50 protein-coding genes and 3 pseudogenes (1 of these 53 running past the window's edge) are annotated in these 57671 nt (G+C 53.8%); 22 read left to right on the top strand and 31 right to left on the bottom strand.

The features are described 5' to 3' along the window. The 5 genes and pseudogenes from G7G_RS0122495 to G7G_RS24160 form a co-directional block, all read right to left on the bottom strand. Window positions 1–626 carry the 5' portion of an ABC transporter permease gene (locus G7G_RS0122495; protein WP_010443825.1) on the bottom strand. Its footprint begins 172 nt before the window's first position, so only the first 626 of its 798 coding nucleotides appear in the window; it begins with the start codon at window positions 624–626; the stop codon falls past the left edge of the window. Then, window positions 623–1471, bottom strand: coding sequence for an ABC transporter permease (locus G7G_RS0122490; RefSeq protein WP_010443824.1), 849 nt, complete (start codon window positions 1469–1471; stop codon window positions 623–625). Before G7G_RS0122490 ends, G7G_RS0122495 begins: the two co-directional genes overlap by 4 nt. Window positions 1472–1536: 65 nt before the next feature. Continuing rightward, window positions 1537–2643, bottom strand: a complete 1107-nt coding sequence (locus tag G7G_RS0122485) for an extracellular solute-binding protein (protein WP_010443823.1) — start codon at window positions 2641–2643, stop codon at window positions 1537–1539. A gap of 76 nt (window positions 2644–2719) precedes the next feature. Beyond that, complete coding sequence (locus tag G7G_RS24165) at window positions 2720–3721, bottom strand: ABC transporter ATP-binding protein (RefSeq protein WP_029622289.1); 1002 nt, start codon at window positions 3719–3721, stop codon at window positions 2720–2722. A gap of 3 nt (window positions 3722–3724) precedes the next feature. Further along, a pseudogene (locus G7G_RS24160) lies at window positions 3725–4603 on the bottom strand (beta-keto acid cleavage family enzyme); the annotation flags it as partial. A gap of 107 nt (window positions 4604–4710) precedes the next feature. Here G7G_RS24160 and G7G_RS0122470 point away from each other — a divergent pair. Continuing rightward, window positions 4711–5793 (top strand): GlxA family transcriptional regulator, encoded by a 1083-nt coding sequence (locus G7G_RS0122470; protein ID WP_238528861.1) that lies wholly within the window; start codon window positions 4711–4713, stop codon window positions 5791–5793. Here the strand turns inward: G7G_RS0122470 and G7G_RS0122465 are convergent. The 4 genes from G7G_RS0122465 to G7G_RS0122450 are packed head-to-tail and all read right to left on the bottom strand — an operon-like array spanning window position 5775 to window position 10063. Then, window positions 5775–6722 carry a 3-hydroxyacyl-CoA dehydrogenase NAD-binding domain-containing protein gene (locus G7G_RS0122465; protein WP_010443818.1) on the bottom strand — a complete coding sequence of 316 codons (948 nt, stop codon included), beginning with the start codon at window positions 6720–6722 and terminating at the stop codon, window positions 5775–5777. The genes G7G_RS0122470 and G7G_RS0122465 overlap by 19 nt on opposite strands. Then, window positions 6722–7525 (bottom strand): carnitinyl-CoA dehydratase, encoded by an 804-nt coding sequence (locus tag G7G_RS0122460; protein WP_010443816.1) that lies wholly within the window; start codon window positions 7523–7525, stop codon window positions 6722–6724. Before G7G_RS0122460 ends, G7G_RS0122465 begins: the two co-directional genes overlap by 1 nt. A gap of 4 nt (window positions 7526–7529) precedes the next feature. After that, complete coding sequence (locus G7G_RS0122455) at window positions 7530–8570, bottom strand: LLM class flavin-dependent oxidoreductase (RefSeq protein WP_010443814.1); 1041 nt, start codon at window positions 8568–8570, stop codon at window positions 7530–7532. An 11-nt stretch (window positions 8571–8581) separates the two neighbouring features. Further along, a complete protein-coding gene (locus G7G_RS0122450; RefSeq protein WP_010443812.1) occupies window positions 8582–10063 on the bottom strand; it encodes an aldehyde dehydrogenase in 1482 nt (493 codons plus the stop codon). A 143-nt stretch (window positions 10064–10206) separates the two neighbouring features. Between G7G_RS0122450 and G7G_RS0122445 the strand changes: the two genes are divergently transcribed. The 6 genes from G7G_RS0122445 to G7G_RS0122415 all read left to right on the top strand — a co-directional run bounded on the left by G7G_RS0122445 (window position 10207) and on the right by G7G_RS0122415 (window position 16281). Then, the gene (locus tag G7G_RS0122445) at window positions 10207–10608 is read left to right on the top strand and encodes a RidA family protein (RefSeq protein WP_010443810.1); all 402 of its coding nucleotides are present in this window, start codon (window positions 10207–10209) and stop codon (window positions 10606–10608) included. Continuing rightward, window positions 10608–11408 (top strand): alpha/beta fold hydrolase, encoded by an 801-nt coding sequence (locus G7G_RS0122440; RefSeq protein WP_010443808.1) that lies wholly within the window; start codon window positions 10608–10610, stop codon window positions 11406–11408. Before G7G_RS0122445 ends, G7G_RS0122440 begins: the two co-directional genes overlap by 1 nt. Further along, complete coding sequence (locus tag G7G_RS0122435) at window positions 11405–13513, top strand: CoA transferase (protein ID WP_010443806.1); 2109 nt, start codon at window positions 11405–11407, stop codon at window positions 13511–13513. The genes G7G_RS0122440 and G7G_RS0122435 overlap by 4 nt, the downstream gene beginning before the upstream one ends. 13 nt (window positions 13514–13526) lie before the next feature. Beyond that, window positions 13527–14129 (top strand): amino acid synthesis family protein, encoded by a 603-nt coding sequence (locus tag G7G_RS0122430; protein ID WP_010443804.1) that lies wholly within the window; start codon window positions 13527–13529, stop codon window positions 14127–14129. A 497-nt stretch (window positions 14130–14626) separates the two neighbouring features. Further along, window positions 14627–15775 (top strand): AAA family ATPase, encoded by a 1149-nt coding sequence (locus G7G_RS0122420; RefSeq protein WP_029622285.1) that lies wholly within the window; start codon window positions 14627–14629, stop codon window positions 15773–15775. 137 nt (window positions 15776–15912) lie between these two features. Continuing rightward, a complete protein-coding gene (locus tag G7G_RS0122415; RefSeq protein WP_139056640.1) occupies window positions 15913–16281 on the top strand; it encodes a hypothetical protein in 369 nt (122 codons plus the stop codon). An 801-nt stretch (window positions 16282–17082) separates the two neighbouring features. Here G7G_RS0122415 and G7G_RS24315 read toward each other — a convergent pair. From G7G_RS24315 to G7G_RS0122365, 9 genes are all read right to left on the bottom strand, one after another. Next, window positions 17083–17529 (bottom strand): hypothetical protein, encoded by a 447-nt coding sequence (locus tag G7G_RS24315; RefSeq protein WP_010443799.1) that lies wholly within the window; start codon window positions 17527–17529, stop codon window positions 17083–17085. Further along, window positions 17529–17756 (bottom strand): DUF3955 domain-containing protein, encoded by a 228-nt coding sequence (locus G7G_RS0122405; protein WP_010443797.1) that lies wholly within the window; start codon window positions 17754–17756, stop codon window positions 17529–17531. The genes G7G_RS24315 and G7G_RS0122405 overlap by 1 nt, the downstream gene beginning before the upstream one ends. After that, the gene (locus G7G_RS0122400; protein WP_010443795.1) at window positions 17740–18513 is read right to left on the bottom strand and encodes a hypothetical protein; all 774 of its coding nucleotides are present in this window, start codon (window positions 18511–18513) and stop codon (window positions 17740–17742) included. The genes G7G_RS0122405 and G7G_RS0122400 overlap by 17 nt, the downstream gene beginning before the upstream one ends. A gap of 159 nt (window positions 18514–18672) precedes the next feature. Further along, window positions 18673–18963: a hypothetical protein gene (locus G7G_RS0122395; RefSeq protein WP_010443792.1), complete on the bottom strand. Its 291-nt coding sequence runs from the start codon at window positions 18961–18963 to the stop codon at window positions 18673–18675. A 147-nt stretch (window positions 18964–19110) separates the two neighbouring features. Continuing rightward, window positions 19111–19626: a DUF805 domain-containing protein gene (locus tag G7G_RS0122390; protein ID WP_029622284.1), complete on the bottom strand. Its 516-nt coding sequence runs from the start codon at window positions 19624–19626 to the stop codon at window positions 19111–19113. A 321-nt stretch (window positions 19627–19947) separates the two neighbouring features. Beyond that, window positions 19948–20682 carry a hypothetical protein gene (locus G7G_RS0122385; RefSeq protein ID WP_010443788.1) on the bottom strand — a complete coding sequence of 245 codons (735 nt, stop codon included), beginning with the start codon at window positions 20680–20682 and terminating at the stop codon, window positions 19948–19950. A 114-nt stretch (window positions 20683–20796) separates the two neighbouring features. Continuing rightward, window positions 20797–21105 (bottom strand): hypothetical protein, encoded by a 309-nt coding sequence (locus G7G_RS23590; RefSeq protein ID WP_010443785.1) that lies wholly within the window; start codon window positions 21103–21105, stop codon window positions 20797–20799. Between the two features lie 23 nt (window positions 21106–21128). Next, window positions 21129–21650, bottom strand: coding sequence for a hypothetical protein (locus G7G_RS0122370; protein ID WP_010443783.1), 522 nt, complete (start codon window positions 21648–21650; stop codon window positions 21129–21131). Window positions 21651–21703: 53 nt separating this feature from the next. Then, on the bottom strand, window positions 21704–22261 hold the full coding sequence (locus G7G_RS0122365) for a hypothetical protein (protein WP_010443781.1): 558 nt from the start codon (window positions 22259–22261) through the stop codon (window positions 21704–21706). 211 nt (window positions 22262–22472) lie between these two features. Between G7G_RS0122365 and G7G_RS0122360 the strand changes: the two genes are divergently transcribed. Further along, window positions 22473–24851, top strand: coding sequence for an autotransporter family protein (locus G7G_RS0122360; RefSeq protein WP_238528860.1), 2379 nt, complete (start codon window positions 22473–22475; stop codon window positions 24849–24851). Window positions 24852–24939: 88 nt separating this feature from the next. Here G7G_RS0122360 and G7G_RS0122355 read toward each other — a convergent pair whose 3' ends face one another. Next, window positions 24940–25872: an SdiA-regulated domain-containing protein gene (locus G7G_RS0122355; protein ID WP_010443776.1), complete on the bottom strand. Its 933-nt coding sequence runs from the start codon at window positions 25870–25872 to the stop codon at window positions 24940–24942. Window positions 25873–26054: 182 nt separating this feature from the next. Here G7G_RS0122355 and G7G_RS0122350 point away from each other — a divergent pair, with 182 nt between their 5' ends. Further along, on the top strand, window positions 26055–26813 hold the full coding sequence (locus tag G7G_RS0122350) for a DUF4956 domain-containing protein (protein ID WP_010443773.1): 759 nt from the start codon (window positions 26055–26057) through the stop codon (window positions 26811–26813). On the opposite strand, the gene G7G_RS0122345 is transcribed toward G7G_RS0122350, so the two are convergent. From G7G_RS0122345 to G7G_RS0122325, 4 genes and pseudogenes are all read right to left on the bottom strand, one after another. Beyond that, entirely contained in the window at window positions 26814–27755 is a 942-nt protein-coding gene (locus G7G_RS0122345) for a metallophosphoesterase family protein (protein ID WP_010443771.1), read from the bottom strand. Then, window positions 27745–29178: a hypothetical protein gene (locus G7G_RS0122340; RefSeq protein ID WP_010443769.1), complete on the bottom strand. Its 1434-nt coding sequence runs from the start codon at window positions 29176–29178 to the stop codon at window positions 27745–27747. Before G7G_RS0122340 ends, G7G_RS0122345 begins: the two co-directional genes overlap by 11 nt. A 758-nt stretch (window positions 29179–29936) precedes the next feature. Then, a pseudogene (locus G7G_RS0122330) lies at window positions 29937–30152 on the bottom strand (type III glutamate--ammonia ligase); the annotation flags it as partial. A gap of 55 nt (window positions 30153–30207) precedes the next feature. Next, window positions 30208–30891, bottom strand: coding sequence for an IS6 family transposase (locus tag G7G_RS0122325; protein ID WP_010443762.1), 684 nt, complete (start codon window positions 30889–30891; stop codon window positions 30208–30210). Between the two features lie 440 nt (window positions 30892–31331). On the opposite strand from G7G_RS0122325, the gene G7G_RS0122320 reads away from it, so the two are divergent. The 5 genes from G7G_RS0122320 to G7G_RS0122300 all read left to right on the top strand — a co-directional run bounded on the left by G7G_RS0122320 (window position 31332) and on the right by G7G_RS0122300 (window position 37502). After that, window positions 31332–32486: a tyrosine-type recombinase/integrase gene (locus G7G_RS0122320; protein ID WP_238528859.1), complete on the top strand. Its 1155-nt coding sequence runs from the start codon at window positions 31332–31334 to the stop codon at window positions 32484–32486. A gap of 365 nt (window positions 32487–32851) precedes the next feature. Next, window positions 32852–34036, top strand: a complete 1185-nt coding sequence (repA, locus tag G7G_RS0122315) for a plasmid partitioning protein RepA (RefSeq protein WP_010443758.1) — start codon at window positions 32852–32854, stop codon at window positions 34034–34036. Then, window positions 34036–35004: a plasmid partitioning protein RepB gene (gene repB, locus G7G_RS0122310; protein WP_010443756.1), complete on the top strand. Its 969-nt coding sequence runs from the start codon at window positions 34036–34038 to the stop codon at window positions 35002–35004. Before repA ends, repB begins: the two co-directional genes overlap by 1 nt. Window positions 35005–35181: 177 nt before the next feature. Further along, window positions 35182–36237, top strand: a complete 1056-nt coding sequence (locus G7G_RS0122305) for a helix-turn-helix domain-containing protein (RefSeq protein WP_050806493.1) — start codon at window positions 35182–35184, stop codon at window positions 36235–36237. Between the two features lie 155 nt (window positions 36238–36392). Next, window positions 36393–37502 (top strand): Fic family protein, encoded by a 1110-nt coding sequence (locus tag G7G_RS0122300; protein ID WP_029622280.1) that lies wholly within the window; start codon window positions 36393–36395, stop codon window positions 37500–37502. Window positions 37503–39729: 2227 nt separating this feature from the next. Here G7G_RS0122300 and G7G_RS24570 read toward each other — a convergent pair. Together G7G_RS24570 and G7G_RS23575 are read right to left on the bottom strand one after the other, a co-directional pair. Then, window positions 39730–40275: pseudogene (locus G7G_RS24570) on the bottom strand (tyrosine-type recombinase/integrase); the annotation flags it as partial. Between the two features lie 143 nt (window positions 40276–40418). Further along, window positions 40419–40934, bottom strand: a complete 516-nt coding sequence (locus tag G7G_RS23575; RefSeq protein ID WP_050806492.1) for a GNAT family N-acetyltransferase — start codon at window positions 40932–40934, stop codon at window positions 40419–40421. 265 nt (window positions 40935–41199) lie between these two features. On the opposite strand from G7G_RS23575, the gene G7G_RS0122280 reads away from it, so the two are divergent. Continuing rightward, complete coding sequence (locus G7G_RS0122280) at window positions 41200–43068, top strand: adenylate/guanylate cyclase domain-containing protein (RefSeq protein ID WP_010443749.1); 1869 nt, start codon at window positions 41200–41202, stop codon at window positions 43066–43068. 360 nt (window positions 43069–43428) lie between these two features. Here G7G_RS0122280 and G7G_RS0122275 read toward each other — a convergent pair whose 3' ends face one another. Beyond that, window positions 43429–43974 carry a hypothetical protein gene (locus G7G_RS0122275; protein ID WP_010443748.1) on the bottom strand — a complete coding sequence of 182 codons (546 nt, stop codon included), beginning with the start codon at window positions 43972–43974 and terminating at the stop codon, window positions 43429–43431. A 516-nt stretch (window positions 43975–44490) separates the two neighbouring features. Between G7G_RS0122275 and G7G_RS0122270 the strand changes: the two genes are divergently transcribed. Next, complete coding sequence (locus G7G_RS0122270) at window positions 44491–44814, top strand: hypothetical protein (RefSeq protein ID WP_010443746.1); 324 nt, start codon at window positions 44491–44493, stop codon at window positions 44812–44814. Between the two features lie 190 nt (window positions 44815–45004). Here G7G_RS0122270 and G7G_RS0122265 read toward each other — a convergent pair whose 3' ends face one another. Next, entirely contained in the window at window positions 45005–46363 is a 1359-nt protein-coding gene (locus tag G7G_RS0122265) for a tetratricopeptide repeat protein (RefSeq protein WP_010443745.1), read from the bottom strand. A gap of 55 nt (window positions 46364–46418) precedes the next feature. On the opposite strand from G7G_RS0122265, the gene G7G_RS0122260 reads away from it, so the two are divergent. From G7G_RS0122260 to G7G_RS0122240, 5 genes are all read left to right on the top strand, one after another. Further along, on the top strand, window positions 46419–46724 hold the full coding sequence (locus G7G_RS0122260; RefSeq protein ID WP_010443744.1) for a hypothetical protein: 306 nt from the start codon (window positions 46419–46421) through the stop codon (window positions 46722–46724). Between the two features lie 21 nt (window positions 46725–46745). Continuing rightward, the gene (locus G7G_RS0122255) at window positions 46746–48386 is read left to right on the top strand and encodes a sulfatase-like hydrolase/transferase (protein WP_010443743.1); all 1641 of its coding nucleotides are present in this window, start codon (window positions 46746–46748) and stop codon (window positions 48384–48386) included. Window positions 48387–48453: 67 nt separating this feature from the next. Next, window positions 48454–49200 (top strand): hypothetical protein, encoded by a 747-nt coding sequence (locus G7G_RS0122250; RefSeq protein WP_010443742.1) that lies wholly within the window; start codon window positions 48454–48456, stop codon window positions 49198–49200. An 81-nt stretch (window positions 49201–49281) separates the two neighbouring features. Further along, window positions 49282–50043: a hypothetical protein gene (locus tag G7G_RS0122245; protein ID WP_010443741.1), complete on the top strand. Its 762-nt coding sequence runs from the start codon at window positions 49282–49284 to the stop codon at window positions 50041–50043. A gap of 349 nt (window positions 50044–50392) precedes the next feature. Then, window positions 50393–51283 (top strand): serine hydrolase domain-containing protein, encoded by an 891-nt coding sequence (locus G7G_RS0122240; protein ID WP_010443740.1) that lies wholly within the window; start codon window positions 50393–50395, stop codon window positions 51281–51283. A 144-nt stretch (window positions 51284–51427) separates the two neighbouring features. Here G7G_RS0122240 and G7G_RS0122235 read toward each other — a convergent pair whose 3' ends face one another. Then, window positions 51428–52060: a tyrosine-type recombinase/integrase gene (locus G7G_RS0122235; RefSeq protein ID WP_010443739.1), complete on the bottom strand. Its 633-nt coding sequence runs from the start codon at window positions 52058–52060 to the stop codon at window positions 51428–51430. 340 nt (window positions 52061–52400) lie between these two features. Between G7G_RS0122235 and G7G_RS23570 the strand changes: the two genes are divergently transcribed. Then, window positions 52401–54113 (top strand): adenylate/guanylate cyclase domain-containing protein, encoded by a 1713-nt coding sequence (locus tag G7G_RS23570; RefSeq protein WP_010443738.1) that lies wholly within the window; start codon window positions 52401–52403, stop codon window positions 54111–54113. Window positions 54114–54184: 71 nt separating this feature from the next. Here G7G_RS23570 and G7G_RS23565 read toward each other — a convergent pair whose 3' ends face one another. The 3 genes from G7G_RS23565 to G7G_RS0122215 form a co-directional block, all read right to left on the bottom strand. Next, window positions 54185–54598, bottom strand: coding sequence for a cupin domain-containing protein (locus tag G7G_RS23565; protein ID WP_010443737.1), 414 nt, complete (start codon window positions 54596–54598; stop codon window positions 54185–54187). Between the two features lie 420 nt (window positions 54599–55018). Continuing rightward, window positions 55019–56512 (bottom strand): DUF1254 domain-containing protein, encoded by a 1494-nt coding sequence (locus tag G7G_RS0122220; RefSeq protein ID WP_010443736.1) that lies wholly within the window; start codon window positions 56510–56512, stop codon window positions 55019–55021. Window positions 56513–56551: 39 nt separating this feature from the next. Further along, a partial coding sequence (locus tag G7G_RS0122215) for a DUF1214 domain-containing protein (RefSeq protein WP_010443734.1) occupies window positions 56552–57671 on the bottom strand: 1120 nt, incomplete at its 5' end.

The raw sequence follows: 57671 nt of genomic DNA, 5'->3' as shown, positions 1-57671 counted from the left end.
AACAAGGTCACCACGATTTCATCCCAGCTGAGGATAAAGGCAAAGAGCGCCCCGGCAAAAACCCCCGGCCTGATCGAAGGCAGGATCACCCGGCGCATGGTGGTCCAGTTGGAGGCCCCGAGATTCTTGGAGGCTTGTTCAAGCTTGGGATCAAACGTTGCCAAAGACGCGCTGACCGTGATCAGCACCATTGGGGCTGCCAGGATTGTATGCGCAAGGATCAAACCGGCGTAGCTGTCCAATAGACCCAGAGGGATCCACAACCGATAGAACGCCATGGCGGAAATAATCTGCGGTATGATCAAAGGCAGCAGCAGAAAGGCGCGAACCAATTCGCTGTACCGCGATGACACCCGCCATAGACCGATCGCACAAAGCGTGCCTAAAAGCGTCGCTAATGCGGAGCAGGACAGGGCAATCACGCCACTTTGGAAAAAACTCGACAGCCATTCCTCACTGGTGAACAGCTTTTGGAAATGACGCAAAGAATACTCGCGCTGCGGCATGGACAAAAAGCGTTTCGGCGTCAGTGAGACAGGGATGGCAATCAGGGCCGGGGTCACCAGAAACAACAGCAGCACCCAGGCCCCCACGCGGTTGAAAAATGAGAACAGGCCCGGCTTCATCGCGCTGCCCCCCCGAACACCGTGCTCAGCTTCATGAACCGCGACATGATCCAAAGCATCGCCAGAACGCCAAACAGCATGATGGCCGCCAGCATCGCCGCCGTGCCCCACTTCAAGGTTACCAGTAACTGAACCGAGATGTATTCCGCCACCATCAGCACCTTGCCGCCGCCCAATACGGCCGGTGTGACATAAAACCCGAGGCTGAGGATGAAGACCAACAGGGTCGAAGCCACAAGCCCCGGCATGGTCATCGGCAGGTAGACCCGCCAGAAGGTCTGGCTTCCGCTGGCCCCCAGGTTGCGCGAGGCGTCCATCACCCTCTGATCAATGGATTGCATTGAGACCAGCAATGGCAACACCGCATAGGGGATCATGTAGTGCACCATTCCAATCAGAACGCCCAACTCGTTGCGCATGAAGGCGATGGGTTCAGCAACCAGGCCGATGTCTTCCAATGTGACATTGACCAGCCCCTTGCGTCCCAGCAACATGAGCCAGGCGAAAGTGCGTACGAGAATGGAGATCCAGAACGACACCAATAGCAGGGTCAGCATGTAAGTCTTCTGGCGTTGATGGCAGTGTACCATCGCATAGGCGATGGAGTAGCCGAAAATGACGCTGAAGACCGTCGTGATGATGCAGATGCGTACCGTGGTCCAGACAATGCGGATCAGGGCGTCACCTTCCGTCAGCTTGGCATAGTTGCCGAACCCGGGCTCGGGGTCTGTCACGCTTAGCCAAAGGATATTCAGGATCGGCCCCAGATAGAGCGCGACCACCATCAGCAGCAAAGGCGCGATAATCAGCCATCCTGGGTGGATATGACGGTTTAAGGCTTGCATTCAGAGCTTTCGGAAAGGGTTTGGCAACCCGACCCTTAGGATCGGGTGACCATAAGCTAAAGCGATCAGCTGATCGCTTCGAGGAAGGCATTCACCGCGTCGCCGCCGTTGTTGCCCCACCATTCCGGATCGTTGTAGACGATCTTGTCGATGTTCATGGCCGAGGTTATCGCATAAGGCTGTTGGTCCTCGGGAATCTGGTCAAAGGCCTCGGGATTTGACGGGGTCATGCCAAGGCAATCCAATAGCGCCAACTGCGCTGGTATGTCCTGCGCCGTGGCGATGAAATCCATGACTGCGGCACCAGCCGGGTTGCCCTTGGGCACAATATAGGCCCCCGGCATCGCCATCGCCTGATTGTTCACCAACTTGTACTGGCCATCAGTGTCGTTTTCGATGTTGCGACCTCGGTTCTGCCAGATGATCGCCATCGAGACCTCGTTGTTGACCACCATCGAGTGAACTTCCGATCCCGAGCCCCAGTAAAGGCTGTCATCTTTGATCGACTGGATTTTGTTCAAAGCGCGGTCCATATCAAGCGGGTAGAGATCGCTGCCAGCGACGCCATCGGCCATCAATGCGGCCTCGAGCGACCCATTTGCCCATTTGTAAAGCGCACGGGTCCCGGGGAATTTCTCGGTATCAAAGAAATCGGCCCAGTTTTGCGGTGGATTATCGCCATAGGCTTCAGTGTCATACACAAAGGCATACCCGTAGAGGATGATCGACACCCCATATTCCAGCGCATAGCCGGGCAGCGTTTTATCCTTGGACACCACGGAATAGTCAATCGGCTCCAGATGCCCGGTTGGTCCAAGTGACACGGCGTTGAATAAGTCCGCATCCGCCACATCGGCAGTCACATTGCCACTGTCGACCATTTCCTTGATCTTGCCTTCCAGCGGACCAGAGGTATCAAACTTCAAACCTTTGCCGGTTTTAGCGGTAAAGGCCTCACCGATGGCCGAGCCATGGCATTCTTCGGATTGGCCGCCCCAGTTCCACATCACGACATGGTCTGCCGCCGCTTCGGCGTCGCCCGCCAGTACCGCATTCATTGCAACACCCGAGGCACCGCAAAGCGCAAGAAACGTGCGCCGGTCCATACGGCCAGCCCTAAACGCCTGGGCACTTTCGGCAAGCATTTCCTTTTTGAATTGTTTATCGTGCATTTTCTTCCTCCCATTTGATCCGAGATTTGACCCGGCTTTCGGTCATGACGCCTCTGGGCGTTCTGTGTTGGGGTGCCTAGCCCGTTTGTAGCTCCACTGCTGCTGAGTCCTTCCAAAGCAAATCCACCCGCACCCCCTCTGTCAGATCAGAGGCGTTGCGCCAGACGTCGATATCTACCTCAATCTCGGCCCCTTCGTCGGTGTCCACGATGATCCGCTGCATCGAGCCGAAATAGGTGATGCTGCGAATGGCGCCCCTCATCCGGGCCTCGGTGTTTTCGTTGCCAGGCATCAGATCAATTTTTTCCGGGCGCAGGGCAAAGACCTTTCCGTTTTGATGAATAAAGTTCGATTTCCCGAGGAAACTGGCGGTGAACTGATTGATCGGGCGCTCGTACAGCTCTTTTGGCGTTCCGACCTGCTCGATCGCGCCGTCGCGCATGATCACGATGCGGTCAGACATCGACAGTGCCTCTTCCTGATCATGGGTGACATAGATGAAGGTGGTGCCAACGCGGCGATGAATGTCCTTGAGCTGCTCCTGCACTTCGACACGCAGCTTTTTGTCCAGCGCTCCCAGCGGTTCGTCCAGCAACAACACAGGCGGCGCAAAACACAAGGCACGTGCAAGGGCCACACGTTGTTGCTGACCACCAGACAACTGCCCCGGTTTGCGATCTGCAAACTCCTGAAGCTGAACCAGCTCCAGCATCTCGTCGACACGGTTCCGAATTTCGTCGGCGGGGCGTTTACGCACGCTTAGCGCATAACCTACGTTGTCGCGAACAGTCATATGGGGGAACAAAGCATATCCTTGAAACACCATGCCGAAGTTGCGCTTTTCGGCGGGCACATTCGAGATGGACGCACCGTCCAGCGCAATCTCTCCTTTCGATATGTCGAGAAACCCGGCGATCATCATCAACAAGGTGGTTTTGCCCGATCCCGACGGGCCTAACAGCGTCAGGAACTCTCCATTTCGGATATCCAGGCAGATGTCGTTGACAGCACGGAACTGACCAAAAAACTTGGAGACATTGCGAATTTGCAAGCTACCGGTTTGGGTTGGATCAGCCATCCGCCCCCTCAGGTTCAGCTTGTTGCGCGACTCTTGCGGTGTCAGGATCCGCCCACCCATCCGTTCGATAATCTCTCGGGCGCGGGTGACAAGCTGGCCGTTTGTCGCCAGAACCCCGCGATCAAGGTAGATGTTGTCCTCAAGACCGACACGCACATTCCCGCCAAGCGCGACAGCTGCGGCTGCCATCGGCATCTGCCCCCGCCCAATCCCAAAACTGGCCCAGCTGGCGCCTACGGGCAGTTGCGCCTTCATGGCCGCCATGGTTTCCACCGTTTGATCGGCCCCCCATGGAATTCCAAGGCACAACTGGAACATCGGCGGAGCATCAATCAGCCCCTCCTCCACCATCGCCTTGGCAAATCGGATATGGCCGAGATCAAAGACCTCAAGCTCGGGCTTCACACCCCATTCCTGAACCAGTGCCGCCATCCGACGCAGTGTCGGTGGCGTGGAAATATAGATCATGTCCGTGTCGGAAAAATTCAGCGTGCCACAATCGAGAGAGCAGATTTCAGGCAGGCATTCCTTGATATGGGCCAGCCGTTCTTCTGGTCCGATCATGTCGGTGCCCGGACCGGGCATGGCGGGATTGGACGGGTCTGAAATCCAATCGCCCCCCATACCTGCCGTAACATTGATGACCACATCCGTATCGCTTTCGCGTATTCGATCCACGATTTCCTTGAAGAGCGCCGGATCGCGCGAGCCCTGCCCCGTTTCAGGATCACGCGCATGCACATGCGCGGCAGAGGCCCCTGCCCTGGCGGCTTCGATTGCCGCATCAGCAATTTCTTTCGGGGTCACCGGCACGTGAGAGCTCTTGCCGGTCGTATCTCCCGCACCGGTAACTGCGCAGGTCAGCACAACTTCGTAGGTCATATCCGAGCCCCCCTTTTTACCTAGATTGCCGCGCGATTGACGGATAAAGATGTCGATTATCCGCCACAGATTAGGTTAGAATGGCGAAAAATCTGACCTAAAGCTTCTTGGTAAAACCAATGCATGTCGACATCACAACGCATATGGCTCGGGCTAAACGGCATGCCGTATTTGTCGTTGTCCCGCGTTTCAACCTGACCACGCTGATCACCATGATCGAAACCATGCGGATCGCAAATTACCTGGCGCCAGAACCGATGTTTTCCTGGGACATCGTCTCGTTCGACGGTCCTGAGATTGTTGCCAGCAATGGCATGACGACCGCAGTTGACACCGACTACGGGAGCCTCACTCCGGCAGGTTTTGTGTTTGTGTTGGGCAGTTGGGGTACTGAACACTACGAAAACACCGCTTTACTCACCTGGTTGCGAAAACGCGCACGCGCAGGCGAAACTGTTTGCGGCGTTGAATTGGGCAGCTACATCGTCGCACGTGCAGGCCTGTTGGACGGCAAACCTGCGACTATTCACTGGTCGTGGTTGAGCGGGTTCCGGGAATCCTTTGATCGGGTCGATGTCCATGAGTGTCTGTTCACTATTGACGGCAAGGTAATGACGTGCGCGGGCGGGTTGGCTGGGGTCGATCTGATGCTAAGGCTGATTGAATCCATCAGCGACAGCGGCTTTTCGGGGGAGATTGCAGACCAGATGCTGCATCACCCCATTCGCGACGCCGCCTCACCCCAGCGCAGCACCATGGGCCGGAGCACGGAAACCATGCTTCCGTTGATCCGAGAAGCGATGACCCTGATCGAAGAAAACATAGAAGAGCCGCTCAAAGTGCCCCAAATCGCTGATGTTCTAGGTGTTTCTCAGCGTCAACTGGAACGCCAATTCAAGAAACACGTGGGCTGTACCGTGGTGCAATTCGGCTTATTGCGCCGATTGCAGAATGCTCGCCTACTGTTGATTTCGACCGACCTCAGTGTACGCGAGATTGCCACCGCATCAGGATTCAATACACTGTCACATTTTGCCTATTCATTCGGTAAATTCTTCGGCCGGCGCCCATCCGAATACCGTGAGGCATGGCCGAAAAGCGAGCCGGCACCCAGCTGGCCCGGCTCTCTCTCGGATTTCTTGTCCATTCTGAACAACGTGCCCGCTCAAGGTTATCCCCCGCGGGAGTGACGCAGAGCATTCAGCACTGCAACTATTTCGCGATCTCGTTGGGCTGCCATGTCCTCGAAATCTCGGTCGCCGGCGACAGCGTTGCAGCCATCGACCATGCGATCGCGCAATTCCTTCGTCAGCTCAGGTGCCTCCAAACGGGTCCAGGGCAGTTTAAGCGCCGGGCCGAACTGATCCAGGTTGGTGGCCATGCCTCCGGCACCACAGGCCACGTGAAAAGCCATACACTGACCCTGCGAGACCATACGAGGCGCCGGGCCGTTCATGAGTGCGATGTCGATGTCTTCCGGCGTTGCCTCTCCATTGGCGACCATATGCAGGGCCTCTCGCCAAAGCGCCTCTTGCAGTCGGGTCGCGACAAAGCCGGGGATCTCTTTTTTCATCATCAAGGGGGCCTTGCCCGCGATTTCGTAGAATTTCCCGGCCCAAGCCACCGCCTCTGGTGATGTCTGTTCGCCGCCCACGATTTCGACCAGTGGTAGCAAATAGGGTGGATTGAAGGGATGGCCGATCACACAGCGTTCCGGTGTCGCGCAAGTCGCTTGGATGTCGGTCATCATCAAGCCGGACGTGGAAGAGCCAATCACGACTTCTGTTGGCAAAATGAGCCCGAGTCGTTGATAAAGTGCCTGCTTGATCTCAAGACGCTCGGGCGCGCTTTCCTGCACAAATTCGGCGCCGTCCAGTGCAGCCTCCAAATCTGTAACGATGCGCAAGCGGTCAAGCGACGCACCGGCGGCAAGCCCCAAATCCGTCAAGCTCTTCCAAGCAGTTCGTAAGATTGCGTGAAAGGCATCGGATTCGCTCGCGTCATGCAAATAGGCGGTCACATCATAACCACGCGCAAGAAAATGCGCTGCCCAGCCGCCGCCGATGGGGCCGGCTCCAATGCTGGTGATGCGGGTGATCGATGAGGGGTCAGGATACATCACTCACCCTTGAATTTGGGTTCACGCTTTTCGACAAAAGCCGCGACACCTTCTGCCGCGTCGTCAGATTTCAGCATCTTGCGGTAGATCGGCATCGGATCGGTTCGCATCTTGTGAAAGGCCTGTTCCAGCGGCACGCACTCGATCTCACGCTGCACTTCTTTGACAGATTGCATCGCAAGAGGCGCTGACCAGGCAATCGAGGCCGCCCATTCCCGGGCCGCAGTCATCAAGTGATCCTTTGGGACCACCTTGTTGACCAACCCGTAATGCGCCGCCTCGGTCGCGGTCATGCGACGGCCTAACAGAAACATCTCCATGGCGATATTGTGCGGTATTCTCCGAGGCAGGCGTTGCAGTGCCCCCGCATCTGGAACGATGCCCAAAGGCATTTCAGGCAAGCCAAATTCCACATGTTCCGCCGCAATCAGCAGATCACAGGCCATGGCCATTTCAAACCCGCCGCCGATGGCCAGACCGTTGATGGCCGCGATAACCGGCTTGTTGAGCGCCCAATTCTCGGTCAGACCCGTGAACCCGCCGAACCCGTAGTCATCACTCTCCCACCAGTTGTCGAGCTGCATCTCACCCTCATTCAGGGCCTTCAAATCCCAACCGGCCGAGAAAATCCGATCTCCTCCCCCGGTCAGGATCGCGCAACGCAAGTCTTTGTTCTCGTGCAACTCCTGAAACGCCGCGGCCAAGGCCTGACTGGTGGGAACGTCGATGGCGTTTACTTTGCCCCGCTCTAGTGTGATTTCCAGAACGTGGCCGTCGCGGTGTGTTTTGACCCCTTCTGCCATTGCTTCAGTCCTCCTTGAATTCCGGCATGACCTCGTTGCAGAACATGCGCAAGGATCGCTGCTGCGCCGCGTGATCCAGCCCCATCGAGGCATAGTAGATGAACTCGTTTACACCGAGCCCCTGATATTTCTTGAGCTTTCCAATCACACGCTCAGGTGAACCGAACATTAGGTTTTCTTCCAGCATCAAGGGATCATACTGTTCCCGGCCCTCCAACTGATCCAGCGGAATGGAAGCAGGAAAACCATCTTTGACATCGCCCAAATTGCGATAGAGGTTTTCGAACTGGCTCAGCAATCGTCGCACCGCCTTCATCGCGTTTTCGCCATCGGCCGCATTGTCGTAAACGCAGGAATGGCGCATCAGCGCAAAACGTGGCACCCAGCCATTATCCGCTTTTTCAATCGCCTCATCGAGTTGCTTTTTGTACAGCTCGGCCTCAGCGAACGGGCGGGTGAAAGGCCAGCAATTCACGTGGCAGCGTTCACGCATGGCGTAGTCATAGGTGATCGGCGAGCGCGCCGCGACCCAAACCGGAACCTCGGCTTGCAATGGTTTGGGTACCGAGGTTGATGTCGGGAATTGCCAATATTCGCCTTCATGCGCATAATCGCCCTTCCACAACTCGCGCACCGTGGGCAGCATCTCTTGCATATAGCGCCACGCATCAGATTGCTTGAGGCCCGGCTTCATGCGATCGAACTCGCGCTGATAGGCACCTGACCCGATACCAAACTCCAACCGACCGCCGCTTAAAAGATCCAGCATCGCGGCTTCACCAGCCAGGTTAATCGGGTGCCAGTACGCAGCGGTCGCCACCGCCGTACCAAGCCGGATCCGGCTGGTCTCGGATGACCACCAAGTCAGCAGTTGGAACGGGTTGGGCGCAATCGTCATTTCCAGCGCGTGATGCTCAGCAGCCCAAACGATATCGAAACCGCCATCCTCGGCGATTTGCACCATCTCCAATGTGTGGCGCGCGACGTCTTTCATATCCAGACTGTTGTCGATCCGCTCCATGTTTACGGCAAGTTGGAATTTCATGCTCACCTCCCTCAGCGCATTACAAACGGGTTCGCCAACGGCTCATCCGATGTGTTCATCCAGACCGTCTTGGGCCGGGTGTAGTCGTAGATCGCCTGGAACCCGCTTTCGCGGCCATAGCCGGATCCTTTGACGCCACCAAACTCGGCTATCGGGGATACAACGCGGTAGGTGTTGACCCAGACGATCCCTGCACGCACCGCGTTCGCCATGCGCAAGGATCGGGCACCGTCGGCGGTAAAAATACCCGCCGCGAGCCCGTGTTCGGTATCATTGGCCAGTTCCAGCACCTCAGCCTCGGTCTTGAAGCGCTGAACGCACAGAACAGGGCCAAAAAGCTCTGTATCGACGATCCGCAGGTCCTGCCGTGGGCAGTCGATGATGGTTGGCTCGAAATAGAGCCCTGATTTGTCTTCCGGCTGCTTGCCCCCCACCAAAACCTTGCCGCCCTCTTCCTGAGCGAAGGCGACCTCGCGTTGGATGTGGTCCAACTGTCCGGCGGTGCAAAGCGGCCCCATCTGAGTTTCTTCGGCCAGTGGATCGCCAATGAGGATCTGCTGCGCCTGCGCCACCATCCTGTCGAGAAACTCATCCGCGATGTCCTCGTGCAAATAGAGGCGCGATCCGGCAACACAGCTTTGCCCTGTCGCACCAAAGATACCGGCAATTGAGGCATTGACTGCACTTTCGATATTGGCGTCATCAAAAACAATAAAGGGCGACTTGCCGCCCAGTTCCAATGAGACCTCGGCAAAGTTGCGTTTGACGTTTTCCAATACATGGCGCGCAGCGTTTGGACCTCCGGTAAATGAGACGCGCGCCACCAGTGGATGCCCGGTCAAAGCCCGTCCACAAGGTTCTCCATGACCCGTCACGATGTTGACAACACCAGGCGGGATACCGGCCATCTCGACAAGTCGCCCAAATTCCAACATCGCCGCGCTGGCATGTTCAGATGCTTTCAGAACAACCGTATTCCCGGCAGCCAATGCCGGACCGATCTTGACCGCCACAAGGAACAATTGCGAATTCCATGGCACCACAGCGGCAACCACACCGAGGGGTTCGCGCTTGGTGAAGACAAACATGTCAGGTTTGTCGATGGGCAGGGTCTCGCCGCTTACCTTGTCCGCACACCCAGCAAAAAAGTGGAAAAACTCGGCAATATATTTGGCTTGCCACCGCGTCTCCTTGAGCATCTTGCCAGTGTCGATGGATTCAGTTCGTCCCAGCTCTTCGGAATGATCCGCCAGAAGATCGCCCAGCTTGCGCAGGCATTTGCCGCGCTCGGTCGGTGTCATCCGCGCCCAGGGGCCGCCGACAAAAGCAGTGTGTGCTGCCGTGACCGCTCGGTTGATATCATCCTCGGTCGCCTCTGGAACACGGCTCCAGACCTCACCATTGGCGGGGTTGATACTGTCGAAAGTACCGCCATCCGCGGCGTCGACCCAGTCACCGTCAATCAGCATCTGATAGTTTTTGACATCAGCCATGGCGTGCCTCCCCCCTGATTGCTGTCTTCCTATTCATGTCTGCTTTCGCGTCTCAGGGTTATGAAAATACGACGCAGCCTGTCGAAAAATCCGAGTCTTGCGCCCGATCATGGGTGCAGGCTGTTCCAAAGGGAGGCTTGGAAATGGGTAACAAAAAGCAGGTTATCGGAGGTCCACTGGAAATTGGCGGGCGGGTTCTGTCGCTTTCCCGCGCCATCCGGGCAGGCGATTTCGTTTTTCTGACAGGGCAAATTCCGATGCGAGACGGCATTCCCATGACCGATGGCACCGTCGAAGAGCAGACCCGCGCAGTTTTGGACGACATCACCAAGACACTGGCCGAGGCAGGCTGCACCCGCGAAGATGTCATCAAGGCCATGGTCTGGCTGCGGGAGCGCGACGATTTCCCTGGATTTAACGCCGTCTACGCCGACTATTTTCCAGTTGAGCCTCCAACCCGGTCGGCTGTGGTCAGCGATCTTCTGGTGGATGCCCGCGTTGAGGTCGAAGTTGTGGCCTATCGTCCGCTTGAGGACCAATCCTGATGGGCATAACACCAGACGGAACCCATTTCAAAATGACAGGACCAGAAGATGCGCCTGTTGTGGTGATGATCCATGGGCTGGGCCTGAACCAGGATTGCTGGCAATGGACGATCCCTGCACTGCCTGATCGCTTTCGCGTTCTCACCTATGATTTATTTGGACATGGGCAAAGTGCCCCACCGCCCGAATGCCCCAGCCTTTCAATGTTTTCACGCCAGCTAGAGAGCTTGCTGGACCACTGCGCCATCCAAAACGCGGTTATCGCAGGGTTCTCATTGGGGGGCATGATCGCGCGTCGGTTTGCCCAGGATGTGCCGCAACGGGTTTCAGCTCTGGTGATCCTGCATTCCCCTCACAAACGAACCGACGCCGCACAAAAGGCAATCTTGAAACGGGTGGAACAGGCACGGCTGGACGGACCAAAGGCAACAGTCGAAGCCGCGCTGGACCGATGGTTCACCGATGCGTTCCGCCAATCCAACCCTCGTATGATGAACACGGTTCGTGACTGGGTCATGGCCAATGACAAAGCAATTTACCACACCATCTATCGCGTGCTGGTCGATGGTATCGACGAAATTGTTGCGCCAAGCCCGCCGATTTCTTGCCCTGCGCTGGTGATTACGGGTGATGAGGATTTCGGCAACGGGCCAGAGATGGCGAATGCCATCGCAAGCGAGATTGCGGGGGGCAGTGCACTTATCCTCCCGGGACTGCGGCATATGGCACTTGCCGAAGACCCGGACGCTGTGAACAAGCCACTCCGCAGCTTTCTCAACAATCTGGATCTGAAGCCATGAGCACCCAAATCCTCAAAGGCCTGCGTGTGTTGGATTTGAGCCGGATGCTTTCAGGTCCCTATTGTACAATGCATCTGGCGGATCACGGTGCCGAGGTGATCAAGATCGAAGGCAAACATGGCGACACCAGCCGCGGCAACGGACCGTTCCGTCAAGACGACCCGGATCATGCCTGGGCCGGCTACTTTGTAAGCCTGAACCGCGGCAAGAAAAGCGTGCAGCTTGATCTGAAATCGCCCGAGGGCTGTAGGGCTTTTCGAGATCTTGCGGCAACGGCGGATGTCATGGTCGAGAATTTCCGCCCGGGCGTGATGGATCGCCTTGGCCTGTCTTATGAAAGCCTTGCTGCCGACAACCCCCGGCTCGTCTATGCCGCGATCCGAGGCTTTGGCGACCCGCGCTCAGGCCAAAGCCCCTATGCCAACTGGCCTTCGTACGATGTGGTTGCGCAGGCCATGGGCGGTCTGATGTCCGTCACCGGTCCGAATTCTGACACACCCACCAAGACCGGACCCGGGGTAGGTGACATATTCACCGGCATGATGATGGCTTTCGGCATCATGGCTGCCCTGCGCGAGGCCGAAGCGACTGGCAAAGGGCAGTTTGTGGATGTGGCCATGTATGATGCCATGATCTCGCTTTGCGAACGAATGGTGTATTTGCATGACGTGACAGGAAAGGTGCCCGGACCTGAAGGCAACGGGCATCCCTTCCTTTCCCCGTTTGGCCTCTACCCGGCAGCCGATGGCCACATCGCGCTTGGAATTGTCGACGATGCGTTTTGGCAGCTTTTGACACGGCTGATGGGGCAACCGTCGCTTGGACAAGATGACCGCTTCTCCACAAGGGCGGCCCGGGCCAACCATGCGTCCGAAGTCAACAAAATCGTAAGCGATTGGACCCGACAACGGACTAAGGAGCAATTGACGGCAACACTGGGTGGCCAGGTCCCGTTCGGCCCGATGAACACTATCTCGGACATCACGGCCGACCCTCATGTAGCCAGCCGCGGCATGCTGGCGAAGGTTCCGCATCCGGATGCGGGACATGAACCTTGGACCGTGGCAGCAAACCCGTTGCGGTTCGGTCGGCACCGCCAAGGTGCACTGACGACCCCTCCTGCGCTAGGTGAGCACAATAGCATTCTGGAAGGATTGACCCCACCGGAGTCGACGGAACCCTTAATCGGGAAGGCGCTGCGCGACGCCTTCGGGCGCTTTGCCACCGGTGTGACAGTGGTCACTACCCGGCAGCCGGATGGGACCCCGCGCGGGTTCACGGCGAACTCATTTACCTCCGTTTCTCTCGACCCACCTCTACTCCTGGTTTGTGTCGGTAAGCAGGCCTTGTCCTTTGAAACCTTCCTGCAGGCGGATCATTTCACGGTCAACGTCCTGTCGGACGACCAAAAAGAAATCTCGGGCCTTTTCGCGTCTCAATCAGCCAAAAAATTCGACATTGCAGCCTGGCAACCTGACGCGCGGAACATGCCCACGATAGACGGTGCGCTCGCCCGGTTCAGCTGTGCCCGACACCGTTTGGTCGATGCTGGTGACCATCTGATCCTGATCGGCCGCGTGGAGGATTTCGAAACGCGCGAGGGACATCCGCTGGGCTACTTTCGCGGTGCCTATTTCGATTTGGGGCTCAACAGTGCCCTGACAGAGGCCGCCACTGCAGGTGGTGTGACCGTCGGAGCAGTACTGGCCAACGAAGATCGGGTCCTACTCTCCGTTGACAAAAGCGGGCACATTTCAGTGCCGGTTGCTCCTGCAAATAACAATTCTACAGATGGGCTGATCACTGATCTGTCAAACCGAGATTTGATTGTAGAGCTGGCGCATCCTTATGCGGTTTATCGAATATCCAAAAGCGGGACGCAGCGGATCATCTACCACGGAAGCGTTCATGGGCAGCCCCCTGACGGCATGCAATACTTTGATCTCGGCGACTTGCCGCTGGAACGCGTACGCGACGGGGCTGAAAATTCGATGTTGCGCCGTTACGCAAAGGAAAACAGCCACGGTACATTTGGTTTCTACCACGGAACTGAAGTCGAAGGCGTCGTACACACACCGACCGGGCACCACAGCTATCACGTTTGACAGGAGAAGCAATATGATCCCCGAATTGCGCAAGGTAGTCACCTTTGATGAGGATATTCACACAGAAGGAGGCCGACCTTCGGAACCCGTGTTGCGCATGATCGGCGTGGCAGCGGTGGTCAGAAACCCTTGGGCAGGACGTGGCTTTGTCGATGATCTTTCACCAGAGATTCAGCGCATGGCGCCAGTTCTGGGAGAGATGCTCACCAACAGACTGATCGCTCTGGCGGGATCAGGCGATGCGATAGAAGCCTACGGAAAAGCCTGTATCGCCGGGACAAGTTGTGAGATTGAACATGCCTCCGCGCTTATTCACACCCTGCAGTACGGAAATTATTATCGTGAGGCAGTGGGTGCAAAAAGCTATCTCGGTTTCACAAACACGCGAGGGCCCGCGAACACCCAAATTCAGATCCCGCTGATGGACAAACATGATACCGGGCGGCGGTCGCACTACCTGACCGTCCAGTTTTCAATCTACGACGCGCCGGATGTGGATGAACTTGTTGTGGCTCTGGGGGCATCAACCCGTGGTCGCCCGCACCACCGGATCGGCGACCGATACTCAGACCTCGCTGCCTTGGGAAGGGATGTGGAGAACCCGGCTGGGGTCTAGTTTGTTACGATGATGATGCGTATCAGGTAATTGGCTTGAGGCAAGTTGTTGTCTTCGATGCAGACCAACTCAGCACGAGAGCTGACAATCAACAAATAAGGATTGGGCGCAAAATAGCCAACGACCGCCGCCTCCTTGATGGGGTATTCTGGGTCGGCTAAACCGGAGTCACTTCGCGTTCAGCCGGAAGCGTTTAGAAATGCTCAGACACTCATCATCAGGCAGCGAGCGCCAAACATGGAGTTCGCTCAGGGACACCAACCTCATAAAAAGCGGCTTTACAACTACTACCCACCTCCCTTTTTCTAGTGCGTCTAGCTCATTTGGACAGAAACAACAGCAAGGAAGTTTGTTCCATGCAACTGTGTCAGCCACAGACAAAGCTCTCATTCGCAGCGGCTACATGAAAGCCTTAATCAAAACCTGTTGCGGACATCCTGTGTTTAGTCTGATAGGTCGTCTGTTGATGTGTGATCGCCGGAGCCGGAAAGACTGAAATGCTTGTTACAGTTGCTGTCGCCGGTTATCGATCTCTCCGAAATCTGGTTCTGCCACTTGCTCCCCTGACGGTAATTACCGGTGGCAATGGGGTCGGAAAGTCGTCGCTGTATCGCGCGCTTCGAATGTTGAGCGAGGTGTCACAAGGTAGTGTCATCTCTACACTCGCGTCTGAAGGAGGGTTGGGCTCCACAATGTGGGCGGGGCCTGAAGTGCTGTCTCGAGGGATGAAAACGGGTGAAGTACCCATCACCGGAACGACTCGGAGCAAACCAGTCGGCCTAAAGCTTGGCTTTGCGTCCGAAGACTACGGGTACGCAGTCGAGCTTGGATTGCCAGCAGAAACCTCAGCCTTTTCTAATGATCCTGAGATCAAGTCCGAAGCATTGTGGATCGGCGAGACATTGAGCCGACACAACGCGCTTGCAGAGCGCCGTGGCCCGTGTGTACGGGTACGGTCGGAGTACGGTTCTTGGAACCAGGCGGCCACTACCCTTCCACCGTTTGACAGTATGATGACCCACGCAGCCGATCCGAATAACGCATTAGAGCTGCTGCATTTACGAGACCGTATGCGGAATTGGCGGTTCTATGATCAACTTCGGACTGATCGTGAGGCCCCGGCCAGAAGGCAACAGGTCGGCACCCGAACTCCAATTCTTGCAAGTGACGGCTCGGACCTGGCGGCAGCTATTGAGACAATTCGGGAAATCGGCGATGTGGCAACACTTGAAAAGACCGTCATGGACGCATTTCCGGGAAGTTCAATTGAGGTTCATGCGAAAGATGGGTTATTCAGCCTCACAATGAAACAGCACGGGTTGCTGCGCCCGCTCAGCACTGCGGAATTGTCGGATGGGACCCTGCGATACCTGCTCCTCGTGGCGGCCTTACTGACGCCACGACCTCCTAGCCTGATGGTCCTAAATGAGCCCGAAACAAGCCTGCATCCTGACTTAATCCCACCTCTAGCTCGGTTGATCAAAGAAGCCTCCGCGCGAAGTCAGATCATCGTCGTTTCTCACAACCGAGCGTTAGCCAAAGCTTTGAGCAAGGGTAATGCGCTCACGCATCACCTCGGCAAAGCCACTGGGGAAACCTTTGTCGAAGCGGCGGAACCCATACCTTGGTCGTGGCCCAAACGATAGCCTTTAGGGAAGTGCTAACAACGCGCGCGATTGAGTTGTGCGTTACACGGAATCGCCTTGACCCACACTGACCTCGCGCGCGATATAACCGCATGGTTTCCAAATCTACGGTACAACTTGCCACTATCTTTTATGGCTTGAGTTCATCGATTGTAGTGGCCGAAAAGGTTCATTTTTCTGGACTCTATGTCCCGGAAGGTCTTTCGTGCGCGGAAGGCGCGCGGATTTCGGAGGAATATGGGGACCTTCGTGCCGGATACGTCATCTATGACGACGAGGGGCGCAAATCGGACGACGGGTCTTGTGCTTACGCTCAAGTTCAGGCTCTTCGCGGAACCGCGGTGCAAATCGTTGATCTGGCCTGCTCATTTGACGGTGCAACCTATTCTTACCGCCAGCTCTTAACCCCGCTTGAGAAAAATAGGCTGCTGGTTGTAAACTCACCAGACGAAGAAACCTCCACTTACCAGATCTACACTTTATGCGGATGGGTTCCTGAGAGCTGAATGCGGTAGCGCTCTCCCGGCGACTTCGTGAACTAGTCTTAAAGGAAACTCATCAGGCGGTTGGCCACACTAGATTTAGCAAAAGAATAACGACTGCAAAGGCGACCGCAAGTGTCAGCCGCTGTCTTCCCTTGCTCTTTCCGTCAAGGACACCGGTAAGCTGCATTTACCAATAGGTGGCGTAAAGTAAGGCACCAGAAGCAAGCGCGTGCGCGACATCATAGTTCATAGGTTTTCCGTCATTTGATGATTCCATAAATCTCAATGATGAGTGCAGATTCCCGTTATTTCCATGGCTAAGATGATCTCCGGGCCGTATTCTGCATAACCTAAATCGGTGCAAGGTTAGTTACATCTGGGTCGCCCGTTGAAAAGCCCCTCTATGGCCCACTTATATCCCTGCGGCGTCGCAATCAAAGAATAAGGGCAACGATACTAATAGGGCTCGAACGTAGTAGATGACGTATTCGCTAGGGTAGAACATAAAATGTCGTTTTCTACATTCGTCGTTGCGTTGGTTACAATCGGTTGCGTGCCTGTGAATTCGACAATCCACTAGTATGCTCGCCGACCATCGTTGAGCCGCTCGATATTGCTGGGCGGACCCTGATCCAAAACCACCGACAGGGTGTCCTGTCACGCGCCGCCTTCCCGGACGGAATCTGCACATCCCGCCAGAAGCAGAAAGCTGAAGATCAAGGCTGCGGCAGAGAGTGCTATCTAAGTTTTTCGACAATAGATTTTCCTCTAGCAGACCCGCACAATTGTTCTATTTCGATGCAGGAAGCTGCGCTAGCTGAGTCATTGGTATTCACGCACCGCGAGATCGGCGGCCTCCTTGGGAAGGATGAGGTTCCATCGCCTGTTCGCGATCTCCTCTCTGACCGTCACGGCGCTAACCATCCTGTTCCCAACTCGCAGCTCAAGGTCCTTTCCGATCTTCGCTCTTGTCAGGCCCGCCACGGCGAAAGCAGCGTCTTTGTTTAGCTCGAGCCGAAGGATCACTTGCTCATTGCCGGTCTCTTCGGTGCTCATTTCGCGGACAGCAGCAGGCATTAGAGCAATCGGGCCGATGGAAATCCAGTCAGGAAATCGCTCTACCACGCATACCGGGTAGTCCCCTGGATGTCTTCCACCGCCGAGGTCCAGGCAGTTGTCCTCCTGTACGGCCAGCTGTACACGCGCGCCCGCCCAGAACGCGGCAGTCACCAGCACTACCATCGCCGCGACTAAGGCGAAGAGCCGCATTAACGGTTCCAAAAATAGAGAAACAGCGACGTCAGAAGCATCGCCACTCCACCTAAGGTGAATATCCATCCAAGGCCGAGAAGGAAAAACGCTTCGCGCAGCACTCCGTCCTCGTCAATCTGCACACCTTGCACCCAATAGAGGACCCATAAAGCCGCACCAATGGTCAAAGAGAACAGCGCCGAGATCAGGGTCACTTTCGCGGCGCCCCTAGTTGCACTGATCATATCGATAGTCTCCGAATTCGATCCAACGCTCTGAACCATCTTCAAAAACGAGAAACTCGGAACGGTCCTGGCCCAAGAGAGCGACGATAAAGCCACGCGGCGGCTCTGCATTGCCGAAGTAGCTGTAGGACGTCATTGCGTCCATCGTTTCACCGTTGACTGTAACACGCGCGTCCCAGTCGCTGCCGGTGTCGACAATGGCATATTCGATCTGTCGCTGAGTGCCGCCCCCGCCGCAATAGACTACGCCTTCAGGTGCTTCCGGACGGGAACCTGAACCCGACGAGGCGAGGTTACTACAACTGCGTTTCAACGAACGGATGGCCGCCGAAGACCCCTTCAATTCGAGGATCGCATACGAAATGTCCTGATCGGTCATAGAGAGATTGAGCGTCGCGTTAGCGGCAATCTGATCCAGAACAAACACGTAGTCATTGGCGTCATTGAACTCAATTTCGACGGGGTAATTGTCCACAACCCGGAAGGAACTGTTGGCCCGCTCGGCCTGAAACGCACCGACTTCAGCTGTGCCGTTGCTCATGAAACAAAACGAAAGCCCCTGCTTGTTCACGATGTCTTGGCTGTCTTCATAGCCTGCTGGAGCAAACCGTATGCGGTCGCATTGCAGTTCTAAAGTGATATTGTTCGCCTGAATGAATGCATTAGGGCTTGGGCCTGAACTAAACTGCCAATCTGCCATTGCCGACAATGGAGCAGCGAGCAAAAAGGACGTAAATAATGTGGAAAGCCAGTTCATTTGTGACCTCATTATTGTAGAGAGCGAAACCGGCGGCTGCCGGTGTTCAAATTCGTGAGAGCCGGTTGACTCATCAACCTAGTGCCCAAAGCCACACCCGCTTCACATCTTTTTTCCTCTTGGAATAGGCGGCTCTTTAGACCGCCCGCTTCAAAGAGCTTATCCCTCACCCATGAAGAACACGGACGTGACAGCGCCGGACGGAGTCGTCTCGCAGACCCAGAAATTTTGCGCGCCGGGTACGTTCATGAGCAGGCTAAAGCCATCTTCAAGGCGAGTAACGTCGTTCACTGACGAACCGGTGACACCGACGGTAGAGTTGACATCTGCGACGCAATTGGCGCGCGCGACGGCCTCACCGTCACCAGAGCCGGGTTGCGTCGTCTCGACACAGCCTGCGACAGCCGTTGCAACGAAGACTGCAAGGCCAATTTTTGAATAGTTAGACACTTATTCCCCCCCAAATTTGATTCTGTTGGTTGTTGACAGTCGGAATAGCGAGACCCGTGCAGGCAAACCGTAGATTCTTCCTTAGTATTCTCCCAAACAACTTTACTACGTCCCCGCAAAACCTCTGACCAAGTCTGCGTCATAGCGTCAAACTGGAGCGGGACCGTATGCATTATCGCCTTCTTGTGACGGTCGACTCAGCCACCAGATCATGAGCACTGAGAGTATGAGTTGCAGAATACCGACAACCATCAACCCGGTGACACCGAGGAAAGCCGCTGGACCCCTCAGAGTTTCAGGATCATTCGCGCCTTGCTCGAGCGCAGAGAACACTGCGATGCCACTGAACAGCATGAGCACAGTCGCGATGCTTAGTGCTGCAGGCAAAAGCAAATACCAGCCCGGTCGTCCTGTGTCGTGCAGTCGACGCCATCCAGCAGCCAGCATGGGTATTAGAACGGCAAGCTGAAAAATTGGGGTCAGGACTTGGATGCCTTGTCCGGTTTCGGGATCCGTCCCAAAGATTGATGCGTCGACGATTGCAAAGACGAGGCTTACGAGAACAACAAACAGCACAAACCACCAGTACTCAGACCTCACTGCACGCCCGGAAAAAACAAAGTACTTTCCAAAGCACGTTTTGGTTGCTTGAACAAATCCCATATTTCCGAACTCCTTAGAGCGGCGGCCCGATCTCTCTGAAATCATGGACCCTACTCCACGGCTTAGTCAATCGCCTTGGCACTGCTCCCTCAAAACCGGTGAGTGTCCAAATTCGCCACCTTAGAATCTTCTCTGAAGCAGCGCTCGGTTTCCCTGCTGCGGTAGTACAAAATGCACCTGGTAATCCCGACCCATATCGTGGCCTCCGTGTCACCTCATCATGCTTTTTGAGTGAAGCACGCTTCTGGGGTAAACCAGACGCGAAGACGCACGCACTCTTTCTCGGGCGTCGATACTAAACTGTCAGGTGGGGTCGGCCGGTCAAAATGTGGGCGCGCGCCGCCATTCGGGATCGAGAGCCCGCAACTCTTGCAGGGTCCCCGCGCCATGCGCTGCGCCATAGAGGACAACGACGTTACCCGGAGCGGCATCGATCACGGCTGCCAAGTGCCTGTTACGTGCGTCAATTGTGATCTGCGTGACCCGCGCGGGGTCCGCAGTCGGCAGAACGAAGTCTCTCATGGGCGTCGACAGGTTCTCTTCGCTGATTTCGAGTGGTCCAATCAGCATTTCATAGGCGTCTGCGATTTGTGCTGGTGTCAGATCCACGTTCACATCCTGACCACCGGGGAAGCCAAGGAAAGCCTCGTTGTCCTGTGCAACAAGACCGTCCGACACGTTCTCGGCATAGAAGGCCGGCGAGGGAAGCATGCCCAGCATTGCGCGTATCCTTAGTTTGTCGGCGACGCTGGCCGTGTCGAAGTCGATAAACTCGTAATAGAGGTCCGCTCCATTTAGCTTGAGGCGTTCGACCTCAGCGGCAATACGATCATAGAAAGGCTGCTCGGCGATATGGATCATGGGGATGAAATACAGGCTTCGCTCGCCATTGGTGAAGGTAAAGCGTTTTGCGCCACCTGCAGATCCATCGACAATGAAGTCTTCCTCGGTCAAGGTGCCAATGTCGCCAGGTGGACCCTCGGGTATAGGATCCCCCGCAGCGTTGTTCCCGATCACAGCTGCAGCCAATAGTGAGATGGCAAACGATGTTGACAACTTTTCTCTGAAAGATTTCGTTGCACTCCTCGCAGTGGCCGTGATTCTTGTAATGGTTGCCATTGTTGTGGGGACGCAAGAAAAAATGAATTGGGACGCGGACATGGATGTTTCTTACCTTCGCGGTACGCTGAAAAATGTGTAGCTGTTCGTCTGGGTCAGGATTGGCACACCAGTCTGTGCCATGAGTTCATCCATATCCGTCGAACCGGTTGAACACGCTACAAGATCGGCAGCGTCGTCTAGGAAATCGAGGGTAAAAGCGCTTTCGCCAACGAGGCGGCAATCATCAGCAGCGCTTCTGTAGCCGCGGACGAAGATCAATTCCGGATCAGGTTCGCTTATGGCAACCTCAGGAGTAGTTTCAATGCACCCCGAAACAGCCAGCACCGATGCGATAGTGCCGATATTGAGCATAATCATTTCGAGGTGTCGTTTCAAATACGCTACTCCCACTCTGCGCGCGTGCTGCGCCACACCTTTTCTTCTGCATCCCATACGCTGGCTACGATGCAGGGCGTTGGGTTGATACCTTCACACTGCGAGCCATGCACATCCGCCAGAAGCACCCGGAACGGGCCGATGTTCGCCATCTCCCAACCCTGATTGAGAAGCGAAAACGCACGATCCTCGATCAGGAAATGGGACATGCAACCGCCTGTACCACAATAGAGTGATGCAGCGGTCGAACACGAGAATCCACTTTCGTCCAGCCCCCAGTCCCGCTGGAGGTCTCCGTCCAGATCCACGCGGCGAACCGCACCGAACTCCAGGGCGAACTGTCCGTTCTCGAATTCAGAACAAGCCCTTTGGGCGGCTTCGACCTTTTCGGCCAACCGCGCCGGCAGCGCAGACCAATCTTGTGCAATTGCTGGACCAGTGTTGAATGCCGTCAAGATTGCACAGAGAAAGAACGCCCATTTCCGGGCATCGTCGCGGTTGCTCTTTCTGGCTATCTTAGTCTCCATTTTCGATTCTCCATCATGTACCTAAGGTTCCGCTGCATGGTTCGCCGGTGTTGTCACCGAATTCGATTTAGTTTCGTCACCATCACTGAAGACAAGGAATTTCGACCGTTCTTCGCCAAACAGCCCGAACTGGAACCCTGTCGGCGGCTGTGATCGAAAAAGCTGTGCGACGTCATCGCGCGAATGGTATCGCCATCAAAAGCAACGCTTACACTCCAAGGGTCGTCTGGCTCTCTCACGAAAGCGTTGTCGATGACCTTCTCTGCGGCACCATTTCCGCAGCAGACTATGCCTTCAGACGCTTCCATGATCCGAGATTTCGACACGCCGGAGTTGCAGGCTAAGCGCTGGGAATTGACCGCCGTGGACGAGCCTTTGAGCGTGGCGAAACCGATATCCAGTCCAACTTTCCGCACTTCCACCTTGGGGCTCCTTTCCCTGCAGAAGAGTACATCTGCAGTTCGCCGCGACGCGTGACAGTTGGGAGCAAACATCATCCGCGCAATCCATAATTCGAACACTGGCATTCGACAACTCGCTGCACTTTGCTTGAACGGCCGCTTTAAGCGCTTCGTCGCAGCAGACGGACGTAACTGGTGTGCTTTCTGCATGCGCGAATACTCCGGGCAGAGTTCTTGCAGTTTCGTGAGTAAATTCTATCGCGAGGCGAATAATCTTCAAGCGGCACTGTTGCACCGCGGCCCCCCATCAAAAACCATTTGCCATAGCGGTCTTTCATTCGAATATTTTTTTGTGCTCAAATATTCTCCGGATGATCGCAAAAGGTTGTGGCCGCGTTTGTGAAGTTAGTGGGGAGAGCTTATGGAAACAAAGGATCGAGTTCAGGCAAGCGTAGCGCCGTACGTTGATCGCGCACTTTTCACTAAGCTCACACTCGGAGCCTTGGCGTACTTCTTACTGCCCGGCATTGCCCAGGCCCAAAGTTCGCAATCTTGCGCTGAAGTTGGTGCTCCGCGTCAAGAATACACTGCTGGAACAGAGACCATTCTTAGCGGGCAGACGATATCTTCTACTGTTAAAACCTGCCTGCCAATTCCAAACGGGCCCATCACGGCGCTTCTGATTGGTAATTCCACCATAACGCCTTCTGGGGAAATTGAGCTGTATGTCCCGGGGCAGAGTCAAAATCCAGACAGAGCATCGGTACTGACTTTGTTGAACGTCGATGTCGCGGCAGGGAGCGGCGACTTTGTTTCACGGGAGGCCCTGACGACGCAAATCAACGGCAGACTACGAGTCAATATTGTAGGGACTTCGATAGGATCAGGACGGTCCATGACATTTGCGCCCGCAAATGGGAGTGATGTTGACCCAACCGAGGTATTTTTCCAATCAGACACGCCGTTAACTTACGATAATTTGACAGTAACAAACGCGACGGAAATCGCGTTTGGTGTGATCAACATTCAGACAAGAAGCGCTCAAGCGTCTGATTTTACACTGACCAACAGTTCAATGTCGGCCACCAGCAATATGGTGATCGGTGCTGGTTCAACACTTCGGCTTGACGCGTCCAGCAGCTTAACCACGGTCGATTTTGATAACTTTGGTACTCTGGCCGGCAACGGCACCGTGAACGCATTCAATTTCAACGTGAGAAATGGCGCTGTTCTTTCACCGGGCTCCTCGATTGGGACGTTGAATATTAATAGTGCAATTTCCTTCGCTGCGGGGTCGACGATTTTGTCGGAAGTCGACCCCGCAGCGGCACAAAAAGCGGATCTGGTTTCGTCAACAGACGCAGTCACTGGTATCAACAACGCCACCATACAAGTCGAAGCCGCTCGTCCAGGCTTGACTGCGCAGGACTATGCTGCTGGCAACGACTACACGGTTTTTCAAGCCTCGAGTTTTGATGGAAACTCCCCAACTCTTGTTGCCGGAGGTTCTCTACCCGCTCTTTCTAGTCTGAGTATCTCAAATACGCCAACTGTGGACGGGAGAATTGATATTGCGTTTTCTACCCTCCCTGTCTCGAGCTTACCGCAGCATCCAGCAGTTGTAGGATCACCCAATGCAAGCAATCTCGCTGGTGCGGTGGCCAACACCACAAACACGTCGCCCGGAACCATTCTGACCAACGGCACAACCTTGGGCAATGCCGTTAACACGCTTACCAATTCAGGTTTGGCTGGGTTTAATCGTGTGCACGCAGAACCATATTCCTCCAATTTGACCGTTGGTCTGGAGCAACTTGACCTGATAACCAACACCGTGCTGAGCCACGCTGATTGCCGCAAGTATCAAGCGGTCGGCTTCAGCAATGAGGATCAACCTATTGCATCGGGAGACATCGACTCGGCCCAGAGCCCTAGTGGCGCAATAGACTGCTCTGATCGGCGCTGGTGGATCGACACGGCCTATGTGAGCGGGGACGTTGATGGAAGCAATGGCCTTGGGACATTCGACTATTCGCTGGGCACGATTTTGGTCGGAGCGGATGTCGCAAGCACCGATAGAGGTGTGGTCGGCGTGTACGCAGGTTTTGGGACATCCTCCATGGATGAACACGATCAAGTCGATCAGGACTTTTCGACCGACAGCTATCATGTGGGCGTCTATGGGCGCACAACAACCGGAACTTGGGAGTTCTCCGGGCTGGTCGGTTACATGTTCGGTGAAACCGACGCCAAGCGAAATAACCCTTCTGTTGATGGCTTTACGGGAGGCGAGGCAAAGTCTGATTTGGACCAAGAGGGCATCCATGCCGGTATCCAGGCACTGAAGCTGTTTAACCTGGACAGCGGTGCAAGGGTTTCTACGGTTTTTGGATTGAACTACGGGCGTATTCAACAAGGTTCAGGCACAGAGACGGGCGGTGGTGATTTCAACTACTCGATTGAGAAAGCGAACGCAGAGTCTCTGGTTGCTTCCATTGGAGTTGATTACCAACGCGACTTCTTGACAGAGAATGGATTGCTAACCCCAATCGCCTTTGCTCGTTACGAGTATGACTTCTTTGCCAACAAGGATAGTGAGCACGAAATCACTGTGACGAGCCCGATATTTGGCACGTTCACACAAGTCGGACAAAACCGAGGTGCAAATGGCTTCGTACTTGGTCTGGGGCTAGGGTATCAGATCTCTGATCTGGCCAGACTAACGGCAGGATATGGCTATTCTGTTCGCTCCAATGGCCAAGAACATGGCCTAGGTGCGAATTTAAGTGTTCGGTTCTGATTAGGGTGGACCAACGACGAGGAATGGTAAGCTAGCTGCAACAACTTGCGTCAGCTATTGTGGCGATGTGAACTTCATTCTCTAACGATCAAAATTTGGGGATATTAAAAACGTAAAGCCGTGATTTCTTGGCGTCGTCTGTCAGGATGTAGAGAAGCCCTTTGGTCTCATCGAGAGCGATTCCTTCGGGATGTTTAACTTCCTTTTGTTCGCCATCTTCTGTGAACGTCAAACTGATAGACTTTACTGACTTGGATTTTGGATTGTAGACGAAGATCTGACGGCTTTTGTCACTCACAATCCAAAGAGAACGCGAGGACCGGGACCAGGCCAGGCCACTCAAATCCAGTTCATCATCATCTACACGCTCGGAGATAAAACCTGCATCGCGGGCTAAAGGAATGATCTCAATAATTTCGTCCAGCTCTGGCGATAACACCATTAACAACCTTGGTTGTCCCTCAATGCCAACGAACACCCGCCCAGATTCCGGGTCAACGGCGATGCCTTCGGGTCCCTTGTTCAAAGGGTTGCCGACGAGTAATGCAGCGGCGGTCGGGTAACCTTTAAGAGATGCGAGAGGTATTGTCGTCAGTTGAATGGGGTCGGTTGGGTGAACGACTAGGATTGATCGGTCAGTTTCTTGAAGCACCAAAACAGACCCATCCTTTCGAGGTGCAACACCCTCCAAATCTGATCCTGCCAATGCTGGCAACTTGAAAGAGTTTCCCAATACCCCGTCGACTCCGAGTAGGTGCAGTTTAGGTTCGGCATCACTTACAGACCACAAGAAGCCTTCAGCGTTAGACATTGCCAAGCCGGAAGGCTCTGAAAATCCCTCTGATTTGTCTGCCACCTTGAATTTATCGACCAGAACCAAACCAGCACTTTCGGCGCAGGCAAAATCGGTCCAAGACAAGAAGGCTGCCGCAACCAAACTGGCCGCAAAAGCGAGTCGTCTAAGTTTGCAGAAACACCGTGAAATTTCAGCTTTTGACGAAAACACTCTGTTTTCTGTCATTGGATTCTCTCGCGCTTGGACCACATCCCTGTATCAGCGTTCGTATCACAGTCCGGATACGTTGTCCGAAGAATGCACTGTGATCTCTTTACCTGATCCCGCCTGTTGCGATTGAATTGAATAGGGCATGATGTGCCTTTGGTTAAGCGTAAGCCTTTGGCGTGAGCAGGAAGGAAGACAAGTTGAATACGACCCTCACATTTGTGACCGTGTTGTTGATGCTGCTGTTGCCAGGTGCTGCGGTGTCACAAGTCGACCCTGCGACGATGCTGGCCGGGGCTTCGGGGTCGGAAATCGTTATCGAACGCCGGTGGACGCAGTTTCGTGGCAAACAGGAACTGTATTTCTTCACGCTCGATGTGATCGTCACGATCATTCTGGCTGGCTTGATCGTCTATCATCCGGTGAGACGTAAAGCCCGTAGAAGCGTCCGCGACATAGTTATGCCAAGGCTTTTCTTCCTGTATGCGCTTATCGGTATGGCGGTTGGTTTTCTGGTGGTTCAGCACGGTTCAATGATCGGTTTCGTTATCTTTGGCATCGGCGCGTTGCTCAGGTTCCGCTCCAATCTCGATGATCCGGTGGACACTGTCGAAATGATAATCGTGACCGTTCTTGGTCTTGCGGTCGGTCTGGGCTTGCCGCTGATGGCCACACTGGTGGCGGTTGTATGTTGGTGTTTCATTTGGCTTGGTGGAAGAAACAAGGGTGTAGAGATTTCCCTCAAGGCCTCAGACGAAGAGCACTCGTTGAATGTCAGCGGCGCCATTGAAGCTATGGCCGCAGACGCTGGATGGAAGCTGGTCAGAAAACACCACGTCCCCGGAAAATCTCGCGTTTCATTACTGTTCATCACCTCGGGTGGACTTTCAGAAGCTCGGATAGAAGAGATGATAAACGATCTGGTTCCTGAAAAAGTTGAACTGAAACTCAACCTCTAGTCATTTAACAAGGTCTAAACGTTTCAACACCGCATTCGGGGATCTGATCTCTTTCGGGAGCGACTTGAAGTTTACCGACCTTTCGAAATCAGGCCCTCGATATACTGCTATCCCAAACTCTCCGTTCGGCTGGAACGTAACATGAGTGAAGCTGTGAGGTGATCTGGTGCTATCGCCAATAAGCCGCCGTGGACCACCTCCCAAACAAGCTTGAGAGACATAAGCCACACCGTCTTTCCAACCGGGGTAGAAGGCATGATGGTGGCCTGACAGATGCAGAACAACACCGCTTTCCAGATAGATTTTTTCAAGTGTTGGGTCACCGATGATTTCGCGTTCGCGTTGGATCGCGAACGGCCAAAGTGGGAGGTGACTGAAAGTGACAATCGGGTCTCCGTCTGCACCCAGTTCCTGTAGGCGGTCCTGCTGGTCACCGGATAGAGGTCCTAGTGTCGTTGCATCCAGAGACGCAAAAGTAATGCCCTGCATCTCAAATGCGTAGAAGAGTGGGTAGTCATCTGAAACCAGGAAATCGACGTCTGGTTTTCTCGGAACCCATTCCTCTGCGTATATTTTTCTTTCACGCTCGAACCCACGGTAGGCAGAGGCATCATGGTTTCCTGGCGTGACTGCAAATGGAATGCCGGCAGCCTCTAAAGGATCTGATACGGCCTCGTGAAACGCCTTCCACATCTCCCTGACCTGTTTGTCGGACAAGTTGGGAATGCGCTGTCCCGCAACCATATCTCCGGTCGAAATAACCAGATCTGGATCAATCTCGATTATGCGCTCAATCGCCTTGTCGACGCGGGTATCGTATCTTACCGAACCGTAGCTTCCGTTCAAATCCGATATGACGATGACATCCAATGCCGCCCCTTTGCTGGCGAGCAGATTGGTCCAAATGATCACCGCAACAAGGGCAGAACGCTTAAGGGTCATTACAATCCACAACCTCTACCTCGGTGTCGTTTCTCAAAAAGAATGCGACAGGATCCAAGTCGAACATCAAATCACCACTAGAACAATTGCTCTGGAGGATGGACGTTGCCAGCGCAGTGTTTTTGACAACTTGTGCAATCTGTCTGTCTGACAATCCAAAGCTTTGCGACAACCAGTCATAGACCGGGCCTTGGGACTGAAGGTCACTATTCAATGCAACCAAGCGCCGATACGTACTTGGAGAGAAGTGCCGCATTTTCTCCAGCATTTGAGTAGATTTCGCGAAGTTGGCATACTCGACACGCCCGCCAGCATCGTTGTCGTTTAGATTGCTGCGACGGATCAATAATGCGTCGGCGGGAATATCTCCATCGTTCGGCTGATGGTGCTTCGTTTTCTTATGTTTTAGCTTTCCGTCTTCGACCCAATACCAATAGGGTGTGAAGTCTATGTTTCCTACACGGTCCTGCTGGCTGAAGATGAAGTCGAGTAGAACAATCTCGGTAAGTTCTTGCATCCAAAATGCCATCTGTTGGTCACTGACATCGGGGCCGAGATCCTTGTTGATCATCCGGTCTCTTCGGCCTTCTTTAACGCCCTCTTCAATAGCCTCTGGCAGGGGTTTTGAGGAACGCAAAGCCAAGAAAGCAGGCGTTTCCTGGAAATCACGGTTTTGGCCTTTCCCCCAACCAGACTTGCGGGTGCCGTTGATTTCCGAGCCGTATCGATGCCCAGGACTATCAAGCAGTACACCGTATATTTGCGTTCGATCTGCGGTGAATAGATCATCGGTCGGTTGGTATGAGTTCGGGTCGGCGTCCGCAGCTGCAAAGACCCGCCAGCCTTCATGGTTCATGCGCCCGCCGCGAGAGCCACCAGAAATCGCAAGGCCAGGCTCTGCAACCTCGGAGAAATGCGCCTGGGCGTCCATGCTACGCCAAACGGCGACTGGAACTTTGACAGTCGCGTCGAAATATCTGGAGAAATGATAGTAAAGCAGTGAAGACGTGGAAAAGGTTCCACTGGTGCCCTTTTGGTTCATGGTGGACTTGAATTTAGCCACCCTGTCCTTGGCCAGATCATTCGCCGCCTTCCCCTCTTTGCAAGCGTTTCTCTCGAATTCAGAACGGTTCCCCGTGTAGGGTCCTTCCGAAATATCGTAGACGGCCATTCCTGGGCTGGTGCTCCAGGTTTTCGGGCAAATAGCAATTTCGGAGGCATAGAAATCGATCTCGCAATAGGCAGTTTCTTCCTCAAGATCGCTGTCCTTGTACTCGCCAGTCGGAACTTTTTCGATCCGAATACAGCGTTCAGTAATGCCGTTGGGACTATCAAATGTCGTGGCTTCACCCAGAACATCGTCGTTCGCCCACAAGGCAGTGGGTGCAATGAGAGCAAGTGACCCAAGAAGATTGAACTTCATTTAGATAGTCCTCCCGGTATCATTTAGGGCAAATCGCTGCCTGTTGTTCGGTGGAGATTTTCAACTTTGGGTCGACACTGAAGTTGGAGAACTTTGTGTCAATCCACTTGTCGCACCCGCCTGAACAAGGGGCCCCGTTTCGGGCACCATTCCAATAATCCTTGGCCCTTTCTTCCGTCCAACCGCAAAACTGAACGAGCGCCATTGCCGACAATGCCCCCGAGGAATGAACGCCCCACATGCAGTGCACCAGAACAGGGCCCTTTCCAGGGTTTTCAATCACCTCGTGTATGGACGACATGACAGCACTGGGACGGGAGGATCTGGCGCTTTGATAGTCGAAAGATCCGTTTCCGCAACTGGTGCGACCGTATTCAGTGTTTTTGCCGAAGTCCGCATAAAACCCGGTTGAAAACCCTTCATCACACAAAGTTTCGCGTTGTTCTTCACTCAGGCCCGTTCGATCCTTGTCGCCGCCCTTGAAACCGGATCGATACAACACTCCGCTTAAGACTGGACGAAAGAAAGCGACACCATCAACGCCTCCGTCACCACCCTTTGACAGCATTTGACTGTTGTTTGGACCGCCATTTCGACTGGTCACGTCAGAATTCGCAGCGGTTGCGAGAACACCAATGAATATGAGGGACGCCAAAAACCGCATGCGAACTCCTTTCTATTTGTCAGCCTGTTATGCTCAAACTCTTCCCACTTGGCGGGGCCAGAACATCCTAAAACAACGCGATGGGATCAAACAGTTAGACATCCAATGTGTGTTCTTTTTCCCAACGCGAAAAGTGGTTTGTAAAAGACATCCACTCCTGCTTCTTCATCTTCAGGTAAGCGGCCGAGAATTCCTCGCCCATAGCAGCCTTCAACCCTGCATCCTTGTCATATTCGCGCAGCGCGTCCAGCATGTTCAGCGGCAGCTTGGGCGCATCGGTGACAGTGTGCCCTTCGGCATACATGTCGATAGGTTCTGTCGCAAACTTTTTAGATGGCAAAGCATCAGTGGATTTGGCGAGCAGTTTATCCCGCCATTTGGATGAACTGCTGAAACGGACGGAGTCCGGGCGTGAATTGACCTTTGCGGATCATGTTGACCAGTTCTATGCCTGCCAGGACAGATGCGGCTGAAGCGAAGGATTTGAACCCCAGCATGGGTCTGATCCTTCGTTTGATAAATCGGTGATCCTGTTCAATGATGTTATTGAGGTATTTGCGCCTGACCATCTCGATCGGGATTGGACAACCAAAGCTCTTGAGCATTTTGTTGATCGCCTTGATGCCAGCTGTATTGGCACCACTTTTGTCGATGACGATCTTGCGCAGTAGACCGTTCACCTCAAGCGCGCGGGCGAAGAACTTCGTCGCAGCGGCTTTATTCCGGCGCTCGGACAACATGAAATCCAGGGTCTTGCCGTGTTTGTCGATCGCTCTGTAAAGATAAACCCATTTGCCTTTGACCCGCACATAGGTTTCATCCATTCGCCACGAACGGTCGGCGGGACGCTTTCTATACCGCGCAGCTTCAGCAATGAGGCCTGCATATCGACTGACCCAGCGGTTTAGCGTTGCATGATCCAGATCAACGCCACGTTCCGCCATGATTTCTTCCAGATCCCGGTATGAAACACCGTAGCGCAGGTAGAAGAAAACCGCATGCAAGATCACGTCTTTCGGAAAATGCGCACCCTTAAATGAGATCGTCACGGCCTGCTCCTGTCAAGTTCTAGTGCGCGCTACCAGAAATGCACTCGACCTGACAGGTAGGGACAAAGTTTGCGACAGAACCATTTCCTTGTCGTCTTGATTTGGTTGAACGGTCATTAGACTAAAAATTCCAACACCAACTCAGTTGTGTGAGTGGCCTCATCTGACTGGTCCAGTTTGATTGTTAGTGCATGATCAGCCTGTGTTCCATCGGGATGATGGTGGCCGAGCTCGCGGCGAAGACCCAATCTCAGACGGTTCTTACAACAAACTGCGGGCAATTACCCAATCGAATGAATGCAGGGAGGCTATTCAAGACGAATAGAACGATCAGAGGTGCAACTCCATGAAGGTCAACAGTCGAGGTCCGCAACAGATCCCGGCAAAGCCTTTACGTTTAACCTAATAACATCATTACGCGCAAAATTCACTCTTTTTGGTTGTTACATTTCTCACTCTATCAAACTCTTACCATATCCGATAAGTATCCCTTATCATGTATAATTGATTTTTGCGAAAAACCGGCGCAGAATGGCGCGATGACCGCCTTAGCGCCATACCTCCCCGCCCCCTCCCCTGCCCTCTCAGCAGAGGATCAGGAGGCACTCACTGATCTTTATGTGCGTGGCACGCCCGCCAACACGCTGCGTGCCTATGAGCGCGATCTGCTCTACATCACGGCTTGGAAGTCCGCGCGGTTCGATCTGGCGTTGCGGTGGCCCGAAACGGAAGCCACGGCGCTGGCCTTCATCCTCGATCATGCCCGCGATCTAAACGACGCCCCGCACGAGGACCGCGCGCTTCAGGCTGCGGAGGCGCTGATCGCACAAAGGCTGCGCAAGTCCCTCTCCTGCCCAGCCCCGTCTACGCTGGACCGGCGTATCGCCTCCTGGCTGGCCTTTCATAGAATGAAGAACCTCTCCTCCCCATTTGACAGCCCGCAGGTGAAACAGGCCCGAGCCAAGGCCCGCCGCGCCGCTGCCCGGCCACCTGCCCCGAAATCTGCCCATCCGATCACCCGCGATGTGTTGGAGCAGCTGCTGGACACCTGTCGCGGTTCGCGCCGGGATTGCCGCGACCGGGCGCTCCTGATGCTGGGCTGGGCCAGCGGCGGGCGCCGGCGCTCTGAGATCACTGGGTTGATGCGCGAGGATGTCAGTCTCAAAGAGTTTGAAAAGACCGGCGTGGTCTGGATTTCCCTGCTGGAGACCAAGACCACAACTAAGGGCGAGACGCCCCGGCTGGTGCTCAAGGGCCGCGCGGCCCAGGCGCTAGTGCATTGGATCGAGGTGGGCGGGATAGAGGATGGCCCCCTGTTCCGCCCCATCTCCAAAGCCGATAACGTTCTGAAGCGCCGCCTGAGTCCGGATGCGATCTATCAGATCGTCAAGCACCGGTTAAGACTGGCTGGACTGCCCGAGGACTTCGCCTCGCCCCACGGGTTGCGCTCGGGTTTTCTGACACAGGCCGCATTGGATGGCGCCCCGATCCAGGCTGCCATGCGCCTTTCCTTGCATCGCTCCATGGCCCAGGCGCAGAAATATTACGACGATGTCGATATCGCGGAAAACCCGGCAGCAGATTTGTTGGGTTGAGGAAATACGTCATCAGCTCCATTGGCCCCCTGCCCTTCCCAATTACTTGTCTTGGTGCTCAAGCCGCTACTTCCTTGCGCCAACTACTCGCTGGGAAAAGCTCAACTCGAGGCGGAGCATTCAGAAGGGTTTTGTGCACGCGCCTACTTTTTTGCACGCAGAACTTCATCGGCAATAGTAGCCCGGGAACCGCTTCAACAAGGTTTACAGCTGTAAACCAATTTGCTCTGATGCAAAGCGTATGTAGTTTGCAGCTTTGTAGAACCCACAATATAAGCGAAAATCCTTGACTTAGGGCAATGAATCACGGCTGTTTGTCTCAAGTGGCGCAAAAATGACCACATTCGTTAATTTGAGGCAACTACATGATTCCCGTGACACCACTTGCGGCAGAACGACCGTCAGCTCTCGCCACGGAAATTTCTGAGAGATTAAACTCGGCTATCCGGGAACATCTTCTTGCGGCATTCGCCCCTGACAACACCAAATCATTACGCAACTTTGCAGCCCCAGAAGCGGCCGAACTCTTAGGCGTCTCAGGTCAATTCATGCGTAAGGTCCACGCAGAAGGAACGATTCCGGAACCAAAAGACGTGCGCAGCGGTCGACGTTACTATACCGCGCATGAGCTTTGGGAGGCTCGCGAAACGCTTGAGAAAACTTCTCGCAAAAAGGGGCGCTATATCCCTCGTCGGACTGAAGGAGAGAAACTCCAAGTCTGGCAGTTGATGAACTTCAAAGGTGGGAGCAGCAAGAGCACCACAACAATTCACTTGGCTCATTATTTTGCGCTTCGAGGTTACCGTGTACTGGCCGTTGACCTGGATCCACAAGGCTCGCTTACATCCATGTGCGGCATCAGCCCTGAAATAGAGTTTGACGGGCTGACGATTTACGATGCCATTCGGTATGAAGATCCGGTAGATATGTCGGACGTTGTGCTTCCGACATACTTCCCCGGTCTGTCTGTAGCACCGTCACGGCTTGTTCTTTCCGAATTTGAGACAGAATCTGCCGTTCACTCCAACCCGGACCATCCGTTCTTTACGAGAATACGGAATGCCTTGGCCCAGGTAGAAGGCGATTTTGACCTTGTTCTAATTGATAGCCCACCTCAACTCGGATTCTTGACAATAGCCGGGATGGCCGCCGCCAGTTCATTGCTTGTGCCACTGACACCTTCGATGCTGGACGTGTCTTCTACGGCTCAATTTCTCGAACTCGCTGGTGCTTACATGGCAGTCATTGAAGATGCCGGCGCGACGCTCGAATACGACAACTTCAAATTCCTGATAACGCGCGACGAGCCGACAGACGTACCGTCTCAACAACTGACTTCGTTCATGCGAGCACTGTTTCAGGATCGCGTTATGTCAGCTACGGCCCTCAAGAGCACCGCAATCAGTGACGCCACAATGCTCAAACAATCAATTTACGAGGTCGTGCGGTCGGAAATGACACGCACAACTTATGATCGAGCAAAGAACTCAATGGATGCGATCGGTTCTGAGGTAGAGCAAATGATCCATCAAGCATGGGGACGCAGCTAATGGCTAGAAAATCGCTTCAGGAGATGTCTGGGATCGCAAACACCATCGCGCGCTCTAGCCCCAAGACCATTGACAAAGCCCCAAAACCCAATGCGCCTGCACTTGGCGCGCTTCAGGGCTCCTTGGCCGCAATCAGGGAAATTGACCCTGCTCTGATCGACGATTGGGGGCCAGCCGATAGGCTTGGTGAGTTTACAGCTGTAAACACTGACGAAGAAGACGATAGCTTTGAAAGCTTGATGTCGAGTATCCAAGACGGTGGCCAACAAGTTCCCATTCTTGTCAGAAAATCGAAATCCGACGGTCGATACGAAGCAATTTATGGGAGGAGGAGGCTCAAAGCCTGTCGTGAACTCGGTATTAGAGTCCGCGCCAATGTTCAGGATATCGACGACGCTTCAGCGCTTCTCGCCAAAGGGCTTGAGAATGCTGCGAGGCGCAATCTTTCCTTCTACGAGAAAGCACGTTTCGCCGAGGCGATCCTGACTTCCGGGCATGACTCTGCAACGGTGCGGCAAGTATTGAACCTTTCGAAATCAGGGCTGTCTCACCTGACAAAAGTTACGCAACATGTTCCTGCAAAGATTGGTGACATGATCGGCGCAGCCCCAAAATCAGGCCGCCCAAAATGGACCATGCTTGCAGAACACTTCGTTGCAGGCAAGCTGGCGGGAGATGAAGCGGCAAACCTGCTTGCAACCATTGAGCCATCAATGTCGTCAGATGATCGGCTGGAAATGCTCCTAAAAGCAGCTGCCAAACGTGGTGCACGACAAAGAGAAGGTGCCGCCGAAGTCAGCCCAATTGAAGGAGTTACAATCAGATCCACCAACGGATCACTAACAGTTTCGGTCAAAAGGACCGGAGCTAACGCTGACTTCGCTAGCTGGTTGGACAAAAACATGGCTGAAATCATCAAGCGCTCACACGCTGAGTTTACAGCTGTAAACGCCGAGAAAAAGAACTGAGGACGAGCAGAAAGGAGGAAGGCAAACAAACAAAACCCCCGAAACCGGAGCTTCGAGGGCTGCTGCGCAAAGCGCAATTCTTAGATTAGACACCTAGAATCTAGCAGCACCCGAATCGCCACACAAGAAAAAACGCTCTTGAGCGAACGGGTAATTTTTGTCTGCCGATAGATAATCATGAAAACAGTAGCAGCATTGGCTCCAAATGGAGCAACCTTGTCGGGGACGGCAGGGCAGGGGAGTAGTACACCCAAAAAATGGATACTTCTTCGCGCCGTTGAAGAGGCCAGAGAACCTCTTGGGTTGAAATCCACAACTCTCAATGTCCTGAGAGCCATGATTTCTTTTGTGGGCGGTGATCAGATTACTGCGGACCAAGATGATCATCACATCTGCTTCGCTTCCAACGCGGCGATCGCCAAACGGACGCATGTCAGCGTGCAGACAGTTGAGCGTCATATCTCGACGCTGGTTGAGCTTGGACTTATCCGCCGCGTAATGAGCGCAAACGGTAAGCGATGGGCGCGCCGGGATCGACAGGGCAGGGTGGTCACCGCAACTGGGCTCTCCTTGATGCCCTTGTCTGAACGGCACCCTGAGTTCATCCAGGAAGCCCAGAGGCACGCTGATCGAGTTCTGGAGTTCACTGTACTCCGTGACAAGGTTTCCGCCGCTCTGGCACGCCTTAGGGAACTCGTAGCAAATGACACCGCGGTCTCCGATTTGATGACCACCGTACGCAATGCTCTGCGTCGCAAACCAGATGCGAATGTACTCTGCGAGCTATTGGCAGAAATCTCTGTGGAAATCTCAGAAATAACACAGACAGATACAGAAAAATTGAGGGACAGTGACAATGAAATTGAGGGGCACAAAGAGGACTCTTTGAATCCGGAAGTTAAGAAAGAAAAACTTTCTCAGATTCAGGTTTCTCCAGACCAAATGGAGCGCAGTTTTCCACGGCTATGCTCAGAGCTACGCTTTGCAAAAGATCAGCACCACTGTGATCGGCTTATGGATGATATCGCCGAGTATCTACGGCTTGGCCAAACCTGGTATGCAATGAAATCAACGTTTGGCCCAGCTATTCGCTTCATCGTTCTCGGGTACATCTGTCAGCGTGCTGAGAACATACAGTCTCCAGGGGCTTATCTGATTTCACTACTGACCAAGATTGAAAAGGGAGAACTATCTCCAAGCGCAATGCTGACGCGGACCTCCAATGGTTCGTAGGTTTTTTGAAACAGGAAGAGATTTTCTGTCGTCAGCTTATACTTCAATCCAATGTTTGGATTGAACGGTTCGGGAAGAAGTGAGCTATAGGATTGACCTCTATGGATCATAAAGTAATAAATAATGAGTTATAGACTGGATTCTTATACCTCACGATGTGGAACTGGCAGAGCCCTGATTGGCCGACATTTCGTTACGATGCCTCAAGACTCGAACCATACGAGCAACAGTTCCTGTTGTCCTCAGGGGAAGTGCTTGGAGCGGTACATCATGTGAACCGGGCAGATCGTGATCAATTGCGTATCGACCTGCTGAGCGAAGAGGCGATGAAAACCAGCGCGATCGAAGGTGAGATGCTGGATCGGCTCAGCGTGCAATCATCCCTGCGCCGACATCTTGGACTGGCTCCCGACAGCTATCCGTCCAAACCGCGCGAGCAGGGCGTTTCCGAAATGATGGTGGACGTTTATTCCAACTATTCAGAACCACTGTCACACGACACCCTGTTTCAGTGGCATGACATGCTTCTGTCCCATGACAGGCATCTGGAATCGATTGGATCATACCGGAGCCATGAGGATGCGATGCAAATCGTCTCAGGCAGGCTAGACCGTCCAACGGTTCATTTCGAAGCGCCACCTTCACGTCAGGTTCCGGCTGAAATGGACCAGTTCGTAACCTGGTTCAACCGGACCGCACCGGATGGTCCCGAACCATTGCGTGCACTGATCCGGGCAGGATTGAGTCATCTTTATTTCGAGAGCATTCACCCCTTTGAAGACGGCAATGGCCGGTTGGGTAGGGCGCTGGCTGAAAAGTCCCTGGCACAAAACATTGGTCAGCCGAGTCTGATTGCACTTGCTTTCACGATCGAGCGAGAGCGGAAGGCATATTATGATCAGCTTGAACGCCATCAAAGGACGCTGGACGTCACGCCATGGCTCGTTTGGTTTGCCGAGACAGCCCTTACAGCACAGCAGGTGACGCTTGAGCGGGTCGGCTTCTTTATTACCAAGACGCATTTTTACGATCGGTATCGTGATCAGTTTAACGCCCGCCAAAGCAAGGTAGTCGCCCGTTTGTTCAAGGCTGGACAGGACGGGTTCAAAGGGGGGCTCAGCGCCGAGAACTATATCTCTATCACGGGAACGTCGCGCGCCACGGCGACGCGGGATCTGCAGGACCTGGTAGAAAAGGGGGCGCTGAGCCGAACAGGTGAACTCAGATACACCCGCTATTGGTTAAAGTTGGATTGGGAAGGGTAGGGGGGTGAAGTACGACACGAAGGGCGGAAACCGGACTTTCGCTGCATATGCAAACGGGCAAGGCCTTGACCTCCAAAGCGGACCTTGGACGAGAAGTTGTGATGAGGCCTCGCTACGAAGTTTCGATTTGCGCAACCCGAGGCTGTTTATTGAAACGTGGCAGGTCAAACAGCGAGCTCATTTGAAGTGCTGCTGCGCGGCGATCCCCAAGTTCAATCAATTGATCGAGAATCTCCAAGAACTGGACGTGGACTTCAGGCTGCAATGGCGCGTCTCGTTCGGCAAAGGATTGAATTAAACTGGCGAGCTGCGCAGTTCTTCCCCCGGACCAAAACCCTCTAGACTGCCAAACGGCGGGCGCGACGGCTCCCAACCTTGATGCGAGAAATTCGCTGCTGCGGTGATCGAAAGACCTTTCAACATGGAGCAAGAATGCTTGCATGACCTGAGACAGATGGCCAAATCGATGGAGCATCCAATCGATTAATGGATCAAGTAGCTCTGCGTCGGCCCAGTTGTTGTTAGCGAAGCGGGCCGCACCCATTGCTGGCCGATCCCAATTTCCCCCCATTGCGATACGAACCAATTTGTGAAGCTGATCAGGAAGACCATAGTCCTCCCGCCACTCCGGACGCTTCCAATCTGGGTCATCTGCGACTGCCTCAAAGATATCGAGGAAAACGCCAACAATGCCCGCTGGAACTTTCGGTGCATCCAGAAGTCTAATGCAGGAGTACGCATTTGCGAAAGTCGAGAGAACTTCGCTCCTCGGCTTATGGGGCAGCTGAGACAACAATGGTATGATTGCACTACGAACATTTTCAATGGGCAATTCCTCGCACAGCGCTGCCAGATCCCAAATGCAACTGGAAAACTCCAAAGTTAGGCGTGAGCCTGAACGGTGCTCGGCTTCGTCAGCTGCACCAATTGCCGCAGTGAGCTTTTCAACGAAGCTATGCAGAAGAGCTGTTAGGTCGTCACGAAAAGCATCATCTTCGTTGAACCTGTCTTTTGGAATGATCGACAACATCGACGCGAAGTCCTTGACCCGCCATTGATCTAAGTGTTCCGGCTCGATTTCGGCATACGTCTCAAACAGCCCTTTCCAGTCGACAGAAGTTAGAGCTCGTATGGTCGCCTCAAACAGCCGTTGTTTTTCGGATGCCAGACTGTTTTCTCTCTCATCGCGTCGTCGGTACCAATCAGGTGAACCACGATCCAATTCGAGAGTCGTCAGCTTGAAAGCCAGTGCCGTGCACTTGTCAGCGAAGCCCTTTTGTTCTCGCCAACATGATGCGGCATTTGACAACGCAGCCAACTGCACGCCCTTGTAGGGATGAAAGGACAACCGAACCAGTTCTTCCTGTGCTGAACATGCTAATGGTCCGCAATTTTTGACTATCGCCGCCAATCCCTTTGAAGCAAATGTTTCGGGTCTGTCGTCGGCATGAGCATCAGCGTGAAAAAACTCATCGTTTTTCGGAACGGTGCTAGCGGCGCGGAAAGCAACTGCTTCGGCCCATTCCTGTTGATCCTTTGGAAGATCGGTACCTAAACTTAGGATGGCTGCCGACACGGCTGCCACTCCGCCAGCGCGACGGCTGCCGGGGTCTCCAGCATCGAAACCGGAATTATACAGTTCCTCGTTGTCAACTTCGCGGGCAAGAGCTACGGTCTCATCTCGCACCTGATCATCAATGACACCGCTTTCGAACCAAGACTCGGCTTGTTTCAGCAGTTGGAAGCCTTCATTCCAATGGGCTAGCCGCTCACCTGCTTCTTCGGCTTGTTGCACCCGTTCGTCTGACGGCTGAAATGCGACGCCGACTTTCCCATCATCGGTCTCCAACTGAGCATAGTTTGAAAGGTCTGCCATCGCGGCCCACTCCTCGGCTCGATGCAGAAAAAATGCGACTAACTCATCATCATCTTCTTGGCCTTCGTGGGTGAAGGGTAGCTCACTTGGAAAGCTGGAAAGCTTTTCAACTACCTTTGCGCGTTGGTCGTTAGCTGTGAGAATGAATGCTGTCGCGAGCCACCTGATGTTCTTTTTCCGGGAAGGCCGTGAGTTGAGGCGTTTCAGTGCTTCAAGATGAGTTGTCTCGTTGGAGAAGCCGAAGCTCGCTCCGATTTCGTTTGAGTGAAGGCCTTGAACGTCGTGTTGCCAGCGGTACTCATCCATGGCCCAGATGTGCTGGCAGCCGACGAGAGCGGCTGCCGCGGGCGACAGTAGGAGCTGAACAGCTCGGAGGTTGCCTGTCTTCTTGTAGATCTGCGTGACTTTAGTTCTCCGCATTGAATGGGTGCCATACGCGCTCGCCTCAAGACCGATCGATGTGACCCAATCTCGGACGATCCGTGCATATTGGCGGGTCGAAATGTGCAGGCGTTCATGAAAGCGCCCGGGCCAAAGGTACTCGGAACCGACCATCAGCTCGTCCTCCATCCACTTTTCGACAGACGCGCGCGTTCCTTCGGATATCTCGAAGCGCACAGGTTTTTGCGTCTTGCTTTGAAGGACTGAGGCTCGTTCTTTGATTTGGCCTGAAGCCATGACATCGACCACTTTCATCTTCACCAGATCACAGCCGCGGAGCTTGCTGTCGATCGCCATGTTGAACAGGGCGAGATCGCGGCGGTTCTCGGCCAATTCAAGTCGAACCCGTATCGCCCAGACGTGTTTTGGTTTCAGTGGTCGCTTCTGGCCGACGATACGCCCTTTGTTCCAGGCAGGGCGAAGTGCGCGAATGGCTGGTAAATTTGGTGTTTCCATGACTGATCCTCCGATCCGCCATGCCCTCCCAAAACGACAACCCGACGTTGACCGGAGCATTTTATCACGACACGCTGCGCTGCCTCCGAGGTCCGCTCTGAGCCCAAAGTCACGGGGAAGTGCACGTTTCCCGAATTGCTGCATCAATCCCTTAGCGAACGTTCCATGCAGTAAGTGTAAGGTATCCACTCGTCGGGGAAACCTTCAGGATGAGGCCTATTGGTGAAACCGACATTCTCATACATGGCTTTGGCGTGTGTCAGAAATTTAGCGGACGTAAACATAACCATTTGGTAACCGTCTTCAATCATTTGATTGAACATCGCGTCCAGAAGACGGCGACCAACTCCGTGCCCACGGCCGGCTTCGCTAACAAACATGCGATTGAATTCGGCAACAAGGGCGGATTGTTCAGAGTACATAACGCAGCCTACCGGTTGGTCGGCAATGGACGCCACAAAGATGCCACCTCGCGGCCTTGCGTGCAGGTTTGGCATGTCTTCAAGCACTTTTTTGAAGCGCTCGGGTTCCATGGGATTTCCCTCGACAGGCCAATCTGATGGGTAGTTTTCCCAATGCCATTTCAGCCATTCACGACAGAGATCACGAGCTTCCTCATAGCCAAGGTCGTCAGATAGTAGTTTTATCGAGATCGCCATTTTTCTGGAGCCACGCAAATTCACCTCCAGACAAAGTCTATTCTCCAGGCAGTTAAGTCAATTGTGAGCGTCACCCGAAACTCGAAGGTCTCTCACGAATGGCAGCTTTGTCCGCACTGCGGTCATTCAGACGGAACGCAGCGAACGGCTACTCTGAGCCCGAAGCGGTTATTGATCTTCGGGGAAACTAGAAAAACCTAAATGCTTGACCAAGCGCCCTTCAACACAGAGCATGATGTGACGCGGAAGCTCCCAGGGACGGGCGATGGAAAGACGCATAACCGCAATCATTGCCGCAGATATAGTCGGGTTCAGTCGCTTGATCGAACGCGACGAGGTCGGTGTTCTACACCGACAAAAGACAATCACGAAGTCAATTATCAAGCCTGCGCTCAATCTGCATCACGGAAGGGTAATAAAGACGACAGGTGACGGCTTTCTCGCTGAATTCCCCTCAGTGTTTGCCGCGGCGAATTGCGCGATTGAATTGCAAAAGACAATCCTCAACTCGCAGGCCCAAATTGCGGAAGGAGACCAAATTAGCTACCGGATGGCCGTGCATATTGGTGATGTAGTTGCTGACGAAGGCGACTTGTTGGGAGATGGTGTGAACGTTGTTTCGCGTCTTGAAGCGCTCGCTGCTCCAGGCGGCATCGTTGTATCTGATGTTGCTTACAAACTATTGCAGAAACAACTGCCCGTCCGCTTCGTCTCGGGAGGCAAAAAGCAGCTAAAAAACATACTTGAGCCGGTAGAGATCTATCATATCAGCGTCGACGGTGTTGGAGACGCAAACGTAGCCGACGAGCCATCGGGCAAGCTAAGCAGGCGCCTGAGGCTTGGTGTGTATGCGCTCGGTTTGGGTCTGCTTTTGGTCGGGACATGGTTCGCGGTTACAAGCTTTCCGAACCGTCAAACTGAAAACGATTTGTACAATGGTCGCACGTCGATTGTCGTGATGCCGTTCAGTGACACCGGGTCGCTCCAGGGACAAGACTATTTTGCTGACGGACTGACGCATGACATCACGACCGATCTATCCCAACTTCCAGAGTTGTTCGTTATATCACGCGCGAGCGCCTACAGTTACAAATCTACGAGCGCTGAGCCCAGGCAAATCAGCCAAGATTTGGGCGTACGCTTCATTTTGTCCGGAAACGTAAGGAAAGTCGAAGACACGATCCGCATTAACCTGACGCTGGTGGATGGCACGACAGGAGGGGAGATATGGGCAGAAAGGTTTGATGGCGAAACAGAAAATGTTCTCGCTTTTCAAGATCGGGTCGTCAATCGAGTAGTGTCTTCTCTACCGGTGGAGCTCGACGTACAGCAAGTTGCCAGAAGCGAAATTGGTGGCACTAAAAACCCTCTTTCTTTTGATGCATACCTTCAAGCTCTGCATCTATACGACACTGGCACAGCGCAGAGTTTCGCTGAGGCTGTACCTTATCTTGAGGTCGCTACGAAACTTGATCCCGACTACGGGCGAGCATATGCGCTTCTGGCTCTGATTTACTTTGAAGCTTGGCAAAACTACTGGCAAGCAGAATTTGGATACCAAACCGAACTGGAGCGCCGGTTTCTCAAAAGGTCTTCGGAAGAGACGCTCGAGTTAGCGAAACAAAACCCTACCGCACTCGCTTACCTGGTGACGGCGCAGATTATGCGTGTCGACGGCCAAACCAATGAAATGTTTCAGCAAGCCGTAAACGCCTTGGAGGTTGAACCGAACTCAGCTGACGCTCTATACACACGCGCTTTGGCCCGCCTACTCAATGGTGAAACGAATGCGGCACTTACAGACATTGAGAAAGCCATCGCTGCGAACCGAATTTACCCGACGTACTACCTGACGTTAAAAGGTGGCATTCTGTTTTCTCTTGAGCGCTATGAGGAAGCAGCGTCTGTCTTGGAGGTAGCGCGTTCGAGAGAACCTTCTTCGCGGGATGCGCTGATGTTCAATGTCGCAACTCTTTCCATGCTTGGTCGTTCCGTTGAGGCTGAGATGCGGGAAATCTGGAGGCTTGGAGAACGCATTCACATTTACAAAACCCGGTGGCGGTTCAAAAATGATAGCGATTGGGACAGATTGGCTGATGCGCTTCGATCTGCCGGCGTCTCCGAAGATTACTAGTCAAGTAGCTAAACCGATCGACTTGCGCAGATCTTTTTTCAGCGCTAGATGCCGCCCGGCGGCGAACGGCGTCTTTGTTCGCAAAGTGGACATCCGTCACGATTGAACAAATGGCTGCTTTGAGCCCAAAGCGGCCTATTGTGATCCATCGCGTGCCGGATCGATACGGTGGCAGAGACCATTGTATGACCTCAGCCTTATCCCTTTTTGGAAGGCGGGTTTTCTCCACCTTTCGACACCCAATTTGGACCAACAATGCTAAGAGCTTTGGGGGGGCGGAAGCTGTGGGACGAGTTGTTCCATTGATGGCGACATAAGAAACAACAGGTACGCCTTATGAGGTTGCGCTGCGGACGACGCCTATTTTTCAACAATTCCCACAGCGAGACCTTCCGTGAAGCTCAGAGCTACTCTGTCTCCCGGGCTAAGCTGTTCAACAAACTCACGACCAACATCCGTTTCAACCTCGATCATTTGTTCCGTGCCGCTGCTGTCCGTCACAGTGGCGATTGAGCTCGCGGCGTCGAAGGAAACAAAAGTCAGAATTAACGTAACCATCGTTCCGGCAGCCACGCCCGGTGTTGATCCCTCTGCAACCTGGGCTTCCAATTCAACCATACTGTCAACCTCGCCGGGGAACGCCATGCTTGCAGCTACCCCCAGTGTGTAAACCGCTTTGACTGTGTCGCCTTCTTCAATTTGGTCGAAGTTTACGACTTCCGGTCCCGCAACAATGGTCTCTTCTTCGCCCGTCTCTGAGTTTTGCAGCACGATAAGGCGAGTGTCCGGATCGACCGACTTAACTGTCGCATCGGCTTCGATGGTCACGCTGCGCTCAGCTGTTTGAGCGAAACTGAGCGCGGGCAAAATCAAGAAAAATGCGGACGCAAGAAGTTTGATTAGCATGTCTTCTCCTAATGAGATTGATGATGGAAGTCTGCAAAGTAGCACACAGTTTCGCAGGATAGCCAAACGTTGCCACACCGCTTCGCAGTTTCAAAGATGTTTGTCAGTCAGCATCAGCAAGGACCGAAGTTCTCGAGCATCAGATTTCCACCAGAGCGCACACGTAATCTTGAGTGCTTGGGCGGACAACGCTTCAGGTTTCGGTCTCTTGCTTGCCATTCTTGGTCCTCCGTTTCCTAAATATAGCAGTGGACCAATTCAGTTGGGGAAGCTCATACAAGGCTGACCGAACCGAGCCCTTTTCAGACTTTGGGTCAGGCGCAGCATCCGTTTCGAAGGCGGGTATCAGCTATTCGCTTCATCTGAATAAGCAATACTCTTACCGGCTTTCACTTCGCTAAAATAAAGTAATCGGCTTCACTGATGCGACATAATACGCATGCTAAAATCCTACGCAGAGAATGTTGGTTCATGAGAGGTGCGCGGTTTTTTTGCGCACGGTGAAGGATTTGAAACATGGAGCTTCTGGCGTTGAAACCACTGGCCTTGGCCGTCTTGGCGGCAGTGGGGTATGGCGTTGCAACCATCGGAATGAAACTGGCCTCAGCCGAATGGACGGCGGTGGCGCTCGCTCTGATCATTCTGGGTTTTCTTGCCGCCACCCAGTCCGAGGTGGTGCTGATGCGCACAGTTCCACTTTCCGAGCTGTATCTAATAATAATTGCGCTCGAGACGCTGATCGTACTGACCTACGCCTACAGTATCGGCGAAGGGCTAGAGCCGCGCGATTGGACAGGCGGCGCGCTCATATTTGCGGGGCTCGCGATCGTCTCGCACTGACCGGACATGGGGTGGCCGGCGCGATACGCTACGCTCGGGCCAACGATGACTTGTTTGCCCAATGGGGCCGGGAGCAATTTCTAAGTGTTCTGACGGCAACGGCGGGTATGTCCGCAAATTAGACGTTCAAGCAAGTTGTAGCGAACGACCGCATTGCGAGAAATAGCGGCCGCAATTCGAATTCAAACTCCTAACTTGGTGGCTTCCAATTGGCCTGTCTCATTGCGTTACCAAGGTCTTCCCCGTATTGCGGATTTGCAAAAAGCTTCTCAAACAGCGCACCCACGCGACTGTCAGGCCACTCGCGTGACAGTTGTTCAGATAGAGTCTGAGCTTCAGCCTTATTCCCCAACATCTGATGTGACGCCATTAGGTAAGCAACGGTTACAGGTCCGACAGGGCCGCCTTTTTCCGTTACTCGTTCAAAGGCTGACACAGCGCCTTCATAGTCCTTCATATGGAACTTTGCTGACCCCATCGCGTTCTGAAACACATAACCCCGCTCTAGTTTGATTTTTGAAAGTGCGTCCTCGCTAATTTCTACGACTTGTTCAAATGAACCGGAATAGAGAAGAACCAGCGAGACGAACTCCAAAACATGTACGTCGTGCGGTGCCAAACGCCGTGCTCTTTGCGCAAATTCTATGGCCTCAGGCCAGTTTCCCTTGGCAAACTTGACCCAGGCCATTGCGGACTGACTCCACCCCGTTTCCGGGGCCAACTCGATGGCCCTGTTTGCCTGAGCGTCGGCGTAGTTCAACATTTCCTTAGCTAGGTCGGCATCTGATGTAAGCACAGCAATTGTCGCAGCGACCTGCGCAGCGCCTGCATGACCGCCGAAGTAGCTTTCGTCGTTTTCAATTGCCCCCTTGAATATGGTTAAGGCCGCGTCAAGACGCGCAGGTTCCAAGGCCGGAAAGATTAGATCACGACCAGTATTGGCCAGATTTACAGCCTGAAGGCGCATAGGGGATGCATCAAATATGGCGCTGCGCTCGTCACGACTCAGTCCGTCGGCTGGCGAACCGACTGGATCCGCCAGTTTTTTCGATAGCACCACAACAGCAACGACAAAACAGGCTAGAACGAAGAGGCCGGCAACTCCAACGAACGGGCGACGCCAAGTGTTTGCTCTGATTTCCGACCCAGCCGGAGGAGGCTGAAACGTCTCGGGCGACCTGACCAGAATCTCAGGTGCATAGCCGCCCTTTGGCAGGTCGAATATCGTGCCTTCTTCGAGACCGTCTTTGGCATAGTATTCGGCAAGCTTGCGACGCAGTCGACCAGCATCGACCCGAACCACGTTTTCACGGCGCGACATCTCTGACGGAGTCCCACCATAAACATCCATGGCGATGGTCTTGGCACGAATATCATCGGCCCGACCGTTGAGCGATTCTTCGACCACATACACCAAAAAGTCCTGCAATCGCTGCGAACCCGCGAAGGTCGAAGATTTGACAAGCCGCTGAAGTGCCGCCCGAACATCTTTGGGCACAGGTGACCCGCCCTCATTCAGTGCAGTAGATGTGTCTTTGGTTAAATCCATATTTTCAGTAAGTTACGCATTAGATTACACCGTATTATGCCCCGATAAACCTTTTGTGAGAAGTGAATTCGGCGAAAACTCAGGGCAGTCTGCTGATCCATCGAATGAGTCATCGCAATTGGAACGTTACGCCTTTGATACCCTGTTTCCCGATCACCAAACCGCAATTGCGGATTTACGGCGCGCGGATACGGAATTCGATGAGATCTGCCGCGACTATCAGCTTCTATGTGACGAGTTTCTGTCAATGAACTCGGAGCCGGGAAGCCACTCGTACCAATTCGCCTGCGATATCCGCGATACCCTGGATGGTCTTCGGGATGAAATCCTCCAATCGCTGCGGCGCGCAGGAAAGATGTAATCCATAGGGGAAGGGATACCGATGAGATCATTATTGAAACATGCCTCAGCCATGGTGCTGATGGCTGGTGCGGGTTTTGCCCAGGATGCGCCCATCATCCATGATGGAGAGTTTGAGTTCTTGCGCGCACAGTTTGGAGAGCAATGGGATGCGCAGGACACCGAGATTGAGGCGAAACTTGCCGAGATCCGCGACGCCAATGGCGGCCAGCCGCCCAATATCCTGTATATCCTGATCGACGATGTCAGCTTCGGTCAAATGGGTAACCGGACGATGAACTACGTCACCGGTTTCGATACGCCCAACATCAACGACTTTGCCACCGAAGGTATGTCCTTGATGAGGATGTATACTGAGCCATCCTGCACACCGACACGAACGGCCATGTTGACCGGTCGTCATCCGGTGCGCGCCGGCGTTGAAGAGGTCAAAGTTGCGCTGGTTGGCGAAGGTCTTGCAGCTGAAGAAGTCACGATTGCCGAGATCCTGAAGGAAGAAGGATACAACACTGCGCATGTTGGGAAATGGCACCAGGGCGATATTGAGCAGGCCTATCCGCACAACCAAGGGTTTGATTGGGCCGCATTCCCCTTGCATCAGCAGGTTCAACTCAGCCTGATGACCCGGGATGCTATGGTTGCCAACAACATGCTTGGCTTCCATCCATCCGGTCAGTCCAACCAATTCCAGCTGGATGAGCGATTCAAGCCCTACGGTCTGGTAACCGGCGTTGAAGGGGAAGTAGGCGGCTTGGCTCGCGAAGTCGACATGGCGCCGGGCGAAGAATGGACACAGGCCAAATACGAAGAAATGAACCTGCGCTATCAGCGACAGGCACTGGAACAGCTAGACCGCCTCGCCTCGCAGGACGACCCATTCTTTATGCAATACTGGCCACTCTATCCGCTGAATTTTGCTTATCCGGATCAAGCCGTTTCCCGCAATGGTGGCTTTCATGCCGACAAGTTGCAGGTTCTGGACGGCTGGATCGGTGAGGTTCTGGCTAAGCTGGATGAAACTGGCAAGGCGAACAACACCGTCGTCATGATCATGGCTGACAATGGCTTGATGTATCACTACGAAGGAACGTCCGGTCTGAACCAGTTGATTTATCGCGGCGGCAAGACGCAGCACCTTGAAGGCGGTGTGCGAACTGACGCGTTCATCCGCTGGCCCGGCGCTATTGAGCCAGGTAGTGCAGCAGGTGACATCGTGCATGTATCTGACCTGTTCACCACCTTCGCGCGGATCGCAGGCGCAACTGACCGCATCCCGCGCGACCGCGTGATCGACGGCATTGACCAGACTGCGCTGCTACTTGAAGGTGAAGGCAACTCGCGTCGCGACTACGTCTATGTGTACGAAGGGCCCGTGTTGCGTTCAGTCGTGAAGCAAGAGTTCAAAATGCATTTGCCGGCCCCCGGTCAGCCCGGAGCTGCGGCCCCCGTGTTCAATGTCTATCGCGACCCACGTGAAGAACATCCGCTTGTCGGGTATTCATTATGGTCCGGTGCATCATTCCAAGACATGGTGAAGCGGCATGAGAAAACCATTGCAAAACACCCGCATCTGCCGCTGGGCAAGGGTGTGCCGTATGAAGGTATTGAGAACCTTCGTCCCGAAAGCGAGTTGACCCGAGAAGTCTTCTCCAGCTGGCAATGATGAAGGTAGACGGCGGCGAGAACCTGTCGCCGTCTAACCTGACCATCCAACTTCTCCCAGGTGTATGATGTTACGCAACTTCCATTGTCTTGTTCCTCTGATCTATGCACTGGTCGTGGTAGGCTCTGCTTCCGAAGCTGAGGAAAACGCGTCAAATCCATTGGCTGCGATTAACAACACCGACATTCGATATCAGTACTTCGATTTGGCACGGGGTGCAGACCGTCAGGATGCCTTTGTCGATGGTGCATACATGTTACGCCCCGATCTAAAACTAAAATACGAGCTCCACTACAATTCAACGAATGCTACTGGTGAAAGGTTCAACGGGTTCGAAAAGACAAGCTTCAAGCTGATCTACTTTCCCTCACAGAAACCCTTGAATGACACCTGGAGCGTGAAGTCCGCACTTGGTTTGGAGTGGATCCTCGATTTTGGTGACCCTGACGAAGGCATCGGCACCGGGTCGGATCAGATAGCCCCATTTGGTGGGTTCGCATTTGCAAACACTAATACTGGGCTGACTCTGATCCCTCTGGTCCAGCACTTTGCTTCATATAACGGTTCGACCGATGTCAGCCAGACTGCGATGCGCCTTATTGCGCTTCAGCCATTTGGTGACGGGTATTGGGTCAAAGCAGATATCAAAGCTCCATACGATTGGGAAAATGATGCGTGGCCCGCGACCGCAGAATTCCAGATCGGTAAGAACCTCAGCCCTGGAATTGCCCTCTACGCAGATGTGTTGGTCGGTATTGGTGCTGACAGACCCTACGACCAAGGTGCCGGGATAGGTCTCAGATTCAACTACTAACCGCCGCCAATATGCAAGGAAACTCCGATGCTCCATCTCAGATTAATTAGCGCACTCGTATTTCTGTCCGGCGTATTATCTATGCCCGGGCATTCCCGCGCCCAGTCTCTACCTGCGCCAGGTCAAAACGAAACAGGCTGGCGGCATGAAGCCTCATTCTATCTGTTCACACCCCTAAGAACCACAGGTACGTCAACCGTGGCTGGACAATCCGCGGAATTGGATCTGGACCTTGGTGACGTCCTGGATGTGCTCGATTTCGCGGCAGCCGGCCGGTACGAGGCTTGGAACGGGGATTTTGGGATCATCGTTGATGCGAATTATGTGGGGATCGAACAGGATACCACATTGCCTGGCCCTCTCGGTGCCGGGATTAACGTCGACGTTCGTCAAAAATGGTTTGGTGTGCTGGGGGCTTACCGTGTTGCAAATGGCGTGTACGGTAGCAGGAGCCAGCGATATGCAATCGATCTCCAAGGCGGTCTGAGGTACAACTCCATTCGTCAGGAAATTGACCTAACTACCCCGGGACCGAGAAATCCACCTACATTGGGCGGAGATCAGGGCTGGATCGAACCAGTAGTCGGAATACGCGGAATGTGGCGGGTAAACCAGAAATGGACTGGGATTGCGTCTTTGGAACTTGGCGGGTTCGGTGCCGGTGGAAATGATCTCCAGGTTGGCGCAAACGTTGGTTTCGACTATCAGCCGTGGGAGAAAGCTGCGCTCACATTCGGATATCGTTACTTTAGCGTAGACTATAGTGACACTTTGAGTTCCGGTGAATTCGCCTATGATGTCGACCAGCATGGTCCATACATTGGAATCAAGTACTTTTTCTAACGAATGGGCGTGAAACAAGTTCCATAAGAAACGAACAGGGCCGGAAACTCGCGCTGCGTCAACTCTGTCGCTAGTCTGACCACGGCTCGGGGACATGTGCTTGATCGCACTAAGGTCGATCTACGCCGGCATCAAGTGCAACTGCAAAGCGCGGTTACCTCCAGCATTTGGTTAGCGAAAAAACTCGGTTTTGATTGTCTCCTCTGGGCTGCAAATAGTCCTTGATTGTTCAGCCTTCGATGGCGACTTTGTCCGCAGAGCCGACATCAGGCGCTCCTTATTGTGAACTCTCGAATGTCCGCTGAGAGCCCAAATTGACACCGGCAAAGCAATGCCAGACATATGCAAAATGACCGTTCAAACAGTTCACTCTTATTGGATAACAGCCTCTGGCCGAGAAGGATTCTCTGGTTCGGTTGAGGCCTGCTTTCCCTATTGGAGCTTCACCAAAACTGTAATTTCAATCTGTGCTTTGAAACTAGTTGAACGCGGGAAACTCGACCTGGACGCCACGCTGAAGGGCGAACGTTACACCCTTCGCCAACTTCTAAAGCACACCTCTGGTCTCCCAGATTACGGGCAGTTTTCTGAATATCACTCAGCCGTTGCGGCCAAGGAAACACCTTGGACACGCAACAAACTACTTGATGTGGCGCTTGCAAAAGGAATGTTGTTTGAGCCGGTACAAGGTTGGTCTTATTCCAACATAGGCTACATGTTTGTAGTCGAGCTAATCGAAGCGACGCTGGAGACGCCGCTTCGTGAGGTTATTGCCGATATGGTGTGCAAGCCGTTGGGCCTGAACAGTATTGTGCTTGCAGAAACATGCGAACAATTTCGGAGGGTACATTGGGAGGCCGCGACTGACTACGACCCAAAATGGGTCTACCATGGGTGTTTGATCGGAAACGCGCCAGATGCCGCGCGGCTACTGCACGCGCTTATGTCTGGTCATCTGTTGCAGCCAGTTACCATGCGCCAAATGTTAGATGCAAAAATCCTTGGCGGTGCTATTCCCAACCGTCCATGGACAGAATGTGGATATGCTCTTGGCCTGATGTCTGGTGCTTTGAATAGTGTGGGTAAGGCGGTAGGGCATTCCGGTGGTGGACCGTTTAGCGTAAACGCAGTCTATCATTTTCCTGACGTTACTGATCCAATCACTGTGGCCTCGTTTACAGATGGGACCGCTGAGGGTGTTGCCGAGTTTGCAGCGGAGAGGCTAGCCGAAGATCAATGACTGCTTCGTCCCGCACTCCCGAAGTCGGGTCACGCTACAATCTCGTGGGCGCAGCGAATGGCCGGTTCGGTGAAGCTGCACTGCGGCGTAGTCTGACACGATAAATGTCTGGTATGGGCCGCCCGCGAGAGCGGCCCGTTGATTTTAGATCTCTATCGCTTCGGCGATTGCTAGGGCATCCTCGAGTTCGACGCCGAGATACCGGACTGTACTGTCCATCTTAGTATGGCCAAGCAGAAGCTGAACAGCGCGTAGGTTTCCGGTCTTCTTGTAGATCTGAGTGACCTTGGTTCTCCTCATGGAATGGGTGCCGTAGGCGCTTGCTTCGAGGCCGATCGACGTGACCCAATCGCGGACAATCCGTGCATATTGGCGTGTCGAGATGTACAGGCGTTCATGAAATCGGCCGGGCCAAAGGTACTCCAAACCGACCATCAGCTCATCTTCCATCCACTTCTCAACAGAGGCACGTGTGCCCTCTGATATCTCAAAGCGCACGGGTTTCTGCGTCTTGCTTTGAAGGACCGAAGCCCGTTCCTTAATCTGACCCGATGACATGACATCGGCGACCTTCATCTTCACCAGATCGCAGCCGCGAAGCTTACTGTCGATTGCCATGTTGAAGAGCGCAAGATCGCGATGATTTTCGGCAAGCTCGAGGCGAACTCGGATTGCCCAGACATGTTTTGGTTTCAGCGGTCGCTTCTGGCCGACGATGCGTCCTTTGTTCCAGGCTGGGCGAAGAGCACGAATGGCAGGTAAGTTTGGTGTTTCCATGGTTGATCCTCCGATCCGCCATGCCCGCCCACAACGACAACCCGACGTTGACTGGAAAATTTTATCACAGCATGCCGCGCTGCCTCCAAGGTCCGCGATGAGCCCAAAGCGGAATTGCTTTGCCACGAACATTGGCAGCTAAAGAAACGCAAGTAACTAACTCCGCGGATATGAAGGTGACCGTTTGCTGAATGCGCGACAGGTATTTGAGCATTACCTTTTTAGTTGTGCGTGTATGCCTGTACCTGTGCTTTCTATTCATTAAGGCTTTTCAAAATCTGACGAATGGGCTGACAGAAGCAACCCACCGAGCTAACTTCATTGCAAAGAGGAGGGGTGAATGGGAAGACGTCTCACGACGGTATTGGCCGCCGACATTGTGGGCTATTCCGGGCTGATGGATCAGGACCGTACTGGCACAGTCGCTGCATTAAAGACCTTCCGCGAGGACACGTTTCTCCCGATCGTGGAAGATACCAATGGTTCACTGATCAAAAGCATGGGCGACGGCTGGATCGTCGAGTTTCAATCACCATCTGAAGCAGCAGCTTGCGCGATTGCAGTTCAGTCCGCCCACAGACCTGACCACATCAAACTGCGCATCGGGGTTCACACAGGGGAAGTGGTAACCGATGGCGATGACATTTTCGGCGACGGCATCAATGTTGCGGCGCGTCTGGAGGCTCTCGCGAAGCCGGGACAAGTGCTCTTTTCAGATACGTCACATAACAGCCTTGACCGTAACGATGCGGGATTATTCGACGGCGGAGAGCAAACCGAACTGAAAAACATCACGCGGCATGTTGGAATCTGGTGTTGGCCAAAGGGTACGAAAGCCAATCTCGCGATCAAAGCGGATGTGAGGCCGGGAATCGCAGTGCTCCCATTCGACAATATGTCGGGTGATCCGGAGCAGGAGTTCTTTGCCGATGGCATAACGGAAGACATCATAACTGAGCTATCTCGGTTTCGTTGGTTGATGGTCGTCGCACGAAACTCTTCTTTTGCTTATAAGGGGAAAAGCACGGACATCCGCGACATGGGCCGCGACTTAGGGGTTCGGTATGTACTGGAAGGCTCCGTTCGGCGTTCCGGGCAGCGCGTCCGCATCACGGGACAGCTCATAGATACCGAAAATGGGAGCCATTTGTGGGCGGACCGCTTTGACGGTGTGCTCGACGACATCTTTGATCTTCAAGATCAAGTCACCGAAGACGTAGTTACAGCTATTGAACCATCGGTGCGGCACGCTGAAACAAATCGTGCGCGTGCAAAACCCACCAAGGACTTACAGGCATACGAGCTCTACCTCCGAGCATTATCACATTTCCACTTGCTGACTGACCAAGACAACATAGAGGCAATACGACTGACAAAACTGGCTTTGGATCGAGATCCGGAATACGCCTCCGCAGCGGGCTTGCTAGCATGGCTTCATATCCAACGTCTTGTGCAAGGTTTGGAACCTGTAGATCAGGGACCCAAGTCAGCTGTCGCGGCCGCAGAGCAGGTGCTGCGGAGCGATCGCGCGGACGGCATTGCAAAGGCTTATGCCGCACATTCGATCTCTATGCTGGCACAAGACCTGTCCCGCGCGCGGACAGCCTTTAAGGAAGCATTGTCGGAAAATCCCAACGCGGCGACGGTCCACATGCTCGCCGCTGCAAATCTTTATTTGCTGAATCGCCCTGACAAGGCGCTGGAACATGCAGTCCGGTCTGTCGAACTCAGCCCGGGTGATCCATTGCGGCACGCCGCTTTCATGGGACAGGGTGCCGCCTTGTTTCACTTGGGACGTTATGAGGAAGCCGCGCAGGCCTGTCGCGAAGCCTTGTCTGTGCGTGCAACCTTCCTGATGAGCCACCTGATGCTGATTGCCTCGCTCGCTGAGCTCGATGACATAGATGCGGCAAAAACAGCGGCTGTCAAATTGAACGAAATCGCTCCGAATGCGGCTTCGATAACCGAGACAACACGTTTACCATTATTCTCTATTCCAACCTGCGCTGATCGCTGGCGCAGCGGGTGGAAAAAAGCAGGGTTGCAAGTGTGAAGACAAACGGCACCCCCCCGGTTCCGACAACCATGCATTCGGTAAAGGATATTTCGCCTTTGTCTTGAAAATCAGTTGCTGACCAAAACTCTGCCTGGCTGGCCCTCCTCATGGACACGGAACACCAAAATGGTTGCCCCTTCGTCCCCTGAGCGAGCGGTGTGCACTTTTTTCAACGGAACGATGCCTACGTCACCTGAAAAAGCTTCTTGTTCGCCTTCGCCGTCTAGGATGAGGGTGACGCTGCCCTGCAGAATGTAGGCAAATTCTTCACCGGGATGCCAATGCATTGGTAAAGTGAGGTTTGGTGGTAGGGCAACATGGCTCACGACAACCTCCAAGCCCTCAGTGCTTTTGAGCGACTCGGTTAGCAAGTCCTGAATAAGCGGTTTTTGCAAAGTCGCTGGATCCCGCACATCGTGCGACATAGCCGCAGCGGCACCAGTCACGACAATCAAAAAAGCAAATATGATTGGTTTCCACATCTAATCCCCTCCTACTTTTAGAAGATGATGGCATTGGGACCTTTTCGAAATCAATGCTGGTGTGCACGCGGTTAACTGCGGCGTTCCAAATTGTTGTGTCAAAGGCTGTTCCAGGGTCCGCAAAGTTCGCGGAGCGCTTCTTAGTGGACGGTGCGGCGAGTGGCGGCTTAGTCCTGCGATCTGTGAATTCGAACCAGAACAGATTTTGCGCTTGCAGCGAATGACCGCAAAGCGGGCTGCGACCGCAGAATCTTGCCTGGGTGCTCAGTGTCCGGAATGGGCCGCTAGTGAAGTGTACAGACAACGTTTTCTTGTGAATGCTGCGCTGCCTCCGAGGTCGGCGGTGAGCCCAAAGCGGACACCGAAAAAATGTCAGACGACGCCAAAAAGTAGCGTCGCCCGATAGTCGCGGTTGTCGCTTTATTCTACCAGTTCCAGATCACCGGGACGCCAGGTCTTGTCGAACCAAGGCTCGAGCGGGCCGTAGAGGCGCATCATCACGTTGAAGCTTTGCCCGGGCATGGTTTGCGCCCAGTTGTTCTCCCAACCTTCTGGGGCTTCTGGACCAAAATAGATGCTGGTGCTCCCATCCTCATTCGGTTTTATCCCCGGTCTATTAGAGTCGATACCACCGGATTGCTGGTCAGTTTCAAGGATTGACCGAGTCTGTCCGCTATACAACATAAACGACGCAAAGTTTTTGGCGGGAACCGGCGCCGGTAGCGTTACCTTATAGGTTTTTGAGCCGTCAAGGTACTGTCCGTTGCTGTCTCGCGCTGTCATCGCATAGACAGACCCCGTCCCGACCGGTGGCGAGGTCATCGCAGGCGTTATGCCCGTTGCCATATAGAAAAAGTACGACCGATCATCGAGGATGCGCGCGCCGTCCTCAAGAAAAAGATAGCTCTGGCGTTGGAACGGTGAGTTCCATTGCCGGTCGTCATAAAAGAACACTCCTGGATCGCGCGAGGCATACGTGATCGCTCGCGCCGTGGCGTTTGCGATTGCTGCTGCCTCCTTGAAAATGGCCTGCATACGGGCATCGGGTTCGAAGGGCTCGCCCTTCCTGATCCCTATGGAAGCAAACGTTCCTACAATTTCCGGACTGAACGCACCAATTGGATTGTTTTCGAGTGCGACGTGGATCTCTTCAAAGAAGTCTTCGTTGTTCGCGTGAACAGTGTTGTGTTGAACACCAGAGATATTCAGGAAAGTTTCCGCGGGAGGATTGTCCGCTTCACTAAGCGGATAGATATTCAGACCCGCCTTGATCTCGGCAACAGGGCCAGCCGTATCTCCGTCTGCGTCTGGCGAGCGTCTTAGCAACAACCAGTGCTCATATGTCTTTGTGCGTAGTTCGAAGTAGCCCTCGGGCACCGGCGTTTCATCGTCGTTGTGCAAAAGTAGATACTTGCCACCTTCTCCCTTATCCGCGCCAAGCGCCCCGATATCCGTCACATAGTCAAACGCGGCGTCATCAAGCAACCCAAGCAGGCCTGCCGGAACCTCAATCACCATCGGGCCATCCGAGATATCGACATTCGAACCAATGTAGATTGTGGTTGTATTGGGCGTCAGCCAGATGGACCGCGCGTCCAGCAGGTCTTCTGCAACCACGACGTCATTGGGATTGACGCCCAAGTCCTCGTATCCCTGAAACATAGCTCGAAGCGAAGCGATCTTCATGCCATCCAGGAAAGCCGTCGTTGCTCTGATCAGATCAAGGTTGTCGAAGACTTTCTCCACCGTCTCAGGTGATGGCATACCATCGAAGAATTCCAGATCACCAAGCGTCTGGGTCTCGACCTTGTCTGGTGTAAGAACATTCTCAGGAACGTCGGCTTTGAATTCTTGAGCTGAAGAATGCGATGCGAGTACCAGGGCAGTCAGCACAGCTAACGACTTTGTTTTCATTGTTCGCTCCATTGGGAATTACTGTTTGTTTTGATCAGTTTACTTTTCTAGATCGCCCAGCATCCAGCCACTCTCCAGCCATCCTTCTTGCGGCCCATATAGACGAAACAAAAGGAAGTACGGCTCTGTGGTTGGTATCCAGTTGCTTTCCATGCCTTCCGGTGCTTCTGGTCCAAAAAAGATGTCGTAAGAACCGTCTTCATTAGCCTGCATCGCATCAGTGTCGCGCTCGGACAAACCGACAGGATCAACGTTCCGAATGAAGCTCTTGGTCTCCATCGAATAAACAATCACGGACCAGAAATCGTCGGCAGGTGTATCCGCTGGGACGTTCAGTTTATAGGTCTGATTGTGATCGTACATTTCCCCGTCGCTGTCGCGCAGGCCTGTCAGATAAAATGTACCTCCGCCCAGTTGTTTCGGCAGGTATGTAATCCAGAAATAACTGCCGCCCGCACGCGCATCCACAAGGACTTCGGTCTCAGTCTCATAGGGGAAACCAGCCTCGGGTTGACCATCCGCGAAATCCCAAATCAACCACTGGCTCCTCATCTCGCCGCTATCGTCGACCCAAAGTGGGATCATGGCTTTCCCGGGCGTCACAAAGTAGTTCTGCATCGAGGCGTACGCGAGCAACAATCCCTCGTTCATTGCCTGCATTTGAAGTTCACTTGGTTCGAAAGGCTTTCCCTTCTCGATCCCGAGATCTTTCAGAAAATTCACCATAACCTTGTCTTGTGGACGGATCGGGTTGTTTTGAACGTAATCGTTCAGGTCCTGAAAGAATGTCTCGTTGTAGTATGGAAGCGAGTCGTACGGCACTTCTGACGCTTCGAGATAGTTGTTGGGTGGCGGATTGTCGGCCTCGGACAGGTAGTACACTTTGATCGTCTGAGCGTACTCGGCCGCATCGGCGTCCGTTCCGCCATTCGTCAGTTTTGGCCGGAACGAAAAACCATATTCGTAGGTATCTGTTTCAAAGGGAAGGTATCCCGCCTCAGTAAATTCCTCCAGGGACATATCCCCTTCGTAGCCTGGGGGTAGCATGAGGTACTTGCCGCCGGCACCTTCGTCGAAACCATCGGGACCAACGTCCACGATAGGAACATCCCAAGCATTCACGATTGTACCGAAGTAGTTCACCTTTTCGGTGGCAGCG

Source organism: Ruegeria conchae (assembly GCF_000192475.1).
Classification (GTDB): Bacteria; Pseudomonadota; Alphaproteobacteria; order Rhodobacterales; family Rhodobacteraceae; genus Ruegeria; species Ruegeria conchae.
The sequence above is the reverse complement of the archived record's forward strand: the minus strand, read 5'-3'. Positions and strand labels throughout refer to the sequence as shown.

What these genes read in the sequence shown, in the direction of transcription:
- G7G_RS0122490 (WP_010443824.1), bottom strand. Translation starts at nt 1,471, where the DNA reads ATGCAAGCCTTAAACCGTCATATCCACCCAGGATGGCTGATTATCGCG.
- G7G_RS0122485 (WP_010443823.1), bottom strand. Translation starts at nt 2,643, where the DNA reads ATGCACGATAAACAATTCAAAAAGGAAATGCTTGCCGAAAGTGCCCAG.
- G7G_RS24165 (WP_029622289.1), bottom strand. Translation starts at nt 3,721, where the DNA reads ATGGCTGATCCAACCCAAACCGGTAGCTTGCAAATTCGCAATGTCTCC.
- G7G_RS0122465 (WP_010443818.1), bottom strand. Translation starts at nt 6,722, where the DNA reads ATGTATCCTGACCCCTCATCGATCACCCGCATCACCAGCATTGGAGCC.
- G7G_RS0122460 (WP_010443816.1), bottom strand. Translation starts at nt 7,525, where the DNA reads ATGGCAGAAGGGGTCAAAACACACCGCGACGGCCACGTTCTGGAAATC.
- G7G_RS0122455 (WP_010443814.1), bottom strand. Translation starts at nt 8,570, where the DNA reads ATGAAATTCCAACTTGCCGTAAACATGGAGCGGATCGACAACAGTCTG.
- G7G_RS0122450 (WP_010443812.1), bottom strand. Translation starts at nt 10,063, where the DNA reads ATGGCTGATGTCAAAAACTATCAGATGCTGATTGACGGTGACTGGGTC.
- G7G_RS0122445 (WP_010443810.1), top strand. Translation starts at nt 10,207, where the DNA reads ATGGGTAACAAAAAGCAGGTTATCGGAGGTCCACTGGAAATTGGCGGG.
- G7G_RS0122440 (WP_010443808.1), top strand. Translation starts at nt 10,608, where the DNA reads ATGGGCATAACACCAGACGGAACCCATTTCAAAATGACAGGACCAGAA.
- G7G_RS0122435 (WP_010443806.1), top strand. Translation starts at nt 11,405, where the DNA reads ATGAGCACCCAAATCCTCAAAGGCCTGCGTGTGTTGGATTTGAGCCGG.
- G7G_RS0122430 (WP_010443804.1), top strand. Translation starts at nt 13,527, where the DNA reads ATGATCCCCGAATTGCGCAAGGTAGTCACCTTTGATGAGGATATTCAC.
- G7G_RS0122420 (WP_029622285.1), top strand. Translation starts at nt 14,627, where the DNA reads ATGCTTGTTACAGTTGCTGTCGCCGGTTATCGATCTCTCCGAAATCTG.
- G7G_RS24315 (WP_010443799.1), bottom strand. Translation starts at nt 17,529, where the DNA reads ATGCGGCTCTTCGCCTTAGTCGCGGCGATGGTAGTGCTGGTGACTGCC.
- G7G_RS0122405 (WP_010443797.1), bottom strand. Translation starts at nt 17,756, where the DNA reads ATGATCAGTGCAACTAGGGGCGCCGCGAAAGTGACCCTGATCTCGGCG.
- G7G_RS0122400 (WP_010443795.1), bottom strand. Translation starts at nt 18,513, where the DNA reads ATGAACTGGCTTTCCACATTATTTACGTCCTTTTTGCTCGCTGCTCCA.
- G7G_RS0122390 (WP_029622284.1), bottom strand. Translation starts at nt 19,626, where the DNA reads ATGGGATTTGTTCAAGCAACCAAAACGTGCTTTGGAAAGTACTTTGTT.
- G7G_RS23590 (WP_010443785.1), bottom strand. Translation starts at nt 21,105, where the DNA reads ATGATTATGCTCAATATCGGCACTATCGCATCGGTGCTGGCTGTTTCG.
- G7G_RS0122370 (WP_010443783.1), bottom strand. Translation starts at nt 21,650, where the DNA reads ATGGAGACTAAGATAGCCAGAAAGAGCAACCGCGACGATGCCCGGAAA.
- G7G_RS0122365 (WP_010443781.1), bottom strand. Translation starts at nt 22,261, where the DNA reads ATGCAGAAAGCACACCAGTTACGTCCGTCTGCTGCGACGAAGCGCTTA.
- G7G_RS0122360 (WP_238528860.1), top strand. Translation starts at nt 22,473, where the DNA reads ATGGAAACAAAGGATCGAGTTCAGGCAAGCGTAGCGCCGTACGTTGAT.
- G7G_RS0122355 (WP_010443776.1), bottom strand. Translation starts at nt 25,872, where the DNA reads ATGACAGAAAACAGAGTGTTTTCGTCAAAAGCTGAAATTTCACGGTGT.
- G7G_RS0122345 (WP_010443771.1), bottom strand. Translation starts at nt 27,755, where the DNA reads ATGACCCTTAAGCGTTCTGCCCTTGTTGCGGTGATCATTTGGACCAAT.
- G7G_RS0122340 (WP_010443769.1), bottom strand. Translation starts at nt 29,178, where the DNA reads ATGAAGTTCAATCTTCTTGGGTCACTTGCTCTCATTGCACCCACTGCC.
- repA (WP_010443758.1), top strand. Translation starts at nt 32,852, where the DNA reads ATGATTCCCGTGACACCACTTGCGGCAGAACGACCGTCAGCTCTCGCC.
- repB (WP_010443756.1), top strand. Translation starts at nt 34,036, where the DNA reads ATGGCTAGAAAATCGCTTCAGGAGATGTCTGGGATCGCAAACACCATC.
- G7G_RS0122305 (WP_050806493.1), top strand. Translation starts at nt 35,182, where the DNA reads ATGAAAACAGTAGCAGCATTGGCTCCAAATGGAGCAACCTTGTCGGGG.
- G7G_RS0122300 (WP_029622280.1), top strand. Translation starts at nt 36,393, where the DNA reads ATGTGGAACTGGCAGAGCCCTGATTGGCCGACATTTCGTTACGATGCC.
- G7G_RS23575 (WP_050806492.1), bottom strand. Translation starts at nt 40,934, where the DNA reads ATGGCGATCTCGATAAAACTACTATCTGACGACCTTGGCTATGAGGAA.
- G7G_RS0122280 (WP_010443749.1), top strand. Translation starts at nt 41,200, where the DNA reads ATGGAAAGACGCATAACCGCAATCATTGCCGCAGATATAGTCGGGTTC.
- G7G_RS0122275 (WP_010443748.1), bottom strand. Translation starts at nt 43,974, where the DNA reads ATGCTAATCAAACTTCTTGCGTCCGCATTTTTCTTGATTTTGCCCGCG.
- G7G_RS0122270 (WP_010443746.1), top strand. Translation starts at nt 44,491, where the DNA reads ATGGAGCTTCTGGCGTTGAAACCACTGGCCTTGGCCGTCTTGGCGGCA.
- G7G_RS0122265 (WP_010443745.1), bottom strand. Translation starts at nt 46,363, where the DNA reads ATGGATTTAACCAAAGACACATCTACTGCACTGAATGAGGGCGGGTCA.
- G7G_RS0122255 (WP_010443743.1), top strand. Translation starts at nt 46,746, where the DNA reads ATGAGATCATTATTGAAACATGCCTCAGCCATGGTGCTGATGGCTGGT.
- G7G_RS0122250 (WP_010443742.1), top strand. Translation starts at nt 48,454, where the DNA reads ATGTTACGCAACTTCCATTGTCTTGTTCCTCTGATCTATGCACTGGTC.
- G7G_RS0122245 (WP_010443741.1), top strand. Translation starts at nt 49,282, where the DNA reads ATGCCCGGGCATTCCCGCGCCCAGTCTCTACCTGCGCCAGGTCAAAAC.
- G7G_RS0122240 (WP_010443740.1), top strand. Translation starts at nt 50,393, where the DNA reads ATGACCGTTCAAACAGTTCACTCTTATTGGATAACAGCCTCTGGCCGA.
- G7G_RS0122235 (WP_010443739.1), bottom strand. Translation starts at nt 52,060, where the DNA reads ATGGAAACACCAAACTTACCTGCCATTCGTGCTCTTCGCCCAGCCTGG.
- G7G_RS23570 (WP_010443738.1), top strand. Translation starts at nt 52,401, where the DNA reads ATGGGAAGACGTCTCACGACGGTATTGGCCGCCGACATTGTGGGCTAT.
- G7G_RS23565 (WP_010443737.1), bottom strand. Translation starts at nt 54,598, where the DNA reads ATGTGGAAACCAATCATATTTGCTTTTTTGATTGTCGTGACTGGTGCC.
- G7G_RS0122220 (WP_010443736.1), bottom strand. Translation starts at nt 56,512, where the DNA reads ATGAAAACAAAGTCGTTAGCTGTGCTGACTGCCCTGGTACTCGCATCG.